The sequence below is a fragment of the Pseudomonas sp. NPDC087803 genome (assembly GCF_044742995.1).
Lineage (GTDB): Bacteria > Pseudomonadota > Gammaproteobacteria > Pseudomonadales > Pseudomonadaceae > Aquipseudomonas.
Window position 1 is genome coordinate 46886 of the sequence record NZ_JBIUVO010000012.1, and the last position, 54646, is coordinate 101531.

The following is a 54646-nucleotide window of genomic DNA, read 5'->3' on the forward strand; positions in this document are numbered from 1 at the left end:
ACCTTTCGCCAACCTCGGCGTCCCAGCTGCCTGATCGCCTCTTTCGGGCGCCATGGGTAGTTGGCCGGAATGACAGGCACCACAAACACGGTTGTACACGGCTTCCGGTTCCTGTGTAGCCTGTGCGCCGTAAAGCGGTATCAGGACTCCGGCAGCCAGCAGCCATTTCGTCATAAAACGACCTTTTCAGGGTTGAGAGCGTTCTGCGTTCTGATGCGCAATCAAGTTCTTTGGCTCTCGTGAACTTCATCCTTCGCTGGGACAAAGCACACACAAAATCTGCGGCATTATATACTGGCGTCACTGAAACGGAAGCGACACCGCGTTCCGCGCCCAATCCCGGCGCCGCCCACATCGGAAATCTCATGCAACTCAAGAATCCCATCCTCGGCCTGTGCCAACAGTCCACGTTCATGCTCAGTGCCGCCAAAGTCGATCAATGCCCTGACGACGAAGGTTTCGAAGTGGCGTTCGCCGGTCGCTCCAACGCCGGTAAATCCAGCGCACTGAACACCCTGACTCACGCCAGCCTGGCGCGCACCTCGAAAACCCCGGGTCGCACACAGCTGTTGAACTTCTTCAAGCTAGACGATGAACGGCGTCTGGTCGACCTGCCGGGCTACGGTTATGCAAAAGTACCGATCCCGCTCAAGCAACACTGGCAGCGTCACCTCGAGGCTTACCTCGGTGGCCGCGAGAGTTTGAAGGGTTTGATTCTGATGATGGACATCCGTCATCCAATGACCGACTTCGACCTGTTGATGCTCGACTGGGCCGTTGCGGCCGGCATGCCGATGCACATTCTGCTGACCAAGGCCGACAAGCTGACCTACGGTGCAGCCAAGAACACGCTGCTGAAAGTGCAGTCGGAAATCCGCAAGGGCTGGGGTGATCTGGTGACGATCCAGCTGTTCTCGGCGCCAAAGCGCATGGGCCTGGAAGAGGCTTACACTGTGTTGGCGGGCTGGATGGAACTGGCGGACAAGGGCGCCGAAGCAACAGTTGAGTAATCGGATTATGGAAAATTGGTTGTAGTGCGGTCAGGCAAGGCAAAAGTGGTACTAAAAAGCGGAGTTCAGGGGACCTAAATGAGCATTTTTAGTAACGCTTTTAACGCAGCATGACCGCGCTACAGCCGATTTTTGGGCAAAAAAAGCCCCGGACTTCATATGGGGAGGGAGAAGTTCCGGGGTTTAAGTTCCGAACCGCTAGGGCGGGGTTCAGATATCTGCCAACACTTAACACAACATAGGAGCATTGAAGGGCTTCACCAGCCATTCAGTATCTCTGAGTAGTGCGCTGTCAGATTAGTTCAGATTTTTTTCAAAAAGCTTTGGAATAAGCTCAAGCGCGTTTCGAAATAAGCCGTTTTCGTGCAATCTGCCGCGACAGTGTGTCGCGGCAAATGCCCGCGCCAGACGCCTTAGTGCGCTTCATCCCAGTTATTGCCGACGCCGACTTCCACCAGCAACGGCACGTCCAGTTTCGCCGCTTCGCTCATGTGCAGGCGGATTTCCTCGCTCACCTGATCGACCAGATCCTCGCGAACCTCCAGTACTAGTTCGTCGTGCACCTGCAGGATGACTTTGGCGTCCAGTCCGGAAGACGCCAGCCAGTTATCCACCGCCACCATGGCTTTCTTGATGATATCGGCGGCGGTGCCTTGCATCGGCGCGTTGATCGCCGTGCGTTCGGCGGCGGCGCGTTCTTGTGGCTTGTCGGAGTTGATCTCCGGCAGGTATAGGCGACGACCGAAGAAGGTTTCCACGTAACCCTGATCCGCCGCCTGGGCGCGGGTGCGGTCCATGTATTCACGCACACCCGGATAACGGGCGAAGTAAGTGTCGATATAGGCCTTGGCGGTCTTGGTGTCGACGCCGATGTCCTTGCCGAGCTTCTGCGCGCCCATGCCATAGATCAGGCCGAAGTTGATCGCCTTGGCGCCACGGCGCTGGTCGGAAGTCACTTCGTTCAGCTCGACCTTGAACACTTCAGCGGCGGTCGCGGTGTGCACGTCCAGATTGTTGCGGAAGGCATTCATCAAGCCTTCGTCCTTGGACAGATGGGCCATGATCCGCAGTTCGATCTGCGAATAGTCCGCCGCCAGCAGTTTGTAGCCTTTGGGCGCGACGAACGCCTGACGGATGCGCCGGCCTTCAGCGGTACGCACCGGAATGTTCTGCAGGTTCGGATCGCTGGAAGACAGGCGCCCGGTAGAAGCCACGGCCTGGTGGTACGAGGTGTGGATACGCCCGGTGCGTGGGTTGATCTGCTCCGGCAGGCGATCGGTGTAGGTGCTTTTCAGCTTGCTCATGGAACGGTGTTCCATCAGCACTTTCGGCAAGCGGTGATCATCCTCGGCCAGTTTCGCCAGGACTTCCTCGGCGGTCGAAGGCTGGCCCTTGGCGGTTTTCTTCAGCACCGGCAGGCCGAGTTTTTCGTAGAGGATCACCCCCAACTGCTTGGGCGAGCCGAGGTTGAATTCTTCGCCGGCGATCTCGAACGCTTCGCGCTCCAGCGCGACCATCTTGTTGCCCAGTTCAATACTCTGGATGCCGAGCAGTTCGGCATCGACGAACGCACCCTGCCGCTCGATGCGCGCCAGCACCGGCACCAGCGGAATCTCGATGTCGGTCAGCACGCTGGCCAGGCTCGGGATCGCGCTGAGTTTGTCGAACAGGGTCTGGTGCAGGCGCAGAGTGATGTCGGCGTCTTCGGCGGCGTATGGGCCGGCCTGTTCCAGAGCGATCTGGTCGAAGGTCAACTGCTTGGCGCCTTTGCCGGCGATGTCCTGGAAGCTCACGGTGGTGTGATCCAGGTACTTCTGCGCGAGGCTGTCCATGTCGTGGCGGGTGGCGGTGGAGTTGAGCACGTAGGACTCGAGCATGGTATCGAAGGCGATCCCGCGCACATTGATGCCTTGGCTCTGATCGCCGCCGATGGCGCAGTTGGCCAGAATGTTCATGTCGAACTTGGCGTGCTGGCCGACCTTGAGTTTGTTCGGGTCTTCCAGGATCGGCTTCAGCGCGCGCAGCACGGTGTCGCGATCCAGTTGCTCGGGCACGCCGATGTAGGAGTGGGTCAACGGAATGTACGCCGCTTCGTTGGCCTGCACCGCGAACGACAGGCCGACCAGTTGCGCCTGTTGCGCATCAATGCCGGTGGTTTCGGTGTCGAAGGCGAACAGCTTGGCGTTGTTCAGTTTCTCCAGCCAGACGTCGAAACGTGCCTGATCGAGGATGGTTTCGTAAGCGGTTTCAGCGGGAGCGGCTGGCGCTTCGGCTTCAGGCGCGCCGAACAGATCGCCAGCCGGCGCAGGCTCGGCGGCCGCGCTCAGTTCCTGGCGCTTGGCGTCGCGATCCAGGTCATTGATCCAGCTTTTGAATTCCAGCAGGGTGTAGAGCTCGTATAGCTTGGCCGGGTCTTCCGCGCCCATTTGCAGGTCGTCGAGTTCTACGTCGAGCGGCACGTCGACCTTGATGGTCGCCAATTGATAGGAGAGGAAGGCCATCTCCTTGTGCTCTTCGAGCTTGGCCGGCAGGGTCTTGGCCCCGCGAATCGGCAGGGTCGGCACGATGTCGAGATTCGCGTACAACTCGGTCAGGCCGCCGTTGACGCCGACCAGCAGGCCGGAGGCGGTCTTCGGTCCGATGCCGGGAACGCCCGGGATGTTGTCGGAAGAATCGCCCATCAGCGCTAGATAATCGATGATCTGCTCGGGAGCGACGCCGAATTTCTCCTTCACGCCCTCCACGTCCATCGAGCTACCGGACATGGTGTTGACCAAGGTAATGTGGCCGTCGACCAGTTGCGCCATGTCCTTGTCGCCGGTGGAAATGATCACCGGGCGATCCGCCGCCGCGCTGCTGCGGGCCAGGGTGCCGATCACGTCGTCAGCCTCGACGCCTTCCACGCACAGCAGCGGGAAGCCGAGGGCGATCACGCTCTGGTGCAGCGGCTCGATCTGCACGCGCATGTCGTCGGGCATGCTCGGGCGGTTGGCCTTGTATTCGGCGTACATCTCATCGCGAAACGTCCCGCCCTTGGCGTCGAAGACCACGGCGAACGGGCTGTCCGGGTACTGCTTGCGCAGACTCTTGAGCATGTTCAGCACACCTTTGACCGCGCCGGTCGGCAGGCCTTTGGAGGTGGTCAGTGGTGGCAGTGCATGGAAAGCGCGGTACAGGTAAGACGAACCGTCCACCAGGACGAGGGGGGCTTGGCTCATGAGCAGAATCAACCTTTTCGGCGGGCCCGGCGCTAGAATAGCGGGACCGTTGACGACAAAGGGACAAGGTTATCATGCGTACGTTAAATCGCTTGCTGCTGGTCGGTTTGATTGCTGCCTCGCCATTGGCCGCGATGGCGGCGGATGATGCGCCGTCAAAGGAGCCGGAAGTTACCATCAACACGCACACCGAAGGCGACAAGGTCATTCAGGAATACAGCCGCAGTGGCTTTGTGTATGCGATCAAGGTCACGCCCAAGGGCGGCAAACCGTATTTCCTGGTGCGCGCCGATGGTTCGGACGTGAACTACATCCGTTCCGACCAGCCGGATATGCTGATTCCGTCGTGGGAAATCTTTACCTGGAAGTAAGATTCCCGACTTTTAATCGGCGCCGCTTGATCGCGGCGCCCGAACTGAGCAGTTTTTAACCATGTCTGTGTTCACCCCCCTGGCTCGGCCCGAGCTGGAAACCTTTCTCGCCCCTTATGGGCTCGGCCGTCTGCTTGATTTCCAGGGGATCGCCGCCGGCAGCGAAAACACCAATTTCTTTATCAGCCTGGAGCAGGGCGAGTTCGTGCTGACTCTGGTCGAGCGCGGCCCGGTGCAGGAAATGCCGTTCTTCATCGACCTGCTCGATGTGTTGCACGAGGCCGATCTGCCGGTGCCCTACGCGCTGCGCACCACCGATGGCGTGGCCCTGCGTGAGCTGAAAGGCAAACCGGCGCTGCTGCAACCACGGTTGTCCGGCAAGCACATCAAAGTCGCCAACGCCCAGCATTGCGCCCAGGTCGGCGAGCTGCAGGCGCATCTGCACCTGGCGACTCAGGGCGAGCGGATGATCAAGCGCAAGACCGATCGTGGCCTGGACTGGATGCTGGAGGAGGGCAGTGCGTTTCTCTCGCACCTGAGCGACGAGCCGCGAGCGCTGCTGCACAAGGCGCTGGATGAAATTACTGCGCAGAAAGACAAAATTCTCGCGCTGCCACGGGCGAACATTCACGCTGACCTGTTCCGTGACAATGCGATGTTCGAAGGCACGCACCTGACGGGTCTGATCGACTTCTATAACGCCTGCTCGGGGCCGATGCTCTACGACGTGGCGATTGCCTTGAACGACTGGTGTTCGGACGAGGAAGGCTTGATTGACGGCCCGCGTGCCCGCGCATTCCTCGGTGCCTATGCGGCGCTGCGTCCGTTCACGGCCGCCGAAGCGGAGCTATGGCCGACCATGCTGCGCGTGGCGTGTGTGCGGTTCTGGCTGTCGCGGCTGATCGCCGCCGAGCAGTTCGCCGGGCAGGACGTGCTGATTCACGATCCGCGGGAGTTCGAGCAGCGTCTGGCGCAACGGCAGCAGGTTCATACGCCGCTACCTTTCGCCCTTTAAGATCAAAAGATCGCAGCCTTCGGCAGCTCCTACACAGTGTGCACTGTAGGAGCTGCCGAAGGCTGCGATCTTTTTTTGGGGTTTACAACGATTCCAGGCACCCGGCCAAATCGTTGCCCAGCTTCTCCAGCACCTGCTCATAACCCTGAGCAGTTGCCGGGGTATAGCCGCCCAGCGCATCCAGCTCCGCCAGCTTCACCGGCAGGCCAGCCACCAGGGTTTCCGCCAGGCGTGGACGCAGCGGCGGTTCGCTGAATACACAGGTCTTGCCCACTTCCTGCAGACGCTTGCGCATCGCGGCGACATGCTGCGCGCCCGGCTGCACTTCGGCGGCCACGCTGAACACACCGGTGTGCTTCAGGCCGTAAGCGTCTTCGAAGTAATCGAAGGCTTCGTGGAACACGAAGTAGGGTTTGCCTTCAACGCTGGCCAGACGTTTCTTCAGTCGCCCATCCAGCGCATCAAGACGCTCATCGAAGGCCTTGGCGTTGCTCTGGTAGCGCTCGGCGTTGGCCGGGTCGGCAGCGCTGAGGTCGGTTGCCATCTTGTCGGCAATCACCCGCGCGTTGACCGGTGACAGCCACAAATGCGCATCCAGCGTGCCCGGGCGATGATCGTGATCATGCTCGTCGGCGTCTTCGGCGTGGGAATGACTGTCTTCGGCGAAGCGGCGCAACTTCATGCCCGGCAGGTCCTGCACAGCGACGCTCGGCAGCGTACGACCGTTGAGCACGCGTGGCAGGAAACCTTCCATGTCCGGGCCGATCCAGTACAGCAGGTCCACCGATTGCACCTTGCGCACGTCGGACGGGCGCAGCGCGTAGTTATGCGGCGAAGCGCCCGGCGGCAGCAGCACTTCCGGGATGGCCACACCGTCCTGCACCGCCGCGGCAATCAACTGCAACGGTTTGATGCTGGTGAGAACCCTGACCTCGGCCTGAGCCGAACCGATCAGCAGAAAACTGGCGATAAAAGCCACAAAAACAGAAAAAAGTCGGGACACGATGACCACTCAAGGAGGCGAGAACGGGTAACATAATAACGTCTCTATCAAAACTCGTCGCCGCCCATGCCTATTACCCCGATTGCCAGCCGTCCACATGACCACTCTCATTGCGTGCACAGCGCACTGACCGAGGCCGATACCTTGTGCGCCCAGAAAGGCCTGCGCCTGACTGCGTTGCGCCGGCGGGTGCTGGAGCTGGTGTGGCAGAGCCACAAGCCGCTGGGCGCCTACGACATTCTGGCGGTACTGAGCGAGCAGGACGGCCGCCGTGCCGCGCCGCCGACCGTGTACCGTGCGCTGGATTTCCTCCTGGAAAACGGCCTGGTGCACCGTATCTCTTCGCTCAACGCCTTTGTCGGCTGCGTGCATCCGGAGCATGCGCATCAGGGCCAGTTCCTGATCTGCCGCGAGTGCCACGCCGCCATCGAGCTGGAACAGAAAGCCATCAGCGACGCGATCATCCACAGCGCCAAGGATGTCGGGTTCATCGTCGAAGCGCAGACCGTCGAAGTGGTCGGCCTGTGTTCCGGTTGCCAGGGGGCTTGATGAGCAACCCGTTGATCCGTCTTGAGCACGTCGCCGTCACCTTTGCCGGGCAGACTGTGCTGGACAATATCGAGCTGAGCGTCGAACCGGGACAGATCGTCACCCTGATCGGCCCCAATGGCGCCGGCAAGACTACCCTGGTGCGCGCCGTGCTTGGCCTGCTGAAGCCGGACAGCGGCAGCGTCTGGCGCAGGCCGAAATTGCGCGTCGGCTACATGCCGCAAAAGCTGCACGTCGATCCGACCTTGCCGCTGTCGGTGCTGCGCTTTCTGCGCCTGGTGCCCGGCGTAGACCGTCCGCGTGCATTGGCAGCGCTCAAGGAAGTCGGCGCCGAACATGTCATCGACAGCCCGGTGCAAAGCGTTTCCGGCGGAGAAATGCAGCGTGTGCTGCTGGCCCGGGCGCTGTTGCGCGAGCCGGAGCTGCTGGTGCTGGATGAGCCGGTGCAAGGTGTCGATGTCGCCGGGCAGGCCGAGCTCTACAGCCTGATCACCCGCCTGCGCGACCGTCACGGCTGCGGTGTGCTGATGGTGTCCCACGATCTGCATCTGGTGATGAGCACCACCGATCAGGTGGTCTGCCTGAATCGTCACGTCTGCTGTTCCGGGCATCCGGAGCAGGTCAGCGGCGATCCGGCCTTCGTCGAGCTGTTCGGCAAGAATGCGCCAAGCCTGGCGATCTATCACCACCATCACGACCACGCCCATGACCTGCACGGTTCGGTGGTCAAGGCGCCCGGTGCGGGCCACACCCACGTTCACGGAGACCACTGCAAGCATGGCTGATTTTCTGTTGTATGCCCTGCTTGCAGGTCTGGCGCTGGCGCTGGTGGCCGGGCCGTTGGGGTCGTTCGTGGTCTGGCGGCGCATGGCCTATTTCGGCGACACCCTGTCCCACGCCGCGCTGCTCGGCGTGGCGTTGGGCTTTCTGCTGGACGTCAGCCCGACAGTCGCGGTGACCGTCGGCTGCCTGTTGCTGGCGGTGCTGCTGGTGACCCTGCAACAGCGCCAGCCGCTGGCCTCCGACACGCTGTTGGGGATTCTTGCACCGAGCACGCTCTCTCTCGGGCTGGTGGTACTAAGCTTCATGCATGAAGTGCGGATCGACCTGATGGCCTATCTGTTCGGCGACTTGCTGGCGATCAGCCCGACCGACCTGGCGTGGATCCTCGGCGGCAGTGCAGCGGTGCTGGTGTTACTGGTGACGCTGTGGCGGCCGCTGCTGGCGATTACCGTGCATGAGGAATTGGCCAAGGTCGAAGGCCTGCCGGTGGCGGGCCTGCGTATGGCGCTGATGCTGTTGATTGCGGTGGTGATCGCGGTGGCGATGAAAATCGTCGGGGTGTTGCTGATTACTTCGCTGCTGATCATCCCGGCAGCTGCGGCACAGCGTCACGCCCGTTCGCCGGAGCAGATGGCTGTCGGCGCGAGCCTGCTGGGCATGCTCGCCGTGTGTGGCGGGCTGGCGCTGTCATGGTTCAAGGACACCCCGGCGGGGCCGTCGATCGTTGTGACGGCGGCCGCACTGTTTCTGCTGAGTTTTGTTCTGCCCCGTCGAGGGGTGTAGACTTGCTCGCTTTTTGCGCAATTAGAGAGTCGCAGGAATGAAGCCGTTCGCCTCCCGTTATCTGCTCCTTGTCGCATTTTCCGTGCTGCTGGGCGCCTGCCAAAGCACGCCGCCGGTGGCCGAAGCCCCCGACGCGCGGGCCACGGCCATCGCACAGCTGGAGCAAAGTCTGGCCAGCAGCGAACTGGCCACCGCCGAAGACCAATTGGCCGCCTTGCAGGCACAGAACCCCAACGATCAGTCCCTTGAGCAATACCAGCGCCAGTTGGCCGAGGCCTACCTGCGCCGCAGTCAGATCGTATTGCAGAAAGGTGATGTAAACGCCGCCGCCACCGCGCTGAGCCGTGCCCGGGCGCTGATGCCCAAAGCCCCGGCGCTGACCGGTGGTGTCAATGGCGCCATCACCGAAGCCCGCAAAGCCGAGCTGGAGAAAGCCGAAGCCGCGCTGCTGGCGGCCGAAGCCAAACCGAAAGCCAAGGTCATCGACCCGACCGCCGAAAGCACCACGGTGGCGCTGAACATCAACGATAGTCGCAAACTTCGCCGGCAACTCGACGCGATCGCCGCCGATGTGGTGAATTATGAGTGTGCCGTGAGCATTCAGGCGCCACGCACTCAGGATTACCCTTGGCTGGCGACTCTGCTGAGCAAGCGGGTGAAGAAACTGAATCCGGATTTCGAATTGCGCATCGAGAAGCAGATTCTGCGCACGGTGCCGGCGCAGATGGTCTTGATTCCAGCCAAACCTTAAAAGATCGCAGCCTCCGGCAGCTCCTACAGGTGCAAGTTATCCCTGTAGGAGCTGCCGGAGGCTGCGATTTTTTGCTTTAGGCTGGAATGGCCTTGGCCTTAGGCTCGCGATCCCAAACCCGATGCTGCCCGATCGCCGCAAAGAACGGCTTGGTCAATCCCGGCACATCCTTGCCCTGCAGCAACCCCGCATCCGCCTCGAGCTTCAGCAGATCCTGCAACTGCTTGGCCTCGCCGTGCAGCGCAATCGCCTTCAGGTGCTTGTACGCCTCCAGCAGGTAGTGCAACGCCACGCCGTCGCCGCTCAACGCCTTGATCGACGCCGCGCCACCCGGCACGAACACCGCATCGAAGATCACCGAAGGCATGCCTTCCATGGATGCGTCCACCGGCAGGGCTTTACCGTCGGCAGTCTTCACCGGCGCTGAAGTCGGGCCGAGCAGCTTGGCGTGCGCACCCTGTGCAGCCAAGGCCTTCTTCATCGCATCAATCGCCGCACCATCGACGCCGTTGGCGGCAAGAATCGCCACTTTACGGGTTTTGATGTTCTCTGGCAGCAGGTTGGCCTGGCTCAGCGCCGGCGAATGATCGAACGAGGTCTTGCGCACCTCGACCGTGCCTTTGCTAGGTGCTGGCAGGCCCAGGTTGGCTGCTACGCGTTTGGCCAGTTCAAGGTCGATGTTGGCGAGAATCTCGTTCACCTCCCGGGCGCGGATGAACTCGCGTTCCACCTTGCCTAGCTCGAAACTGTAGGCAGCGATGATGTGCTCCTTCTCGTGCGGGCTCATGCTGTTGAAGAACAGCCGTGCCTGCGAGAAGTGATCGCTGAACGACTCGCTGCGCTGGCGGATCTTGGCAGCGTCGATGCGTTCCGGATAAGTCTCGAAACCGCCGTCCTGCGCGGCTGGCGGGGTCTCTTTCGGCCAGCCGCCATCAATCGAGTTTGGCTCATAAGACGCGCGACCCTTGTCGATCACCGTACGGTGCTGGGCATCGCGCTGACCGTTGTGGAACGGCGCCACCGGGCGGTTGATCGGCAGCTCATGAAAGTTCGGCCCACCGAGTCGGCTGATTTGCGTATCGGTGTAGGAAAAAAGCCGACCTTGCAGCAGCGGGTCGTTGGAGAAATCGATCCCCGGCACAATGTGGCCCGGGCAGAACGCGACCTGCTCGGTCTCGGCGAAGAAGTTGTCCGGATTGCGGTTCAGGGTCATCTTGCCCAGCGGGGTGATCGGCACGATTTCTTCGGGGATCAGCTTGGTCGGGTCGAGGATGTCGAAATCGAAGTCGTGCTCGTTTTCCTCCTCGATGACCTGCACGCCCAGTTCCCATTCGGGATAGTCACCCATCTCGATGGCTTCCCAGAGATCGCGACGGTGATAGTCGGTGTCTTTACCGGCAAGCTTCTGCGCCTCGTCCCACACCAGCGAACAGGTGCCGGCGGTCGGGCGCCAGTGGAATTTGACGAAGCGCGATTTGCCCTCGGCGTTGACCAGGCGGAAGGTGTGCACGCCGAAGCCCTGCATGCTGCGCAGGCTTTTCGGGATCGCCCGGTCGGACATCGCCCAGATCACCATGTGCGCCGATTCCGGCACCAGCGAAACGAAATCCCAGAATGTATCGTGGGCCGAGCCGCCGGTCGGGATCTCGTTGTGCGGCTCGGGTTTCACCGCGTGGACGAAGTCGGGAAACTTGATCGCGTCCTGAATGAAGAACACCGGCATGTTGTTGCCGACCAGATCGAAGTTGCCCTCGTCGGTGAAGAATTTCACCGCGAAACCGCGCACGTCACGCACGGTATCGCCGGAACCGCGCGGCCCCTGCACCGTGGAAAAACGCACGAACACCGGGGTCTTTTTCCCCGGATCCTGCAGGAAGCCGGCCTTGGTCAGCGCCGCATGGTTCTCGTAGGCCTGGAAGAAACCATGCGCGCCAGTCCCGCGGGCATGGACGATGCGCTCTGGAATGCGTTCATGGTCAAAGTGCGTGATTTTCTCACGCATGATGAAGTCTTCCAGCAACGACGGCCCGCGCGGGCCGGCCTTGAGGGTGTTCTGGTTATCGGCGACCTTCACTCCCTGATTGGTGCGCAGGGCCTGACCGGTAGCGTCGGAGCGAAACTTCTCCAGGCTATCGAGTTTGGCGTTGGTGTTGGCGCGATCCTTGGTATCGGTTCCGGCCAGCTGGCTTTTGTCGGTCGTAGGTTTCTTGCTGCTCATCAGACGTAAACTCCTCGGTTGACCCCTTTTTACGGGGACTCTTGAGCGTTTCCGGGCACGGTTACCCAGGGTTTCAAGTCGCTTATCTAGTGACCAATGAGCAGGAACGGGCGTTCCTTTTTTATGACCTTTGATCTTGTTATTGCCAAATCGAAGGTTAATTGCGAAATAAATGCTAAGAACCTCTATACGGACAGGCTAAAATGCGCGCCCGGCTAACCGCTGATCCTTTTCTAACGCGCCCCACAAGGTTCGCTACGTGATCGAGTTTCAAAACGTCCACAAAACTTACCGCGTCGCCGGTAAGGACATCCCCGCCCTGCACCCGACCAGTCTTTCGATTGAAAACGGTCAGGTCTTCGGCCTGATCGGCCATTCCGGTGCGGGAAAAAGTACCCTGCTGCGTCTGATCAATCGCCTGGAAGACTCGAGCGGTGGCAAGATCATCGTCGACGGCGAAGAAGTCACCGCGCTGGACGCCAACGGCCTGCGCCGTTTCCGCCAGCAAGTCGGGATGATCTTCCAGCACTTCAATCTGCTCGCCTCCAAGACCGTGGCCGACAACGTCGCGCTGCCGCTGACCCTGGCCGGCGAGCTGTCGACCAGCGAGATCAATCAGCGCGTCGCCGAGCTGCTGGCGCGGGTCGGTCTGTCCGATCACGCGAAAAAGTACCCGGCACAATTGTCCGGCGGCCAGAAACAGCGCGTCGGCATCGCCCGCGCCCTGGCGACCAAGCCGAAGGTTCTGCTGTGCGACGAGGCCACCAGCGCCCTCGACCCACAGACCACCGCCTCGGTTCTGCAACTGCTGGCCGAGATCAACCGTGAACTGAAACTGACCATCGTCCTGATCACCCATGAGATGGATGTGATCCGTCGCGTCTGCGACCAGGTCGCAGTGATGGACGCCGGGGTGATTGTCGAGCAAGGCTCGGTGGCCGATGTGTTCCTGCATCCGCAGCACCCGACCACCAAGCGTTTCGTCCAGGAAAGTGAGCAGATTGACGAAAACGAGCAGCGTGATGACTTCGCTCACGTGCCGGGTCGTATCGTGCGTCTGACCTTCCAGGGCGAAGCGACCTACGCGCCATTGCTCGGTACTGTGGCCCGGGAAACCGGGGTCGACTACAGCATCCTCGCCGGTCGCATCGACCGCATCAAAGACATTCCTTACGGGCAATTGACCCTCGCCGTCACCGGTGGCGACATGGAAGCGGCCTTCGCCCGTTTCACCGCCGCTGACGTTCACATGGAGGTGCTGCGTTAATGGAAATGTACGACGCTGCAATCAAGAACTACGACGCCGCAGTAGAAGCCATCAAGCTGTTCTTCCAGAACATCGACTGGCTGGAAATCGGCTTGGCCACCAACGACACCATGCTGATGCTCGGTGGTTCGCTGTTGTTCACCGTTCTGCTCGGCTTGCCGCTGGGCGTGCTGCTGTTTCTCTGCAGCCCGCGCCAGCTGCTGGAAAACCGGGTGGTCTACGCGATCATGTCGTTGGCGGTGAACATCCTGCGTTCCTTGCCGTTCATCATTCTGCTGATCGTGATGATCCCGTTCACCGTGCTGATCACCGGCACTTCGCTGGGCGTGGCCGGTGCGATTCCACCGCTGGTGGTCGGTGCGACGCCGTTCTTCGCGCGTCTGGTGGAAACCGCGCTGCGTGAAGTCGATCGCGGCATCATCGAAGCCACCCAGTCGATGGGCGCGACCACCCGGCAGATCATCATGAACGCCTTGCTGCCGGAAGCCCGTCCGGGCATCTTCGCAGCGATTACGGTGACCGCGATTACTCTGGTGTCCTACACGGCGATGGCCGGTGTGGTCGGTGCCGGTGGTCTGGGTGACCTGGCGATCCGTTTCGGCTACCAGCGTTTCCAGACTGACGTGATGATCGTCACCGTGGTGTTGCTGCTGATTCTGGTACAAGTGCTGCAAATGGTAGGCGACCGTCTGGTCGTGCATTTCTCGCGTAAATAACCGGTTTTTGTATATCAAGAGATGAGCCGGCCATTCGCTGGCAGGCGCCAGACGGGCGCCTCATAAGGAGTTAGCTGAATGAAAAAACTGATCGCTGCTTTCGCTGCCGTAGCCGCTTTTTCGGCCCACGCTGAAACCCTGACCGTTGCCGCCACTCCGGTGCCGCACGCGGAAATTCTCGAGTTCGTGAAGCCGGCCCTGGCCAAAGAAGGCGTGGAGCTGAAGGTCAAGGTGTTCACCGACTACATTCAGCCGAACGTACAGGTGGCCGAAAAGCGTCTGGACGCCAACTTCTTCCAGCACCAGCCGTACCTCGATGAGTTCAACAAGGCCAAGGGCACCAACCTGGTGGCTGTGACCGGCGTGCACCTGGAGCCGCTGGGCGCCTACTCGAGCAAGATCAAGGATCTGAAAGACCTGCCAAGCGGCGCCAACGTGGTGATCCCGAACGACGCCACCAACGGCGGCCGTGCCCTGTTGCTGCTGGCCAAGGCCGGCCTGATCACCCTGAAGGATCCGACCAACATCCTGTCGACCCTGAAGGACATCGCCGAGAACCCGAAAGACCTGAAAATCCGTGAACTGGAAGCCGCGACCATCCCGCGCGTGCTGACCCAGGTCGACTTGGCGCTGATCAACACCAACTACGCGCTGGAAGCCAAGCTCGATCCGTCCAAGGACGCGCTTGTGATCGAAGGCAGCGACTCGCCGTACGTGAACATCCTGGTGTCCCGTGTGGACAACAAGGACAGCGACGCGATGAAGAAACTGGCTGATGCGCTGCACAGCCCGGAAGTGAAGAAATTCATCACCGAGAAGTACAAAGGCGCGGTGTTGCCGGCGTTTTGATACAGATAGCTGCAATGAAAAGGGGACGCCAATGGCGTCCCCTTTTTTTGTGGCTGAGTGTTCGGTTTTGGACCTGCTGTGTATTCGCCCCTCACCCCAGCCCTCTCCCGGAGGGAGAGGGAGCCGACTGAGGTGTCTTGCGTTGTACATCGACCTGAAAGATTGGGTCGATTATGGATTCGGCAAAGGACTTACAGGTCGGCGTATTTCGTCAGCATCCCTCGGTCAGTCCCCTCTCCCTCCGGGAGAGGGTTAGGGTGAGGGGTGGCTTTTGATCTTGGCTATTTACGGTTAAGCATCACCGGCAGCTGTGCCACCAGTTTGGCGTTGTTCAGCGGCGCACGGATGAAGCCGCGCTGGGTGCCGTCCGGGCCGATCACCGCCAGGTTACCGCTGTGGTCGACGGTGTAATTCTGCTTGCTTGTATCGGCCGGAATGAACGGAATACTCACCGCGTTCGCCACCTTCTGCAGCTCTTCGATCGACTTCGGCGTCAGGCCCACGAACTGTGGATCGAAGTAACCGAGGTACTGCTTCAACTGCTGCGGGGTGTCGCGGTTCGGGTCGACGCTGACCAGCACGATCTGCAACTTATCCACAGCATCCTTGGGCAACTCGCTCTTGATCTGGCGCAGTTGGGCGAGGGTGGTCGGGCAGATGTCCGGGCAGAAGGTGTAGCCGAAAAACAGCAGGCTCCATTTGCCTTTCAACTCGTCGATGGCGACCGGCTGGCCATCCTGATTGGTCATGGTCACACCGGGCAACGTGCGGCTTTGCGGTAGCAGGATGATGCCGGCGTCGATCAGCGCGGTGGGGTCGCCCTGGCCCTTGCCACTCAGCACTTTGTTGACGGTCAGTCCCAGGATCAGCGCGATCACGGCGACGAGGATGAAGACGGTTTTCTGGGTTCGAGTCATAGGTTCAACAGTAAGTAGTGGTCTACGAGCAGGGCGATGAACAACAGGAACAAGTAATAAATAGAGTACTTGAAGGTGTTGATCGCCGCGTGCGGCCGAGTGCCACGGTACAGCACCACGGCCCATTGCAGAAACCTTGCGCCCAGCGCGAGGGCGCAGATCAGGTAGAGCACGCCGCTCATGTGAATCACGTACGGCAGCAGGCTCACCGCGAGCAGGGCGAAGGTGTACAACAGAATATGCACCTTGGTGTAGTGCTCGCCGTGGGTTACCGGCAGCATCGGGATGTCGGCCTTGGCGTATTCCTCCTTACGGTGGATCGCCAGCGCCCAGAAGTGCGGCGGGGTCCAGGCGAAGATGATCAGCACCAGCAGCAACGGTTCGGCGCTGACATGGCCGGTGGCGGCGGTCCAGCCGAGCAGCGGTGGAGCGGCGCCGGCCAGACCGCCGATGACGATGTTCTGTGGCGTCGCGCGTTTGAGGAAACCGGTGTAGATCACCGCGTAGCCGAGTAACGAAGCGAGGGTCAGCCACGCGGTCAGCGGATTGGTGAAGGTCAGCAGCATCGCCTGCCCGAGCAACGCCAGCAGCAGCGCAAAGGTCAGCGCCGCCGCCGGCGAAACCCGGCCCTCGGCCAATGGCCGTTTGTGCGTGCGCGCCATCACCGCGTCGATGCGCCGATCCACTACATGATTGACCGCCGCCGCACCGCCGGCACACAGCCCGATCCCCAGATTGCCGAACACCAGCACCGTCCACGGCACCCCGGCGCGGGTCGCGAGGAACATGCCGACCAGCGAGGTGATCAGCATCAGCACCACCACTTTCGGCTTGGTCAGCTCCAGATAGTCACGCCACAGCGCCTGGGCGGGACGTTCGCTGATCAGAAGCGCCATGGCGTTTCTCCTTTAATAGTGATGGGCGCCGCCACGTGTTTGCGCGGGCTGAGGCGCCAGCGGGCGAGTACCGGCTGTTTGACCCGGACCAGACTGGTGCGCGCGTGATAATTGACCAGCACCATGCTCAGTAGCAGCGCCGCGCCGCCGGCGTTGTGGGCCACGGCCACCGGCAGCGGCAGATGGAACAATACGTTGCTGATACCGAGGGTGATTTGTGCGGCGAGGGCGATGACGACTAGCCCGGCCAAACGTGTCATGCCGACAGCCCTGAGTTGCCAGGCCAGACCGAGCAACACCAGCGTCACCAGCAGCGCGCCAATGCGGTGGGTCAGGTGAATCGCTGTGCGTGCATCGCTGTCGAGTTGGCCGCCGAGATAATTGGGGCCGATGTGCTGGGTCAGGTGAAAGCCGTTGGCGAAGTCCGCCGGCGGCAGCCATTGGCCGTGGCAGGTCGGGAAGTCGATGCAGGCCACCGCCGCGTAGTTGGAGCTGACCCAGCCACCGAGGGCAATCTGGCCGATCACCAGCAACAGCCCCGCCGTCGCCCAATACTGCAAACGCTTGGGGACGGTCAGCGCCGGCAGCACGCCGGACAGGCGCAAGGTCAGCAGGAACAGCAGACTCAACGTCGCAAAGCCGCCGAGCAAATGCCCGGTGACCACTTGCGGCCAGAGCTTGAGCGTCACCGTCCACATGCCGAACGCCGCCTGGGCGAACACCACCGCCAGCAGAAACAGCGGCAGCTTCAACGGCTGCCCCGGATGCCGACGACTGACCCAGGCACGTCCGGCCAGAATCGCAATCAGCATGCCCAGGGTGCCGGCGAAGTAACGGTGGATCATCTCGTTCCAACCCTTGTGCGCCACCACCGGCGAGTCGGGGTAATGCAGTTCGGCATGGGCCAGTTGGGCTTCGCTTTTCGGCACGCTGATAAAACCGTAACAGCCCGGCCAGTCCGGACAGCCGAGGCCCGCGTGGGTCAGGCGGGTGTAGGCGCCGAGCAGCACGACGATCAGTGCCAACAGGGTGGCAAACAGCGCGAGGCGAAATCCAGGTTTGGCCATGACGATGCCCTTATCCGATGTTCGACAGTTTCAGCAGATGACGCAGGTCGTTGAGCAGATCCTTGCCTTTCACGCTCGGGTCGTAGCGCAGTACGAGGTTGCCGTGGGGGTCGATGATCCACAATTGCGGTGTGGCCTTGTCGCCGGTGGCTTTGCTGAACGCAGCGCTGTCCAGCGGATAGCGTTGCAGCTGCGGGTATTCGCGGGTCAGCTTGGCCTCGTAGTCGGCGCTCAACGGTTGCGCGGCGGCGAGGGCGTGGCTGGCGCGACCGGCGTCGCGACCGAGGCCGATCTGGATCTGCCGGGCGAGGTACACCAGTTGCTGGCAGTCCACCGCGCAATCCTTCGGCGCGGTCACCAGCATCTGCCAGCGCTGCTCATCGGCCTGCACACCGAGGTCGGCGCGGGTCTGGCCGTTGCCGAGCAGTTCGCCGTGGTAGCTGCGACCTTCCGGCACCCAGAACTGCAATTTGTACATGCCGGTGGCGAGAATCATCGGGCCGACCACGCCGAGCAGAATCAGCAGCAGCTGGATCCGTCCACGGCGGCGGGTGGCCGGGGTTTTCGCCTCAGACATGCTGGGTGGATTCATGGCCGTTCCCATGGTGTTTCTCCTTTGCGTTGTGCAATCCAAGGTAGATGTAGAGACCGAGCAGGGCGGTGGCCATGGCGAACCACTGCACGGCGTATCCAAGGTGTTTTTCCGGGCCCATCGCAACGACTGGCCAGTCGGCCTCGTAGCTGGCGGGGCCGGGTTCGGCGCGAAGTTCGTAGGCGAAGCCGTCGCGTTCGAGGGTTTTCCACAGCTTGGCCGGCTCCACGGCGGTGATGGTTTGCGGCCAGGTGCTGCTGGCGGGGTCGGCGTGCAACTGGAAGGTCGCGCCGGGGGCGACGTAGACCCAGGCGTCCAGGTTCACCGCGTCGGCGGGGGTAGCGAATTGCGGCGTCACCCGACGATCCGGCCACGGCAGCCAGCCGCGATTGACCAACAGCCACTGGCCGCTGGCCCGATCCTGAAACGGTTGCAGCAGCTCGATGCCGACCTTGCCGTTGCGCTGACGGTTATCCAGCAGCAGGCTGTGGGTGCCATCGAACTGGCCGTACAGGTGCACGCGGCGAAAGGCCGGGTCGGCGCTGTGCAGCAATTCGCTGCTGGCCATCGGATCAGCCGCGCGGCGCTCGGCATAAGTGGCGAGCAGGGCGGTTTTCTCCGCCCCCCGGCCCAGTTGCCAGAAGCCCAGCGACACCAGCAGCGGCAGCAACAGCGCCACCACCACGGTCGGTATCACGCCTGGGCGGAAGCGCTTCATGGCTGCGCCACAAAGTCAGTCGTCGCGCTCGCTATACTCAACTGCATCGCCTGTCCCCCGGAGTTCTTCCCATGCTCAAGGCAGCCATTGTCGTGCTGCTGATTGCCACGGTGATCAGCCTGTTCAGCGGCCTGTTTTTCCTGGTCAAGGACGACAGCAGTTCCAATCGCCTGGTGATCGCCTTGAGTGTTCGGGTGGCATTGGCCGCTGCCACTGTCGGCTTGATTGCCTGGGGCTTTTACAGCGGCCAACTGGTGTCGCACGCGCCTTGGTGATCAGTGCTCAGAGCACATAAACGAAGATGAACAGGCCGATCCACACCACATCAACGAAGTGCCAGTACCAGCTCGCGGCCTCGAAGCCGAACTGATGCTCGGCATCGAAATGGCCCTTCATGATGCGCATCAGCATCACGAACAGAATGATCGTGCCGATGGTCACGTGCGCGCCGTGGAAACCGGTGAGCATGAAGAACGTCGCGCCGTAAATACCCGAACCCAGAGTCAGGCCCAGTTCGTGATAGGCGTGCATGTATTCCTCGGCCTGCAAGGCGAGGAAGCCGCAGCCCAGCAGCACGGTGATCGCCAGCCAGATTTTCAGCGCGCCGCGATGGCCCTTCTTCAACGCATGGTGGGCGATGGTGATGGTCACGCTGGAGCTGACCAGCAGAATTGTGTTGATCAGCGGCAGGCCCCACGGGCTGATGACTTCCTTGGGCGGCGGGAACAGTTTCGGGTCAGGCGTATGCAGCAGCGGCCAGGTGAACTGGAAGTTCGGCCAGAGCATGTGCGCGATGCCTTTCGGGCCTTCCCCCCCGAGCGCCGGGCCGGAGATGTGCCGCACGTAAAACAGCGCACCGAAGAAGGCGACGAAGAACATCACCTCGGAGAAGATGAACCAACTCATGCCCCAGCGGAACGAGCGATCCAGCTGCGGGCTGTACAGCCCGGCGCGACTTTCCTTGATCACCGCACCGAACCAGCCGAACAGCATGTACGCCAGCAACAGCCCGCCGACGAAAAAGATGTACGGGCCGTGGGATTCCGGGCGCGCTGCCTTCAGATCGTTGAACCAGGTCGCCAGGCCGTACACGGTGATGACCATGCCGAAGGTGGCGATGATCGGCCATTTGCTCTGGGCCGGGACGTAATAGTGCTCATGAGTTGCCATTTATTGTTCTCCTTATCGGGCACGCTTAACCGCCAGTGTTTGCAGCCACCGGAGGATGTCGGGCGGTGATATCGAACAGCGTGTAGGACAGCGTCAGGTGCTTCACGTCCTTGGGCATGTCGCGGTCAATGATGAAACGCATCGGCATCTCGATCTGCTGACCGGGCTGCAGCACCTGCTGGGTAAAGCAAAAGCATTCGGTCTTGTGGAAATACGCCGCCGCTTCGCTGGGTGCGATACTCGGCACGGCCTGGGCGCTCATCGGTTTGTCGGTGGGGTTGCGGGCGACGAAGATCATCTCGTTTACGCCGCCGGGATGGGTCACCAGTTCCTCACCCTTGGGGTAGAACTCCCACGGCATGTCGGCGTTGTTCATCGACAGAAACTGCACGCGCACCTGCCGCGAGTTATCCACCACCTGCTCACCCTCGTACTGCCCGGCGGTCTTGCCGTTGATGCCGAAGGCCTTGCACATCACGTCGTAGATCGGCACCAGGGCAAAACCAAAGACAAACATCGCCACCACCACCCCGAGCAGGCGGGTGACCAGTTTTTTCAGCGAGATCGAGTCAGCCATGATTTTCAGCCTCAGCCGAGATCCCCTGTGGGAGCGGGCTTGCTCGCGAATGCAGTTCATCATTCAACACATGAGTGGAATGATCTGACGCATTCGGGAGCAAGCCCCCTCCCACAAAGGCAAGGCGTTTCATTTCACTTCCGGCGGCGTAGTGAAGGTGTGATATGGCGCCGGTGACGGCACGCTCCACTCCAGGCCTTCCGCGCCGTCCCACGGTTTGGCCGGGGCTGGCGGGCCGCCGCGGATGGTCTTGATCACGATGAACAGGAAGAAAATCTGCGTGGCGCCGAACATGAACGCGCCGATCGAGGAGACCATGTTGAAGTCGGCGAATTGCAGGTTGTAGTCCGGAATCCGTCGCGGCATCCCCGCGAGTCCCACGAAGTGCATCGGGAAGAAGGTCAGGTTCATGCCGACGAACGACAGCCAGAAGTGCAGCTTGCCGAGGGTTTCGTCGTACATGTGCCCGGTCCATTTCGGCAGCCAGTAGTACGCCGAGGCGAAGATCCCGAAGATCGCCCCCGGCACCAGCACGTAGTGGAAGTGCGCGACCACGAAGTAGGTGTCCTGGTACTGGAAGTCCGCCGGGGCGATGGCCAGCATCAGCCCGGAGAAACCGCCGATCGAGAACAGAATCACGAACGCCACGGCGAACAGCATCGGTGTCTCGAAGGTCAGCGAGCCTTGCCACATGGTGCTGGCCCAGTTGAACACCTTCACCCCGGTCGGCACGGCGATGAGCATGGTCGCGTACATGAAGAACAACTCGCCCACCAGCGGGATGCCGACCACGAACATGTGGTGCGCCCAGACGATGAATGACAGGAACGCGATGCTCGCCGTGGCGTAGACCATCGAGGTGTAGCCGAACAGCGGCTTGCGCGAGAAGGTCGGGATGATCTGGCTGACGGCGCCGAAGGCCGGCAGGATCATGATGTACACCTCGGGATGGCCGAAGAACCAGAACACGTGCTGGAACAGCACCGGGTCACCGCCACCGGCGGCACTGAAGAAACTGGTGCCGAAGTGGATGTCCATCAGCATCATCGTCACGCACCCGGCCAGCACCGGCATCACCGCGATCAGCAGGAACGCGGTGATCAGCCAGGTCCAGACGAACAGCGGCATTTTCATCAGGGTCATGCCGGGGGCGCGCAGGTTGAGGATGGTGGCGATCACGTTGATCGCACCCATGATCGAACTGATCCCCATCAAGTGGATGGCGAAGATGAAGTAGGTAACGCTTTCCGGCGCGTAGGTGGTGGACAGCGGCGCGTAGAACGTCCAGCCGAAGTTCGGCCCGCCGCCGGCGGTGAACAGGGTCGAGACCAGCAGCAGGAACGCCGCCGGCAGCAGCCAGAAACTGAAGTTGTTCATCCGAGGCAGGGCCATGTCCGGCGCGCCGATCATCAGCGGGATCATCCAGTTGGCGAGGCCGACGAACGCCGGCATCACCGCGCCGAAGACCATCACCAGGCCGTGCATGGTGGTCATCTGGTTGAAGAACGCCGGTTCGACGATCTGCAGCCCGGGCTGGAACAGCTCGGCGCGGATCACCATGGCGAACGTGCCGCCGAGCAGGAACATGCAGAACGCAAACCACAGGTACAGCGTGCCGATGTCCTTGTGGTTGGTGGTCAGCACCCAGCGCATCAGGCCTTTGGCGGGGCCGTGGGCGTGGTCGGCATGACCGTGGTCATCGATTACAGCGCTCATGGCCGGTCTCCTTTACGTGAGTGGACAGGGCTGGCCGGGGCGCGTTGCCCCGGCCGGTTCACGAAGTACGCGATGGACCGGCTCATTTGCTTTCCGCCTGTTTGAGCTCCAGCACTTCTTTTGGCGTGACCATGTCGCCCTTGTTGTTGCCCCAGGCGTTACGTTCGTAGGTCACCACCGCTGCGATATCGACTTCCGACAACTGCTTGCCGAATGCGGCCATGGCGGTGCCGGGCTTGCCGAAGTAGACGCGGTGCAGGTGGTCGGCTTTCGGGCCGGTGGCAATCGGCGAGCCCTTGAGCGCCGGGAACATCGGCGGCAGGCCCTGGCCTTCGGCCTGGTGACAGGCCACGCAGGTGGTGTGATAGATCTTGTCGCCGCGTTCCTTGAGTTCGTCGAGGGTCCATTCCTTGCTGGTCAGCTCCTTGAGCTGCGCGGCTTCGGCTTTGCGGTCGGCGAGCCACTTGTCGTAGTCGGCCTTCTCCTTGACGTCGACCACGATCGGCATGAAGCCGTGATCCTTGCCGCACAACTCGGCGCACTGGCCACGGTACAGGCCGGGCTTGTCGATGCGCGTCCAGGCTTCGTTGACGAACCCCGGGATCGCATCGCGCTTGACTGCAAAGGCTGGCACCCACCATGAGTGAATGACGTCGGCGGAGGTCACAAGGAAGCGCACCTTAGCGCCGACCGGCAGCACCAGCGGCTTGTCGACTTCGAGCAGGTAGTGCTCGCCCTTGGCTTCCTTGTTGTGGATCTGTTCGGCAGGGGTGGCCAGGTTGCTGAAGAACTCGACGTCCTGACCGAGGTATTTGTAGTGCCACTTCCACTGATAACCGGTGATCTGGATATCGATATCCGGCTCACTGGTGTCGTACATGCGGATCAGGGTGGCGGTCGCCGGAACAGCCATCGCCACCAGAATCAGCAGCGGGACGACCGTCCAGAGAATCTCGACGGTGGTACTTTCGTGGAATTTTGCAGCGACCTGCCCGGTCGAGCGGCGATGCACGATCATCGACCAGAACATGGCGCCGAAGACGATGATCCCGATCACCACACAGATCCAGAAAATGGTCATGTGCAGGTCGAATACTGCGTGACTGATTTCAGTCGCTCCAGGCGCCATATTCACAGTCCAGGCCGCTTGAGCCGGGCTGAAAATCGACCACAACAGGAGGCCCATCCAGACGTGTGGATGTCGCATCATTGCGGGTTCCCCTTATCGTTCTTGTTATCCCGTAGGCGCAACGCCTTCGGCAAGGGAGCGGCTGCATCAGACTACGAACTTGAATCGCCGGGCCTTGCTGCGGGTGCAGTCGGGCGTCATCAGCTAACTCCATTCAATGGCGAGTATAGACAGCCACCGGGAATTGCAATGTCGTCGCGTAAATGATCAGAAACAGCCAAGGCTTGCGCTCAAGGGCACGAATGGAGAAGGATGCAGACGAGTGGTGGCAAACCGATATAACGCAGGTGTATCAAGGATGAAATAATTATGACAAATGCGTCTTAGCATTTTTCGTAAGCCAGCTAAGTTATGTCTTCCCTATTTCATTGCCTTGTTTCCTGGAGTTTTCATGAACACCGCCGCATTGCGCGAGCAGATCCAAAAAGCCCGACAAACCGAAAATGAAACCGGACGCCTCAAGCGACAGCTGGAAGCCAAGCTGCCTCATCTGCATTCGGCCATCCAGTTGCCGGACGCTAACCGCGAAGAAGCGCTGACGAGCTTCGTCACCGCCTATATCGACGAAGTACCAGACATGCTGGACGCAGCCAATGAAGTTGCCAGGGAAGCGGGAATCGAATCGCAGATCAAACCGGTGCTGAAAATCGCCGAGCAGTACTTCCTCCAGCCGCCGGTCGGTCTGGACAGCCTGCTGGACGAAGCCTATCTGGCGCACCGCTTTGTCGAAGAGGTCAACGACCTGTACATCAAGCACCTCGGCCAGCCACTGATCCCTTTGGACATGACGGTCGCCAATCTGATTGCTCACCAATTGCTCGGTGAGGAATTTGCCAATCAACTGGATGAAGTCGTGCATCTCACCATCGACAAGATGCTCGACGATGAGAGTTTTGCGCTGGAATCGGTAGAAGCCTACCGCGACAAGTTGAGCAGCCCGGACACCGGTGCCGCGTGGAAGCGCTGGCCGTGCATGGGCCGCCGCCTGGGCGTGGGCCTGGAGCTGGATCAGCCCGCCGCCTGATCCCGAATTGCACACCATTCCAATGTGGGAGGGGGCTTGCTCCCGAAGGCGGTGGGTCAGTCAATATCAATATCGACTGATCCACCGCCTTCGGGACAAGCCCCCTCCCACAGGGTTTCTTTGCAAGCGGGGGATTTAGCCAGCCGCACCGATCCCGGTATTAGTCCGAACCCGTCCCTCAAGCCGTCGCTTCAACCCGCGCGACTCGATCACCAGTTTCGACCCCTTCGCCGCATTCGCCCGGCCCCATTCCTCCAGCAACTCCAGACACGAATGGTCGATGTAGCTCAGGTTATTGAGCGGCACGTGCACCGTCGTCCCCGCTGGAATGCTGCCCAGCACCTGGGTCAGCGCCGGCACCTTGAGGAAGGTCGCCGCGCCCACCAGGCGCAACTCCATTTCGCCGTCCTGCGGCAGGTCGATCAGGCTGATTTTCAGACGCGAAGCCTTGAACGCCAGTTTCAGCATCGTCAAACCGAAACCGATCAACACACCGGTCAGCAGGTCGGTGAAGATGATCGCCAGCGCCGTGGCGGCGTAGGTGAACATCGGCATCCGCCCGTAACGGCCCAGGCCGCGAAACGCTTTGAGATCCACCAGTTTGAACCCGGTATACACCAGCACCCCCGCCAGGCTCGCCACCGGAATGCTTTGCAGCACGCTCGACAGCAACAGCACGAACGCCAGCAGCCACAGACCGTGGAAGATCGTCGAGTAACGGGTGGTCGCACCGGCCTGGACGTTTGCCGAACTGCGCACGATCACCCCGGTCATCGGCAGCGCACCGACCAGACCACAGAGCATGTTGCCCACGCCTTGCGCCGACAGCTCACGGTCGAAATCCGAGCGCACGCCGTTGTGCATGCGATCCACCGCTGCGGCGGACAACAGCGTTTCGGCGCTGGCGATGAACGCCACCGCGAATGCCGCGATCAGCAGGGTTGGATCAGCGAGGCTGAGCAGATCCGCCGGTTTCAGCCAGTCGATGGCTTCGGCCAGATTGGCCGGCACCTCGACCCGTTTCACCTGCAACGCCAACAGCAGGCTGGCAACCGTCGCCAGACCGACGCCGAGCAACGCACCGGGAATGAAGCGCAGCGAATGCGGGCGAAACTTCTCCCACAGCCACATTACCGCAATGGTCGCCAGCCCGAGCAACCCGGCCTGCCAGCCGAATGACGGCAAGGCCTGCGCCACCGCCCCGGGGAATGCCGTGAGGTTATCCAGCCCGGACGGTTGCGGCTTGGCATCGAGCATCACATGCACCTGCGACAGCACGATCAACACGCCGATCCCGGCGAGCATGCCGTAGACCACCGCTGGCGCCGTGACCCGAAACCAGCAACCGAGCTTCAGGCGCCCGGCCACCAGTTGCAGGAAACCCGCGAGCAGCAGAATCGGCCCGAGCATCTCGATCCCGTGCTGGCGCACCAACTCGAACACCAACACCGCCAGACCCGCCGCCGGCCCGCTGACCTGCAACGGCGAGCCCGCCAGCCAACCGACCACCAGACCGCCGATGATCCCGGTAATCAGACCTTTGGCCGGCGGCAGCCCCGAAGCGATCGCAATGCCCATGCACAATGGCAGGGCGACCAGAAACACCACCACCGAAGCCAGCAGCTCCCGTGGCAGAACCGCTTTCAATTGAGCAGCACGCATGGTGACTCTCCCGAAGTTTTCTTCAGGCATGGCGAGGCCGGGCCGCTGCAACAGCGGCCGGCGTCAAACCACACAGATTTTTAGGAAGATTTAGAAGCGCGCTTTGGGCGTCGCCACCGGAATCGGATGGCTGCCGTCGAGCGGCAGGAAGCGTCCCTGATCCGCGTCGTAAGCTTTGATTTCGCTGGTTTCGATGTTGTAGACCCAGCCGTGAATGAACAGTTGACCGTTCGCCATGCGTGAGGCTACAGAAGGATGGGTACGCAAGTGCTGCAGTTGGGCGATGACGTTCTCCTCGGTGAGGATCGGCATGCTTTCTTTTTCGTCGGCGCAATTACAGTTTTCGTGCACCATGGTTTTTGCCACTTCGGCGTGGCGCAACCAGGCTTTGACCGTCGGCATTTTTTCCAGGCTTTCCGGATTGAGCACTGCGCGCATGGCGCCGCAATCGGAGTGGCCGCAAATGATGATGTGTTGCACGCCCAGCGCCAGTACCGCGTATTCGATGGCGGTGGAAACGCCGCCGTTCATCTGGCCATAAGGCGGCACGACGTTGCCGACGTTACGGGTCACGAACAGATCGCCGGGAGAGCTCTGGGTGATCAGTTCGGGGACGATGCGCGAGTCGGCACAGGTGATGAACATCGCCCGTGGCGATTGCGCCGTGGCGAGTTTCTTGAAGAGTTCTTCCTGCTGCGGGAAGACCTCATGATGAAAATGCAAAAAGCCGTCAACGATCGTTCGCAGCGCTGCATCGGCGGATTCCGCCCCAGGGACGGCTTGCGCCGACGCAGCCAACGGCTGTTTATCCTTGTCACTCATGATTCATCCTCTTTGGCGGATTCGGGGAGTCATTCCCGTGTATTCCGGTGTGAAGCCAGTGGCTGTTTAAAACATCCGGGTCATCCAGACCCGTCAGTCACTCGATGAACAAGGTAGCCGTCGAAACTTAACTCAAACTGAATCAAGCGCTCTAGAACGTGTGTTCCAGGTCACAAAAAATGTGACTGGTTTATTCCGACAGAAGGATTCCAACCCATCAAACATAAGCTAATTGTCGCTAAATCAGTGCCATCTGGCGACCCGGCGGGCAGAAGGCAGTGCAATCGAGGTTGTAGCCTTCACGGTGGTTTAAACCGAGACGTTTAATGGCTTTGGCGAAACGCTGCGCGAGCAGGTCGGCGAAGGGTCCCTCGCCGCGCATCCGCGCACCGAAACGGCTGTCGTAGAGCTCGCCGCCGCGGCTCTGGCGGATCAGGCTCAGCACATGGGCCGCGCGTTGCGGATAGTGCGCTTGCAGCCATTCCTCGAACAGCGGTGCCACCTCCAGCGGCAGGCGCAACATCATGTAGGCGGCGCTTTGCGCGCCAGCCGCATGAGCTTCGGTCAACAGGCTTTCGATTTCGCTGTCGTTGATCATCGGAATCATCGGCGAACACAGCACCCCCACGGGAATCCCCGCCTCGCGCATCACCCGGATCGCCCGCAATCGAGCTTTGGGCGCCGCGGCGCGGGGTTCGAGGATGCGTTTGAGTTCGTCGTCCAGCGTGGTCAGGCTGATCATCACCGCCACCAGCCGTTGCTGCGCCAGCTCGGTGAGCAGGTCAAGGTCACGCAGGATCAGCGACCCCTTGGTGACGATGGTCACCGGGTGCCGGTAGCGCAGCAGCACTTCGAGGGTCTGGCGGGTGATCCTGTGCTCGCGTTCGATGGGCTGATACGGATCGGTGTTGGAACCCAGATTGATCGGCGCGCATTGGTAACCGCGTTTGCTCAACTGTTCTTCAAGCACCTGGGCGGCGTTGGTCTTGGCGATCAGCTTTGTCTCGAAATCCAGCCCCGGCGACATGTCCCAATAAGCGTGGCTCGGTCGCGCATAACAATAGATGCAGCCATGCTCGCAGCCGCGATAGGGATTGATCGAACGATCGAAGGGCAGGTCCGGCGAGGTGTTGCGGGTGATGATGGTTTTCGCGGTCTCGATCATCACCTCGGTGTTCTGCGTCTCGGGCACTTCCTGATACCAGCCGTCATCCTCGACCACCGAACGATTCGGCGCGAAACGGTTGTGCGGATTGGTCGCGGTGCCGCGACCGCGGGGAGGCAAGGGCGTGTGCATCGGATGTGTCCTGATGGCTGTATGTGCATACAGTATCGCTGGCGAGAGGAAACAGCCAGTGCCGTTCGGCGATTCGGCGATTCGGCGTCGGGAACAGGACATCCGGTTATTGATTGATACCGGTCATACTGCAATCCGGAGACACATCTTCCAAGTAGCAGTACAACTTGCGATGTCGTTAGTATTCGCTTTGTTGCACTACTGCTATTCAATATTTAAAAGGAATTAAATGTGTCGAACTTTAATCATCGTGGCATCTTTCTGCAGAAACTGGGTCCGACTCCGGTTGATCCGGATGAAGTGCTGGTGTCCATGCAGTTTGCGCTGAAGCAATCCGGCTGGGACGCGGAGAACGCCGTGCCGACCGACGCTCTGTTGGATTCGCGGATCATCATTGCGTCGTCCTATGACGGTGGAAAAACTTTCGATGTGCGCAATGACAAAGATGTCGATGGTGACGGTGATATTGATGCGGATGATAAAGCCAAGTTGCTGGCGTTGGCCAAGGCTTATGTGAATATCATGAATCCGTAATATGCAACAGACGCTACCATCAGTTGTAGCACAATACAAAAAAGCCCTGCCCGTATTAAATACGGGCAGGGCTTTTTATTAGTTGCTGTGAGTTACCTGGCCGAGATCATCAGCCGAAGTGGTTGTCATGTCGCTGCTGCGTAAATGACTGACCTCGTTCGCGCTCACCGGCGCCCCTTTGTTGCCCCAGCTGCCACGAATGAAACTCACCACATCCGCCACTTCCTGATCCGACAAGCGCCAGGCGAAACCCGGCATGGTGAAGGTCGATGGCGCCGTGTGCGTGGCCGGCAGGGTGCCGCCCTTGAGCACGATGTGGATCAGCGAGGTCGGATCCTCCGATTGCAGCACCGGGTTGCCCGCCAGTGCCGGGAACACCCGGGTGTAGCCATGGCCGTCGGTACGGTGGCAGGCCGCGCAGTTGTCGATGTACACCGCCGCGCCGCGCAGGCTGTCGTCGCCGTTCCACAGGGCTTTGGCGGCTTTCTCGTCGTACTGGTGCGGCTGGTCCGCCGGATCATTGGCTGGCAGCGACTTGAGGTAGCGGGCGATCGCGGTCAGGTCGGCGTCGGTCATGTACTGCATGCTGTGGGTGACCACATCGCTCATGCCGCCGAACACCGCGCTGCGGTCGCTGCGCCCGGTCTTGAGGAATTGCACCAGTTGCTCTTCGCTCCAGCTGCCCAGGCCATCCTTGTGATCACCGCGCAAACTCTTGGCGATCCAGCCTTCCAGCGGCGCACTGCCGGCGAGGAAGTTTTTGCCGTCGGTGGCGCTCAGGGATTTTTCCTGCATGGTCAGGGCCCGTGGCGTATGGCAGGCGCCGCAATGGCCAAGGCCTTCGACCAGATAGGCGCCGCGGTCGATCACCGGATCATCCGAGGTGGCCGTGTAGTCCTCGACCTTCGGCGCAAACAGCCAGCGCCAGCCCATCAGCGGCCAGCGCATGCTCAGCGGCCATGGAATGTCGCTGGCCTTGTTCTCCTGCGCGACCGGTTCGACGCCGTGCATGAAGTAGGCGTACAACGCTTTCATGTCGCCTTCGCTGACACGGGCGTAGGACGGATACGGCATCGCCGGGTACAACGTACTACCGTTTTTGGCGACGCCGTGACGCACCGCTTTGTCGAAGTCCTCGAAGCTGTAGTCACCGACACCGGTTTTGTCCGGGGTGATGTTGGTCGAGTAGATCGAGCCGATCGGCGTTTCCATCGGCAGGCCGCCGGCGAACGGTTTACCGCCCTTGGCGGTGTGGCAGGCCACGCAGTCACCCGCGCGGGCGAGGTATTCGCCTTGTTTGATCAACGCTTGATCGACGTCGGCGGCGTGCACGGCAGCGCTGCCGAGCAGGGCCAGGGTGGCGATAACAATATTCTTCATGGTCATCGCTCCTTATGCCTGAACCAGCGGGCCGGGGTTTTTCAGGTACTGCTCGCGGATCGCCTTGGCCGACCAGTAGGTCAGGGCGGCGACCAGCCCGGTCGGGTTGTAACCCAGACCCTGCGGGAATGCCGAAGCACCCGGCACGAACACGTTGTGCACGTCCCAGCTCTGCAAGTAACGGTTCAACGCGCTCTTCTTCGGATCGGTGCCCATGATTGCGCCACCGTTGAGGTGGGTGGTCTGGTAGGCCGCGGTGTTGAAGTGGTCACCGACCTGCTTGCCGATTACCGCGATGGCTTTCGGGCCCATGGCTTGGGCGACCTTGCCCATTTTCTCGACCATGAAGCGGTTCATCTTGATGTCGTTTTCCTGCCAGTCAAAGGTCATGCGCAGCAGCGGCAAACCGTAGGCATCGCGGTACACCGGGTCCAGATCGAGGTAGTTGCCACGGTAGGACTGATGCGCGCCGTGGGCGTCCATCGACACCTGGTGGGTGTAGTAATCGGCGGTCGCGCGTTTCCATTGGCTGCCCCAGGCCGGGGTGCCGGGCGGGTTCGAGGTGCCGGCAATCGGTCGGCTGCCCGCCTGGTTGACCCACATCGGCGAGCCGCCGACGAAGCCATGCGGGCCGTGGTCGAAGTTGTCGGCGTTGAAATCATCCAGCGCCACGCCGTTGCCGCCGGCGCCGATGAAGTTGTTGGTGTGGGTGTCCTTGTCGAAGAAGGCCTTGATGGTCGCCATGTTCTGGTAGGCGAAGTTACGCCCGACCACGCCTTCGCCGCTGATCGGGTCGTACGGTTTGCCGATGCCCGAGAGCAGCATCAGGCGCACGTTGTGCAGTTGGAAGGCGCCGAGGATCACCAGATCCGCCGGTTGCTCGATCTCGCGGCCCTGGCCGTCGATGTACGTCACGCCGGTGGCCTTGGACTTGGTGCTGTCGAGATTGACCCGCAGCACATGCGAGTTGGGCCGCAGCTCGAAATTCGGCAGGGGCTTGAGCGCCGGCAGAATGTTCACGTTCGGCGACGCCTTGGAATACATGTAGCAAACGTAACCGCTGCAGAATCCGCAGAAGTTGCACGGGCCCATCTGCGCGCCGTAGGGATTGGTGTACGGGCCTGAGGTATTTGCCGACGGCAGGTTGTAGGGTTTGTAACCGACCTCTGTCGCCGCTTTGCCGAACAACTGTGCGGAAACGGTGTTTTTCTGCGCCTCCAGCGGGAACGAATTGGAGCGATCCGGTGCGTACGGGTTACCACCCTTGCCCTGACCGACCAGTTGGCCCTTCACGGTCCAGGCCTGGCCGGAGGTGCCGAAGACTTTTTCGGCGAAATCGAAGAACGGCTCCAGCTCTTCATAGCTGACGCCGAAGTCCTGGATGGTCATGTCCTTGGGGATAAAGCTTTTGCCGTAGCGTTCTTCGTAGTGACTGCGCATGCGCAGTTCGATCGGATCGACGCGAAAGTGCACGCCCGACCAGTGCAGACCGGCACCGCCGACGCCATTACCCGGCAGGAACGCACCCAACTGACGGTTGGGCAGAGCGATGTCGTTGACGCTGTGGCGGATGGTGACGGTTTCTTTCGAGATGTCTTGAAAGAGTTTTTTGCGCACGCTGTAGGTGAGTTCGTCGATCACCTGCGGATAGTTGCCGTCGGGGTAGGTGTCCTGCATCGGCCCGCGCTCCAGCGCCAGCACGTTGAGCCCGGCTTCGGTCAGCTCCTTGGCCATGATCGCGCCAGTCCAGCCAAAACCGACGATCACGGCGTCGACCTTTTTCATTACGGTTGCCATGCTCAAGCCCTCTCGCCGCGAATCGAAACTGCCGGGAAGGGGTATTGCTCGTTGCGTTCCACCCAATCCATGAAATCGGCGCGGGCGCCGGGGAAGCCGATCAGGGTCCAGCCGACCATGCCTTTATTGCCGCCATGGATCGGGTCGCAGAAGAACCCTTCCTTGGTGTTTTGCAGCAGCAGGCTGAAGAAAATCTTCGCCGGAACCGCATCGAACTGCGGTTTGCCGGCTTCGAGCTGCTTGAGCAAATCTTCTCGGGTAGCGCTGTCTTGCTCGGCAAATGTTTTACCGTTGAGCGATTTTGCCCACTGATCCGTGGCGGCGATGCCCAGGCGATAGATCTCTTTCGGCACCAGTTTGCTCTGCCAGCCCATCTCCGGCGCAGCGTCGGCGTTGAACGGCCCTTGCATGTACCACAGGGCACCGGCGGCGTACGGGGTGTTCATCTGGCGGTCGATGTATTCCGGCACACCGGCTTCCAGGGCCCCCGGGCCTTGCTCGTCGTTGGGGATCAGGTGCGCCACGGCGGCGTTGATGAAGGCCCATTCCTCGGCGGTGAAATAGCTCGGCTGGTAAGCGCTGGCGTCAGCCTTGGCCGGTGTGGCTGCTGGCGCCACCGGGGCAGCTTCAGGCGCAGCTTGCAATACGCTGCTGCCCAGACTGGTACCGGCGAGGGTGACCACGGGAATCAGGGTCAGGGATTTGCGCAAGAACTCACGCCGCGGGTTGTCTCGATCTGCATCAGACATGGGGGTGCACCTCATCAGGCATTGATGGTTGTCCGTTTCTGCGAACGGCTTGAGCATTTTTTCGTCGCGGCGTGGCCCGGTGGTTGACCGGGAAAAGGGGGACGCCTGCAACATCGTGTGACAAATGGTAGCAGGCTACACATCGGGATGAACCGATTCAGCGGAAAAAGCCATAGTTTTTTATTCGGCGCTCGATGAAATCCCATGGATTCACAATTCTTTGACAAGTGCCTCACAGGGCTTTGACTGTCGGAAGTAGAAGCTGCGAGGCCTCTCATTGATGAATTCCGATACGGTCAGCCCAGCATGTCTCGAGTGCGTCTTTTTCCTGCTTTGTGTTTGTCGCTTGTTGCCCTGCTGCACTTGATGCCGGCCCAGGCTGACGCCTCCACGCCATCGCGCCCGCCTGAGTGGGCGCAACCGGTGGAAGTGCAGTACAACCTGTTCCAGATGTCGCCGACGTTGTACCGCAGTGCCTTGCCGGATGGCGGCGTGGTGCCGTTGCTGAAGAACCTCAAGGTGGTGACGGTGATCAACTTCCTGCCGGAAGCCGACGATCGCTGGCTGTCCGAGCCGGGCATCAATCAGGTGCAGTTGCCTTATCGCACCAACCATGTCGATGACAGCGATGTACTCAAGACCCTGCGTGCGATTCAGGCTGCCGAAGCCAATGGCCCGGTGCTGATGCACTGCAAGCATGGTTCCGACCGCACCGGCCTGATGGCGGCGATGTACCGGATTGTGGTGCAGGGCTGGAGCAAGGAAGACGCGTTGCGCGAAATGACCGAAGGCGGGTTTGGCGAAAGCGGTCACTTCAAAGACAGCGTGCGTTATGTGATGCAGGCCGATGCCGACAAGCTGCGCACCGCGCTGGCCAATGGCGATTGCAGCACCAGCGCCTTCGCCACCTGCTCGATGAAGAGCTGGCTGCAGTCGGTCAATCTCAAGTAAGCCGCACCCTCCACGGCATTGCACCGTGGAGGGCTTTTCGCCGGCTCAGTCTTCGGACTTTTTCTTCAGCTTCGGATTCGGGAAGAACTGCACGGCCTGGACGGTTTTGTCCGGCGCCGGCTTGAGCGCGCTGGTATTGACCCGCGTGCCCAGTTCCTTGGGCACCGACAGCCCTTGCTCGTTCAGCGTATCCGAGTAACCGCAGGCCACGCACTCACGGTGCGGCACGCTGTCCTCGTTCCACATCATCAGTTTGTCCGGCTCGCTGCACGCCGGGCAGACAGCCCCGGCGATAAAGCGCTTCTTGGTAATCACAGGTGCCTCACTCATGCTGCTGCGTCCTCACTCAGGCCGCTATGGCGCAAGAGTGCGTCAATCGATGGCTCGCGGCCACGGAAGTCGACGAACAGCACCATCGGTGCCTGCGAGCCGCCGCGCGCCAGAATCGCTTCGCGGAAGGCGCGACCGGTCTCGGCGTTGAGCACGCCGTCTTCTTCGAACCTGGAGAAGGCATCCGCCGACAGCACTTCCGCCCACTTGTAGCTGTAATAGCCCGCCGCGTAACCGCCGGCGAAGATGTGCGCGAAGCTGTTGGGGAAGCGGTTGTACGCCGGTGGACGCATCACCGACACCTCGTCGCGCACGCCTTCCAGCACTTGCGCCACGCTGCGGCCATCACCGTGGGTGGCGTGCAGTTCGAAGTCGAACAGCGAAAACTCCAGCTGCCGCACCATCATCAGCCCGGACTGGAAGTTCTTCGCTGCGAGCATTTTTTCCAGCAGGTCTTGCGGCAGTGGTTCGCCGGTTTCGTAGTGACCGGAGATCAGCGCCAGGCCTTCCGGCTCCCAGCACCAGTTTTCCATGAACTGGCTTGGCAGCTCGACCGCATCCCACGCCACGCCGTTGATCCCGGAAACACCAGCGTGATCGACGCGGGTCAGCAGGTGATGCAGGCCGTGACCGAATTCATGGAACAGCGTGGTCACTTCATCGTGGGTCAGCAGCGCAGGCTTGCCGCTGTCGGCCGGGGTGAAGTTGCACACCAGGTTGGCCACCGGGCTTTGCAGCACGCCGTCGACGGTGCGGCGACGGTCGCGAGCGCCGTCCATCCACGCACCGCCACGCTTGTTGGCGCGGGCATACAGGTCGAAGAAGAAGCGGCCGACGTGCTGGCCGTTTTCCTTGATTTCGAACAGGCGCACATCCGGGTGCCAGGTGTCGAAGCCTTTCAGCTCGGCGATTTCGATGCCGTACAGGCGCTGGACGATGGCGAACAGACCGCCGAGGACTTTGTCGATCGGGAAGTAGGCGCGCAGGGTTTCCTGAGCGACGCTGTAGCGTTGTTCACGCAGCTTTTCGCCATAGAAACCGCTGTCCCAGCTTTGCAGATCGGCGCAGCCCTGTTCGGCGGCGTAGGCGCGTAGTTGTTGCAGATCCTGCGCGGCGAACGGTTTGCTGCGCTTGGCCAGGTCGCGCAGGAAGCTCAGCACCTGATCGCTGGACTCGGCCATTTTGGTCGCCAGGCTCAGCTCGGAGAAGCTGGCGAAACCCAGCAGCCTGGCCAGCTCCTGACGCAGGTCGAGGATTTCTTCCATCACCGGGCCGTTGTCGTTCTGCCCGGCATTCGGGCCTTGATCCGACGCACGGGTGCAGTAGGCGGCGTAGACTTCTTCACGCAGCGCACGGTCCTGGGCGTAGGTCATCACCGCGTAGTAGCTCGGGAATTCCAGAGTGATCAACCAGCCGTCGAGGCCTTTGGCCTGGGCGGCAGCCGCCATTTGCGCCTTGGCCGAATCGGTGAGGCCGGCGAGGGCGGCTTCGTCGGTGATGTGCTTGGTCCAGGCTTGTGTGGCGTCGAGCAACTGGTTGGAGAAGCGGCTGCCCAGCTCGGACAGTTTGCTCTGCACTTCGGCGTAACGCTTCTGTTCGGCTTCCGGCAGGTCGATACCCGACAGACGGAAATCGCGCAGGGCGTGTTCCAGAATGGTTTTTTGCGCCACATCGAAACCGGCGGCTTCCGGGCTGTTGGCCAGCGCTTCATAAGCCTGGAACAGTTCGCGGTTCTGGCCCATCTCGGTGGAATAGGCGCTCAGGGCCGGCAGGCACGACTCGTAGGCTTCGCGCAATTCAGCGCTGTTGCACACGGCGTTGAGATGGCTGACCGGACTCCAGGCAGCGCCGAGGCGATCGTTGAGTTCGTCCATTGCCAGCACCAGACCGGCCCATGTCGGGTTCTGGCCCTGGGTCTTGAGAATGTCGGCGATGGCGGCGCGGTTGTCGGCCAGGATCGTTTCGATGGCTGGCAGCACGTGTTCGGCACGGATCGTGGAGAACGGCGGCAGGTCGTAGGACTGCAGAAGAGGGTTGTTCACGCTCACGGTTGGCACCTTGGCTGGAAGAAACATGCGCCCATCTTAATTACAATCGACACTCACCGCAGCTATCGGCGACAGAGAGAGAACTTATCGTGCCCGTTCGCAAGTACCAGAATCACACCCCGCAACTCGGCAAAGGCGCGTTTGTCGACGCCTCGGCGGTGGTGATCGGCGACGTTGAAATCGGCGAAGACAGCTCCGTCTGGCCGCTGACCGTGATCCGTGGCGACATGCACCGCATCCGCGTCGGTGCGCGCACCAGCGTGCAGGACGGCTGCGTGCTGCACATCACCCACGCCGGACCGTTCAACCCGGACGGCTTTCCACTGCTGATCGGAGACGACGTGACCATCGCGCACAAGGTCATGCTGCATGGCTGCAGCGTCGGCAGCCGCGTGCTGATCGGGATGGGCAGCATCGTCATGGACGGCGCGGTGGTCGAGGATGATGTAATCATCGGCGCCGGCAGCCTGGTGCCACCGGGCAAGCATTTGCAAAGTGGTTTCCTGTACGTCGGCAGCCCGGTAAAGCAGATCCGCCCGCTGACCGACAATGAACGCGCCTTCTTCACCTACAGCGCGGCGAACTACGTGAAGCTCAAGGACCTGCATCTGGCCGAAGGCTACGACCAGCTCTGAATCGACTTACACCTCCTCAGGATTTCTCATGCATTACCAGACCGTACTGTTCGACCTCGATGGCACCCTGACCGACCCGCGTGAGGGCATCACCCGTTCCATCCAGTTCGCCTTGAGCAAGCTCGGCATCGACGAGCCCGACCTGACCAAGCTCGAACACTTCATCGGCCCGCCGCTGTTGCAGGCGTTCATGCAGTTCTATGGCTTCGACGAAGCGAAAGCGTGGCAAGCGGTGAATTTCTATCGCGAGCGCTTCAAGGTCTCAGGCCTTTACGAGAATCGGGTGTTCGATGGCGTCACGCCGTTGCTGGAAACCCTGAGCGGCCAAGGGCGACAGCTGTATATCGCGACCTCCAAACCGTGGGAATTCGCTCGGGAAATCGCCCGGCACTTCGACTTCGCTAAACACTTCAAGGTGATCTACGGCAGTGAACTGGATGGCACGCGGACCAACAAGGTCGAGCTGATTGCGCATCTAATCGCCGAAGAAGGGCTGGATCCGACCAATACGCTGATGATCGGCGACCGCAAGCATGACCTGATCGGCGCGCGCAGCAATAGTGTGGATGCGGCGGCGGTGGGCTATGGTTTTGGCAGTTTTGAAGAGTTGAATGCCGAGGCTCCGGCTTATCACTTTGAGACTTTGGCTGAGCTTCATCAGGCGTTTTTGCGGCGCTGATGAGTCCGTCTTCGCGAGCAAGCCCGCTCCCACAGGTGAGCAGTGGGCGCAGGTTCACCTGAATCTATGTGGGAGCTGGCTTGCCAGCGATGAAGCCGGATCAGCCGACATCAATTCAAGATCCGGCCAAAGCTTTCAAGGCCGCTTTACGCTCCGCGACAGCTAAACCACCCAGCTTCTCAACCTCAACATAAAACCACACCCAATCCCCCCCAACCTGCCTGAACAACGCCGCAAACGCCGGCACCCACTGGTCATACAGTCCAAACGGCAACAACCGCGCATTGTTCAGCGGCATATTCACCCAGGCGTCATAGCGCTTGTCCCCGGCCCACTGGCTGTCGCGCATCGCCCGGTAATCGCGCCTGAACCGCTCGAACTCCGCCGCTTTACGCTCACGCATCTGCTCGGCCGGCAGCGGCTGTGCGTAGAGTTCTTCAAGCCGCGACCGCGTTTCGAGTACCAGTTCAATGAACTGATCCCGCTGCTTGAGCTTGGCATCGGTGTCCGGTGGCAGGCCACGAAATGCCCGCCACTGGCGGGTGCCTTCCTGCTCGACAAACGTGGCAAAGGACTCGTTGAACTCGGTGTCGTCCTTCACATAGAAACGCTGATGCGCCAGTTCATGAAAGATCAACGTCGCCAGACGCTCATCGCCCCAGCCCATCATCGAATTGAGGATCGGGTCATTGAACCAGCCTAGGGTCGAATAAGCCTCGACGCCGCCAATCGACACGTCCATGCCTTGCAGGCGCTGGAGCGCCGCCTCGCCACGGGCGGCGCTCTGGCTGTAGTAGCCGCGATAGGCCACACAACCGGCGATCGGGAAGCAATGGTTCTGCGGCTTCAGGGAAAACTCCGGGGTGGCGAACACGTTCCACACCACATACGGCCGGCTAATGTCGGCGTACAGCCGATAGCTCTGGTTGTCCGGCAGGTGCAAGTGCTCGCTGGCGAAGACTCGGGCCTTTTGTGACTGGATCAGGTGCGTGCGCAGGGTTGCATCGCGGCTCGGGTCGGCAATCACCTTGGCCACTGGCTCACGGGCGCGCAGCAGCTGCAACTGACCACCGGCCAACTGGCTGTAATAGCTGACGCTGGAACAACCGTTGAGCAACAAAAGCATCACACCCGGAAACAAAATCCGAAAAACGCGATCAAGTAACCCATGGCTTGGAAGCGGCCTGCTCAAAATAAAAATCCTTTGGAAAGTCTGCCCGCAAGACTATCCCGCCATTTGGAGCTTCGCTATGCGCAAGTTGATGCTGACAGGAGGCCTGCTGACGCTGGCCGGTTGTGCCGGTTTCGGAATGCCCGATCCTGACCCCTCGCAAGCCTGGATCGATCTCGATGCCCGGCAGCAGGACACCGCGCTGCAAGCGCTGAAGGTCGATGACAAGGCGACCGTCGATAAACGCTATTTTGAAGTCGAGCCCGGCAGCCACCAATTGCAGGTGCGCTATCAATTCCCGGTCGCCGCGAGCAACATCGGCCCGGATGCCGAGCCACTGTGGCGCGACTGCCAGTTGAAAGTGAAATTCAAGGACTTCAACGCCGGTCAGCGTTATCAATTACAGGCCGGCAGTATCGGTTTCCGGCCATGGGCGACGCTCTATGACGAGCAGCGCAACGTGGTCGGCAAAGGCACACCGGCAGGCTGCCAGCGCAGCTGATCGGCGCTATGCTGGAGGTCCGAATCCTGGGACATCCATCATGCGCAAGTTGATGCTGTTGCTCGCGGTTGGCGCTATCGCCGGCTGCCAGACCCCGTTGCCACCGGTGGATCCACAAATGGCCTGGGTCGATTTCTCGACCCCGACCCCGGGCGGCAAGTTGCTGATGGCCGAGCGCCTGGACAATCAGCGGCTGACCGACGGACGCTTCTTTCAGGTGACGCCGGGCAGCCATGAGCTGCGGGTGCGCTTCGACTTCGAGGTGTTTGGTGGCGGCGGCAGTCTGATGACCGGTCCCGTCGAGCGTCTGTGCTATCTGTACATCCGCTACGACCATTTCGAGGCCGGCCAGCGTTATCTGCTCGAGGGGCGTTCGCTGGGCTTCACACCTAGCGCCCGGCTCTACAACGCCAAGCGCGAGATCGTTGCCGAAGATCGTGACATGAACTGCCTGACCTGAGATGAATCAGTTGCTGTTTTTCTGATAGATGATCGCTTTGGTGCCGTAATCGCAGGTGCCGACGACCATCGCCACGTCGTGCTTGTCAGCCTCTTCCTTGCTGACGATTTCCAGCGTGTAGGAGGGCACGGCGTTAGCCTGGATCTTTACTTCGATTTCGTTCTTGAGTTCTTCGCAGTCTTTGGGCGCGGCTAGAACCGAGGTGGCCAGTGCACTGCAGAGGATCGCCAAGCCAATACGTTTCATTTTGTAGCTCCTGAGGCAGCGCGCACGGGTGTGCGCTGAAGCTGCTGTCACTTATTCGACCATATTTTTGCAGCGCGGGTTCTGACTTCGCTCACATCTTCAGACTGTGGTGCCATTCAGATCGCCTTCGCGAGCAAGCCCGCTCCCACATTTGAAATGCATTCCAATGTGGGAGCGGGCTTGCTCGCGAATAGGTCAGTCAGCGCTGACTCAGTTGACCAGCGAAGCCTCAAGGGTGATCTTCGCATTCAGTACTTTGGACACCGGGCACCCTTCCTTGGCCTTGTTGCTCAGCTCTTCGAATTGCGCCTGCGTCGCCCCCGGGATTTTCGCCTTGAGGATCAGCTTGATCGCGGTGATGGCAAAGCCACCCTCGACCTGATCCAGCGTGACTTCAGCCTGGGTGTCGATGCTCTCGGCCTTCAGGCCCGCGTCACCGAGAATCATCGAGAATGCCATGGAAAAACAGCCGGCATGCGCCGCGCCGATCAGTTCTTCCGGGTTGGTACCCTTGCCGCCCTCGAAGCGGGCCTTGAAACCATAAGGGGCTTCTCTGAGGACGCCGGTCTCGGTAGAGATCGAGCCGATGCCGGTTTTCAGATCGCCTGCCCAATGCGCGGATGCTTTCTTCACGATAGCCATGTCTGCCTCCTCAAGATCTGGCACGGAACGCCGCGCCGTCGTGGTTTTTGCTTGCAAGGCTTCTGAGGATAGACGCCGGGACAAAGTTCAGCCCGAGTGAATCGTTGACTTTTTTAGTAGGATTTTTCCCTCAGCTATTGAAACTCGGGTATATGCCCTCATTGCACAGAACACGCTTATGAATTCGGCAGGTTTTCGTTCGCAAGAAAAAACCTGCAGACCACTCGGAGACGCAGGTTTATGAAGCAACTGTCCGATGTAAAATTTTCCACCCTCGATCTGGTGCCGGTGCGCGAGAACGGCAGCCCGGCGCAATCGCTGCGCAATTCGCTGGACCTGGCGCAGCACGTCGAGAAATTCGGCTACACCCGCTTCTGGGTGGCTGAACACCACAACATGGACGGCATCGCCAGCTCTGCCACCTCGGTGCTGCTGGGTTATCTGGCCGGCGGCACCTCGACGATTCGCGTCGGCTCCGGTGGGGTGATGTTGCCTAACCACGCGCCGCTGGTGATCGCCGAGCAGTTCGGCACCCTCGAAAGCCTCTATCCGGGACGCATCGACCTGGGTCTGGGACGTGCGCCGGGATCCGATCAGATGACCGCACGCGCCCTGCGCCGCGAACGCTCCGGCAGTGCCGATGACTTTCCGGAAGATGTCGCCGAGCTGGCGCGCTTCCTCGGCCCGCGCACCCCGGATCAACGGGTAATTGCCATGCCTGGCACCGGCACCAACGTGCCGATCTGGTTGCTCGGGTCCAGCCTGTTCAGTGCGCAACTGGCCGGTGAGCGCGGTTTGCCTTACGCCTTTGCCTCGCATTTCGCCCCGCGCTTCATGCACGAGGCAATTCGCGTCTACCGCAACCACTTCAAACCGTCGGCGGTGCTCGACAAGCCGTACGTGATGCTTGGCGTGCCGCTGGTGGCGGCCGATACCGATGAGCAGGCGGAGTACCTGGCGACCTCGGTGTATCAGCGAATTCTCGCGTTGATGCGTGGGCAAAGTCTGGTGCAGCGCCCGCCGGTGAAGACCATGGATGGTCTGTGGCTGCCGCATGAACGTGAAGCGGTGGGCGATTTCCTTGGCCTGGCGATGGTCGGCAGTCCGCAGAAAATCCGCGCGAAGCTGGAGGTGCTGGTCGAGCAGACGCAGGCCGATGAGCTGATCTTCACCTGCGATCTGTATGAGCACGCTGATCGCCTGCACTCCTACGAACTGCTGGCCCAAGTCATGAAGGGTTGACTCTGGAATACGGCCCTTGTGGGAGCGGGCCTGCTCGCCAAGACGGAATGTCAGACCCCTTGGATGTCGGCTGACATAACGCTTTCGCGAGCATGCCCGCTCCCAAATTGGGAATGTGTCGCCCACAAAAAAGCCGACGCATTTGCGTCGGCTTTGTCATTTCATGTCAGATCAATGGCGTTTGTAGACAATCAGCTTTGTGCCACCTTCGCAGGTGCCGACGGTTTTGCCATTGGCACCGGTATCGCCGGCCTTGTCGACAATCTGCAGCGCATAACCATGTACGCCCTTGGCTTCCAGCTTGTCCTTGATTTCCTTCTCCAGCTCGTCACACGGCTTGCCAGCAGCAAACGCGCCACCCGCAAGGCTCAACAAACCTACTGCCAATATGAACTTCTTCATCGGTCGCACTCCCTGGTCGGATTAAAAGAGGCGGGCACCGGCTCTGCCGATGCACTCACCTTGTAGCGCTTTGCCATTCCTATGGCACTCGGCCAGCGCGCAAGTTCAGAAGCGTAGCCCAAACTCAGCTGCTGGCAATGCGGAAGCCGACTTTGAGTGTTACCTGGAAATGCGCCGCCTTGCCGTCCTTGATGTGGCCACGGGTATCGACCACTTCAAACCATTCCAGATGCTTGATGCTCTTGTTGGCTTCGGCCAGCGCGTTGTTGATGGCGTCTTCGATGCTGCTGGCGGACGAACCGACCAGCTCGACTTTCTTGTAGGTGTGATGGTCACTCATGGCGATCTCCTAGGGGTGTGGAATTGAGACTAGCAGTGAATCTGCACTGTTGATTTCGGCGGCTCGATGCAAGCGAAGTTCAGATTTTCTGCACTTTCTCAAACCACTGAAGTCCCAAACAACACACGCCACTCATCACCAATGCAGGAGAGCCACCATGGCCAACACCTCTTTACGTAAAGCCTCGTTGCAAAGCATGGAAGCCGAGATCGAGAGTCTGCTCAAATCGTTGGAAAGCCTGAAGGACGACGCGTCCGACGAGTCGCGCAAGACCCTCAAGGCGCTCAAGAGCAACGCTGAAAGCGCGCTGAAACATTCGCGCAGCCTGCTCAGCGATGCCTATGAAGAAGTCAAAGTGAAAACCCGCGAGACCGGCATCGCTACCCGCGATTACGCTCAGGAACATCCTTGGACCACCGCCGGTGTGGCGGTCGGTGCAATCGGTCTGCTGGCCGCTTACTTGCTGTTCAAGCGCGGCGAGTGATCCGACTGGCGCAGCTCATTCTTGAGCCACTGCGCCAGTTGCCGGGCGCGTCCGTCTGCGGCGCGCTTGGGTAGCCACAACGCCAGTTGCGCCGGGGTTTCGCAGAAGCCCCACGGCGCAACCAGGCGACCGGCCTTCAAGTCCTCGGCCACCAGCGGCTCTGGCGCGATTGCCACGCCGAGTCCGGCCACTGCTGCTTCCAGCAGATAATACAAATGCTCAAAACCTTGCCCCCACTTCAACGCCCTAGCGTCGAGGTGATTCTGCTGTGCCCAACTCGGCCAGGCTTGCGGCCGTGAGGTGGTGTGCAGCAGCGGCTCGCTGAGCAAGGCTGACGCCGCAGCTGCTTGCAGGCGTTGATAACCGCTGAACAGCGGGCTCATGACCGGGCCGATGCGTTCTGCGGCCAGTTCGTAGACCTGCATGTCGGCCGGCCATGGCGGCTCGGCGAACAGCAGCAAGGCGTCGAGGCCGGGGCGCCGGGGGTCGAGATCACCTTCACCGGCCGACAGGTGCAGTCGCAAGTCCGGCAAGTCTGCGTTGAGCCGCCCCAGTCGCGGGATGAACCAGCGCGCCAACAGACTGCCGGAGCAGCCGAGCACGAACGGCGCGTCAGCGGTGCTTTGCGTCAGCTCGGCACACACACTGCGCAAGCGATCAAAGGCCTCACCGCTGGCGTCGCGCAGACGCACTCCGGCATCTGTGAGTTTCAAGCCGCGACCATCCTTGACGAACAGGCTCACGCCCAGATGCTCTTCGAGCACTTTGAGCTGGCGACTGACCGCGCCGTGGGTGACGTGCAGCTGTTCGGCCGCCTGACTGACGCTGTTCAGGCGGGCGGTGGCTTCGAACGCGCGCAAGGCGTTCAGCGGGGGAAGGTCGTGGCTCATGGGATCTGTGAGTTTTCCTGACAGGTTGTGGCGATCTTATCGGTTTTCAGCCTGGAAGGTCAGGGGTAGAGTGGGCGTCATTGTCTTCTGACCCGAATTCACCTGGAGCACATCATGACCCAGACTTCGAACACCTCCAACCTGCGTAACGGCCCTGACGATAACGGCCTGTTCGGCGCGTTCGGTGGCCGCTACGTGGCGGAAACCCTGATGCCGTTGATCCTCGATCTGGCCCGCGAATACGAAACGGCCAAGGACGATCCGGCGTTCAAGGAAGAGCTGGCCTACTTCCAGCGTGACTATGTCGGACGTCCGAGCCCGCTGTACTTCGCTGAGCGTCTGACCGAGTTCTGCGGTGGCGCGAAGATCTACCTCAAGCGCGAAGAGCTGAACCACACCGGCGCGCACAAGATCAACAACTGCATCGGCCAGATCCTGCTGGCGCGGCGCATGGGCAAGAAACGCATCATCGCCGAGACCGGCGCCGGCATGCACGGCGTGGCAACGGCCACCGTGGCCGCACGTTTCGGTCTGGACTGCGTGATCTACATGGGCACCACTGACATCGAACGTCAGCAGGCCAACGTATTCCGCATGAAGCTGCTGGGCGCCGAAGTGATCCCGGTGGTGGCCGGCACCGGCACCCTGAAAGACGCGATGAACGAAGCGCTGCGTGACTGGGTGACCAACGTCGACAGCACCTTCTACCTGATCGGCACCGTGGCCGGCCCGCACCCGTATCCGGCCATGGTGCGCGACTTCCAAGCGGTGATCGGCAAGGAAACCCGCGAGCAGCTGCAAGCTCAGGAAGGTCGTCTGCCGGACAGCCTGGTGGCGTGCATCGGCGGCGGTTCCAACGCCATGGGCCTGTTCCACCCGTTCCTCGACGACCAGAGCGTCGAAATCATCGGCGTCGAAGCGGCCGGTTACGGCATTGAAACCGGCAAACATGCGGCCAGCCTCAACGGCGGTGTACCGGGTGTGCTGCACGGTAACCGTACCTTCCTGCTGCAGGACGACGACGGCCAGATCATCGACGCCCACTCGATTTCCGCCGGCCTCGACTACCCGGGCATCGGCCCCGAGCACGCCTGGTTGCATGACATTGGCCGCGTCCAGTACACCTCGGTGACCGACGATGAAGCCCTTGCCGCGTTCCACCAGTGCTGCCGCCTCGAAGGCATCATTCCGGCACTGGAAAGCGCGCATGCGTTGGCTGAAGTGTTCAAACGCGCACCGAAACTGCCGAAGGATCACCTGATGGTGGTCAATCTGTCCGGCCGTGGCGACAAAGACATGCAGACCGTCATGCATCACATGGAACAGTCGAAGCAGGAGAAACACTGATGAGCCGCCTGCAAACCCGTTTTGCCGACCTCAAACAACAGAATCGCGCCGCGCTGGTGACCTTCGTCACCGCCGGTGATCCGGACTACGACACCTCGCTGGCGATCCTCAAAGGTCTGCCGGGCGCTGGCGCCGATGTGATCGAGCTGGGCATGCCGTTTACCGACCCGATGGCCGACGGCCCGGCGATTCAACTGGCGAATATCCGTGCCTTGGGCGCCAAGCAGAATCTGGCGAAAACCCTGCAGATGGTTCGCGAGTTCCGCGACGGCAACAGCGACACGCCGCTGGTGCTGATGGGCTACTTCAACCCGATCCACATGTATGGCGTCGAGCGTTTTATCGCTGATGCCAAGGAAGCGGGCGTCGACGGCCTGATCGTGGTCGACATGCCGCCAGAGCACAACAATGAACTGTGCGACCCGGCACAGGCGGCGGGTCTGGACTTTATCCGCCTGACCACCCCGACCACTGACGACGCGCGTCTGCCGAAAGTGCTCAACGGCAGCTCGGGCTTCGTTTACTACGTGTCGGTGGCCGGTGTGACCGGTGCCGGTGCCGCGACTCTGGAACACGTCGAGGAAGCGGTGACTCGTCTGCGTCGACACACTGACCTGCCGATCAGCATCGGTTTCGGTATCCGTACACCGGAGCAGGCGGCTTCCATCGCTCGTTTGGCGGACGGGGTGGTGGTGGGTTCGGCACTGATTGATCACATCGCCAATGCGACCACGCCCGCCCAGGCTGTCGATGGTGTGCTGGGTCTGTGCAAGGCGCTGTCCGAAGGCGTGCGTCAGGCCCGCGTCAGCTGAAGGTAAAGTTCCTGATACAGAGGAATTAGCGCCTCACGCCACGGCCTAATTGAGCAAGACCGAGGGATTCAGAACCACGTTCTGAATCCCTTTTTGCTGTTGGTGCAGTGAGGAATTACTCGATGAAAATGCCGAAACGTCTGATTGCCGGACTGGGCGTGCTGATGATCAGCACGACGCCGCTGCTGGCCAGCGCCGATCCACGCGATGATCATGACCACGGCGGCCCGCAGCAGGGCCAGTACGACAACCATGGCAATGATCATCGTGACGATCACCGTGGCCCGCAGAACGACCACCGCGGCGGCCCACCGCGCGACTTCGGGCCGATCCGTCAGACCATTCGCGACAATCACGGCTACTTCGTGCGCGGCGCACCACCACCTCCGGGTATCCATCTGGAACGTGGCCGGCCGTTGCCGCACGGTTACTACGGCGAGCGGCTGGACGGGCGGGCGCTGAGCCGTCTGCCGGTGTATCCGGGTTATGAGTGGCGCCGCGCCGGGGGCGACATTGTGCTGATCGCGGTAGGTACCGGGATCGTTTACGAAATTCTGGACGGTGTTTTGTACTGATTTGGCATGATCATCTGTGGCGAGGGAGCTTGCTCCCGCTGGGGCGCGGAGCGGCCCTGAAAATTCGGCATTCAACCGATTTACGACTGCTGCGCAGCCGAGCGGGAGCAAGCTCCCTCGCCACAAGATTCAGTTCCAGTCTTCTGTTTCAGGGCAATTCCAGTCCGCCGGACGCCTTGTGCAATTTGCGCAGGTGCTCGCCGATCTGTTTCACGTTGGCTTCGCTGGCGGCAATTTCGGCCGCGCGCTTGGGTTCGAGCAACTTGCGCACTTCCTTGTCCAAGTCGCCGCTCAGCGCCAGCAGTTGTTTCTGACGTTGGCTGCTTTCGTCTTGCAGGCGCTTGAACTCGCTCGGTTGCGGCAGCCCGTAGCCACGGCTGTCGAGCAGTTCCGCCGGGCGGCTGAGGAAGCCGCTGTTGGCGAGAATTTCCTGCAGGGTCGCGTTGGCCTTGTCCATGCCACCGTTTTCCAGCTCGCGGGCGCCGAGGTAGCGTTGTTTGACCTCGTCCTGGGCCAGCAGCAACTGGCGGCGATAGCTCGCCTGTTCCAGCAATAACAACGCGGCGCTGGTGCGCAGGTCTGCACGCTCGAACCACTGACGACGTTCTTCGGCGGACAGCGATAGCCACTCTTCGACGCTGGTCTGTTTGATCGGCAACTGCTTTTTCAACACATCGAACATCGCCTGATAGCGATCGCGGAACGAATCGAAGCGATAGCCCAGGCGCAAGGCTTCCTTGGGATTGTCGAGCACGCTGGTGTCGGCCAGGCCACGGCCTTTGAGCACTTCGAGCAAACCGTTGGGCATGATGCTGTCCAGCCCGACGAGTTGTTTGTTGTTGCTGCCGCTGCGCAGCAACTTGAGGCTTTCCACCGCACAGTTGTTGGACAGGAAGAAGTAGTTGCCGTCGTAGCTCCAGTGCATCTCGGCGGCGTGTTCGACCACTTCCTCAATCTCGTTGCGCGACAGGTTCAGTGGCACCGAAGCGAGGCTGCGCAGTTCGGTTTTGGTGTACTCGTCGATCACCTGAGCCAGCGGCAGCACGAACAGCCGCGACGGGTACTTGCCGACCAGCCCGTCCCAGCTCGACAGCTGCACGTCACCGACAAAGGCGCGGTACGACAGGACCAGATGCTGGTCCAGATCGAGCCGGCAATCCGGGCCTCGTGGCCGCCCCGGTGCGCAGATCACCAGGCGCAGCATGCTGTGGCCCCAGCGGCTGACCCAGTTCTGATTGGCTTCGGCGAGCAGGTAGTCGACGGCATACACCCGCTCCGGATCAACCTGGCCCAGGGGCTGCTTGGCGAAGTCGTTGCCGGCGTTGAGAAAGGCGAAGGTGTTGCTGCAGGTGTCCTTGGCCGGTGGTGCCCAGCCGAAGCGTTCCTGGTAATAGCGATAGAGCGCCGGACGGCGGCAGGCGTAGCTTGGGTCGAGGAGGAAATACTCCATGTTGACCGCGACAAACTCCTTCGGGCTGGAAATCTCGTACAGATCCGGGCTGCGGGCCACCTGACGGTTGTGTTGTTCACGCTCGCCGCGGCGGCCGACGTACTGCTGCCAACCGGCGAGGTCGAGCAGGCGCGGGTCATCGCTGAGGGTGAAGCGTCGTTCAGTCTGGCCACGGCACTCGTCGGGAATACCGACCAGACCGGCGCTGTTGCTGCGGCGGGTGCAGCGCTGGATCAGCGTGCGCTCGGCGGCGGGCCACAGGCGCGCGCGATCATAAATGTGGGTGAGTTCATGCAGCACGGTAGCCAGCAGTTCCTGGCGCACGGTGCCGTGGGGGCGATTGGTTTTCTCTGTGGCTGCGCTGCCGTCGGTGAGGCCGGCGAGCAGTTTGCGATTCAGGTCGAGTTCGGCAACCAGGGTCGCCTGGCCGTAGGCGTTAGCGGGCATGTCGTCGGTCCAGCCGACATCGATACGCCGGTCCAGCTGTTCGACGAAGCTCGGCGGCAACTTGTGCATGGCTTCATCGAGCAGCGCCTGGCTGGCCTGCTGCTGGGCGGGGCTCAGGCCATCGGTCTTGAGCCGCAATTGCAGGCTGGCGTGAGCGCTGTTGCCAAGCAGCAACAACGCCCCGGCCAGTAGCCAGGCGCCGAGTGATTTCACAGGGCGAGGATGGCTTCGGCGAGCACCTGATCACTGGCGTCGCGGGCTTCCGGCACACGGGTGCGCAAAGTATTGAGGGCGGCTTCCAGGTGCGCACCGCGAATGTCGCCATTGCTGGCGACGAAGCTGGCGGCATCGTCATGGGCTTCGCGGATGATTTTCGAGTCGCGAATCGAGGTGGTGGTATCGGAGGTGAAATCGATGGTGCGCTGGGAGGCACGAACGATGATGTTACTGGTGGCTACCAGGGTGTGCGCCTGGGCCACATCGGCCAACAAAAACAGGCCAAGGGCGGCAGCAATCAGCGGGCTACGCATGGAACGACTCCGGAGGGGCAAGGATGACTAGGGATCAGGATAGCTATTGGACGAGAATTGCCTGTGCCAGTTCAAGGTCATCAACATGAAGTTTTGGCCGGGTCTTGCGCAGGTAATGCAGTGCGGATTCGAGCTGTGCGCCGCGCAATTGACCGTCACTGGCAACAAACGCCGCCGCATCGTCGTGAGCGGCGATGATCAGTTTACGGTCGAACGGCGCCGAAGACACCATGCCGGTCGCCCAAAGGCTGACCACGGTGTTTTGCGTGGAGACATCAAAGGCATCGACCGGAGTCGCCCAGCAGGCGCTGATCAACACAGAAGGGAAAAACAGTTTGAGTAAACGCATGGGGCTTGGTAACGGTTAACGAGCCTGAAGGCTAGCGCAAATGCCCAGGCCAGAGCCAGTGGTGAAACATCGGGACACGACTGGCGTGTCCCGTGCGGCAACGGCAGATCAGATCGCCAGGATGGCTTGCGCCAGTTGGAAGTCGCTCGCGTTCAGTTGCGGGGCCTGATGGCGGATCAGGTCCAGGGCGCTTTCCAGTTTGACGCCGCGGATCTGGCCTTCACTGGCGACGAAGCTGGCAGCGTCGTCACGGGCGGCGATCACGACTTTGTTGTCACGCAGCGAAGAGCTGACGTCGGAAGTGGCGTCCGAGGAGGACTTCAGTGCGCCAACCACGGCATCGGTGGTCACGATAAAGCTGGATGCGCTGGCGTTGGCAGCCACGGCCAGCAAGGCGGCAGCGCTGAGCAGGCGAAGACGGGACATGGTGGATCTCCTGAAAGTAAACCGTATAGAGAGGTGGCTTGTGTCTGATGAGTCAGACGCGGGTTACAGAAGATTCGCCACGTTCTGGCGTGGATATTAGGCCTGCACGCGGGCTTCGGACAGTGGGCAGAATGCTAGCGCCAGAAGGGTTTATCCAGTTCATTGAGTCGTTCGGCATGGCTGAGACCCAGATCCGCGAGATCGCGGTGATCCAGCTGAGCCAACCAGCGCCGCGTCCTGGCGCGTTCCAGCCCTTGCCACAGGCTTCGAAACACGCGCCGCAGCGGGTGCCAGCGAACGCGAGGCTGAATGGAGATTGCCGAAACATCCTGTAAGTCTTTCATGGCATTTTCCTTAAGCCGAGAAGGGTTAAGGACATGCTGCGCCCGATGCATTTTGGCGGGCAGATACACTCATGAAGAATTGTACTGGTTCAGATTTAGTTTATTGAAAACTGTACCTGTTCTTTGCATAACCGGCTGTATAGGCATTTTTTGACCCTGAAACGACAAGACCCGTCGCGGTTTCCCGCGACGGGTCTTGTGTGTTCAATTCGGGTTGCTGGCGGTGGGTCTAACGACCAGAGCCAGCGACGCTACTTAGCGCCAGAACGGCTTGCTCAGCTCTTCGTAGCGTTGTGCTTCGCTGATACCGGCGTCAGCCAGCAGACGCGAATCCAGACGAGCCAGTTGGTGGCGGCTGGAGATGCGGCGCTGCCACAACATCAGGTTGGCGATAACGCGCAGAGGCAGGGAAGCCTGGTTTTTTGCAGCTTTGTCTTCGAAGAACAGTTCGGAACTGAGTGTACGTTCCATGGTTGACATCCTTCCGCTTGTGGCGGGATCAGGTAGTGGTTTGACTGGTGCCCATGATCCTCTCGTTTGCCTAGTCTCTCTAGATACAGTTCAGCTGTATTGTGAGTGACCAGTTAACTGTTTATAGGGGGTGTACGGGTCAAAATTGAGCAAACTGTACCTATCTGCACTTAACTGGTGCATTTTTGCTCGATTCGAGGGAGGGGGTAGGCAAAAGCTGTAGGAAATCACCGGTACAGCAGTACAGTTTTTGCCAGATCAGGCGGATTGAAAAGTCCGCTGATACAAACTGTGTTTGCATCAGCGGTTTGACTGTGCAAATTACACCGCCAGCATATGCCCGGTTTCTTCCAGGTTTATGTGCCAGCTCAGGGCGTCACGCAGAATATGTGGGGTGTGACCGCCGATGGCGCATGCTGCGTTGAAGTAGTCGTTCAGCGCTTGGCGATAGTCCGGGTGCACACAATTGTCGATGATCACCCGGGCGCGTTCGCGTGGGGCCAGCCCACGGAGGTCGGCCAGACCGACTTCGGTCACCAGAATGTCGACGTCATGTTCGGTGTGGTCAACGTGGCTGACCATCGGCACCACGCTGGAAATCGCCCCGCCCTTGGCGATCGACTTGGTCACGAACACCGCCAGGTGTGCGTTGCGCGCAAAGTCACCGGAGCCGCCGATACCGTTCATCATCCGTGTGCCACAGACGTGGGTAGAGTTGACGTTGCCGTAGATGTCGAACTCCAGCGCGGTGTTGATGCCGATGATGCCCAAACGCCGGACCACCTCCGGATGGTTGGAGATCTCTTGCGGCCGCAGCACCAGTTTGTCCTTGTACTTCTCCAGGTTGCCGAACACGTCGCTGTTGCGCCGCTCCGACAGGGTGATCGAGCTGCCCGAGGCGAAGCTCAGCTTGCCGGCGTCGATCAGGTCGAAGGTCGAGTCCTGGAGCACTTCGGAGTACATGGTCAGGTCCTCGAACGGCGAATCAATCAGGCCGCACATCACCGCGTTGGCGATGTTGCCGATCCCGGCCTGCAACGGGCCGAGTTTGTTGGTCATGCGCCCGGCGTCGACTTCCTGCTTGAAGAAGGTGATCAGGTGTTCGGCGATGGCGTTGGTGTCGACATCCGGGGTCGACACCGTGGACGGCGAATCCGCCTGTTGGGTGATGACGATGGCGACTATTTTCTCCGGCGGGATCGGGATCGCGGTGCTGCCGATGCGATCGTCGACTTTCACCAGCGGGATCGGCGTGCGCGTCGGGCGATAGGTCGGGATATAGATGTCATGCAGGCCTTCGAGGTTGGCGTTGTGCGCCAGGTTGATCTCGACGATCACCTGCTTGGCGAAAATCGCGAAGCTTGCCGAGTTGCCCACCGAGGTGGTCGGCACGATGTGGCCTTGCTCGGTGATGGCCACGGCTTCGATCACTGCGATGTCCGGCAGTTTCAGTTGCTGGTTGCGCAGTTGCTCGACGGTTTCCGACAGGTGCTGGTCGATGAACATCACTTCGCCGGCGTTGATCGCCTTGCGCAAAGTGCTGTCGACCTGGAACGGCATGCGGCGCGAGAGCACGCCGGCCTCGGTCAATTGCTTGTCGAGGTCGTTGCCCAGGCTGGCGCCGGTCATCAGGCTGATCTTCAGCGGCGTGACCTTGGCTCGCTCGGCCAGTGCATGAGGGACGGCTTTGGCTTCGCCTGCGCGGGTGAAGCCGCTCATGCCGACGGTCATGCCGTCTTCAATCAGCGCGGCAGCGTCGGCGGCGCTCATCACTTTATCCAACAACGAAGGCAGGCGAATACGGTCACGGTACATGGATTATTTTCTCGGGAAGCGAGTAGCAGGATGCGCAGTCTAGTGAATTTCGCGGGCGCCTGTCCCGCTACCAAGGTCGCAAACGAGGCGTCTATTTAGCGGGTTTGAAGTAAAACACCGTTACTCGATATGCAACAACGCGGCAAATTGTCCGACGTTTTGTGCAAACAAAAACGCCCCGACAAGTCGGGGCGTCTGGTACAGCAGCGGGGAATTACTCGACCGCTTTGACCATGTCTTCGATGACTTTCTTCGCGTCGCCGAAGACCATCATGGTCTTGTCCAGGTAGAACAGTTCGTTGTCCAGACCGGCATAACCGCTGGCCATCGAGCGCTTGTTGACGATGATGGTCTTGGCCTTGAATGCTTCGAGAATCGGCATGCCGGCAATCGGCGATTTCGGATCGTTCTTGGCGGCCGGGTTGACCACGTCGTTGGCGCCGAGCACCAGCACCACGTCGGCCTGGCCGAACTCGGAGTTGATGTCTTCCATCTCGAACACCTGGTCGTAAGGCACTTCGGCCTCGGCGAGCAGGACGTTCATGTGCCCCGGCATACGACCGGCCACCGGGTGGATCGCGTACTTCACGGTCACGCCACGGTGGGTCAGCTTCTCGGTCAGCTCTTTCAACGCATGCTGCGCGCGAGCCACCGCCAGGCCGTAACCCGGGACGATGATCACGGTGTCGGCGTTGGTCAGCAGGAAGGTCGCGTCGTCGGCCGAGCCGGATTTCACTGGACGGGCTTCTTTCGCACCGGCCGGGCCTGCGTCGGCCGTGTTGCCGAAACCGCCAAGCAGTACATTAAAGAAGGAACGGTTCATCGCCTTGCACATGATGTACGAGAGGATCGCACCGCTCGAACCCACCAGCGAACCGGCAATGATCAGCATCGAGTTGTTCAGCGAAAAGCCGATACCCGCTGCCGCCCAGCCCGAATAGCTGTTGAGCATCGACACCACCACCGGCATGTCGGCGCCGCCGATGGGGATGATGATCAACACGCCCATCACGAATGCCAGGGCCAACATCAGCGCGAACGCGGCAAGGTTGCCGGTGAGCATGAAGGTCACGCCGAGCACCAGTGTCGCCAGACCGAGTACCGCGTTCAGCTTGTGCTGACCGGTGAACTGTACCGGCGCGCCCTGGAACAGGCGGAACTTGTACTTGCCCGAGAGCTTGCCGAAGGCGATCACCGAACCGGAGAAGGTGATTGCACCAATCGCCGCGCCGAGGAACAGTTCCAGACGGTTACCCGCCGGGATCGAGTCGCCCAGTTGTTTGACGATACCCAGTGACTGCGGCTCGACAACGGCGGCAATGGCGATGAACACCGCGGCCAGACCGATCATGCTGTGCATGAACGCGACCAGCTCCGGCATCTTGGTCATTTCAACGCGCTTGGCCATGATCGAACCGGCAGTGCCGCCGATCAGCAGGCCGACGATCACATAACCGATACCGGCAGTTGCCAGCTCAGCACCCAGCTTATAGATGAGGCCGATGGTGGTGAGGATGGCCAGCGCCATGCCGAGCATGCCGAACAGATTGCCGCGCCGCGAGGTGGTCGGGTGCGACAGGCCTTTGAGGGCCTGGATGAAACAGATCGACGCGATCAGGTAGAGCGTCGTGACGAGATTCATGCTCATTACTTCGGCGCCTCTTCTTTTACTTTCGGGGCTTTCTTCTTGAACATTTCAAGCATGCGGCGGGTGACCAGGAAGCCACCGAACACGTTGACCGCCGCGAGTGCCACGGCGAGGGTGCCCATGGTCTTGCCCAGCGGCGTGACGGTCAGCGCAGCAGCGAGCATGGCGCCGACGATCACGATCGCCGAAATGGCGTTGGTCACCGCCATCAATGGCGTGTGCAGCGCAGGTGTTACGTTCCAGACCACGTGGTAACCGACATAAATCGCCAGCACGAAGATGATCAGGTTGTAGATACCGGGGGAGATAAGCTCTTCCATCGTCTGAATCCCTGCTTAGGCGTTTTTGCGGATGACTTGGCCGTCGCGGCACATCAGGCACGCGGCGACGATGTCGTCTTCGAGGTTGACGTCGAACTGGCCTTCTTTGGTGAACACCAGCTTGAGGAAGTCCAGCAGGTTGCGGGCGTACAGGGCCGAGGCGTCTGCAGCGACTTCACCGGCGAGGTTGGTCGGGCCGACGATGGTCACGCCGTTCTCCACCACTACCTGATCGGCGACGGTCAGCGGGCAGTTGCCGCCCTGGGCGGCCGCGAGGTCGATGACCACCGAGCCGGGCTTCATCTGCGCCACGGTTTCCGCGCTGAGCAGCGTCGGCGCCTTGCGGCCTGGGATCAATGCGGTGGTGATGACGATGTCGGCCTGCTTGGCGCGCTCGTGCACAGCCTGGGCCTGACGCTGCATCCAGCTCGCCGGCATCGGGCGGGCGTA

The 54646-nt window shown here is 60.9% G+C and carries 59 protein-coding genes and 1 pseudogene (1 of these 60 only partly in view); 23 read left to right on the forward strand and 37 right to left on the reverse strand.

What is annotated here, in order from left to right:
* A pseudogene (locus ACIOUG_RS10165) lies at positions 1-174 on the reverse strand (cytochrome c5 family protein); the annotation flags it as partial.
* 191 nt (positions 175-365) lie between these two features.
* Here ACIOUG_RS10165 and yihA point away from each other — a divergent pair.
* Positions 366-1010 (forward strand): ribosome biogenesis GTP-binding protein YihA/YsxC, encoded by a 645-nt coding sequence (yihA, locus tag ACIOUG_RS10170; protein ID WP_401064906.1) that lies wholly within the window; start codon positions 366-368, stop codon positions 1008-1010.
* A 413-nt stretch (positions 1011-1423) separates the two neighbouring features.
* Here yihA and polA read toward each other — a convergent pair whose 3' ends face one another.
* The gene (gene polA / locus ACIOUG_RS10175; protein ID WP_401064908.1) at positions 1424-4228 is read right to left on the reverse strand and encodes a DNA polymerase I; all 2805 of its coding nucleotides are present in this window, start codon (positions 4226-4228) and stop codon (positions 1424-1426) included.
* A gap of 74 nt (positions 4229-4302) precedes the next feature.
* On the opposite strand from polA, the gene ACIOUG_RS10180 reads away from it, so the two are divergent.
* Positions 4303-4599: a DUF2782 domain-containing protein gene (locus tag ACIOUG_RS10180; protein WP_007962757.1), complete on the forward strand. Its 297-nt coding sequence runs from the start codon at positions 4303-4305 to the stop codon at positions 4597-4599.
* A 61-nt stretch (positions 4600-4660) separates the two neighbouring features.
* On the forward strand, positions 4661-5614 hold the full coding sequence (locus ACIOUG_RS10185) for a homoserine kinase (protein ID WP_401064911.1): 954 nt from the start codon (positions 4661-4663) through the stop codon (positions 5612-5614).
* Positions 5615-5696: 82 nt separating this feature from the next.
* On the opposite strand, the gene ACIOUG_RS10190 is transcribed toward ACIOUG_RS10185, so the two are convergent.
* Positions 5697-6617, reverse strand: a complete 921-nt coding sequence (locus ACIOUG_RS10190; RefSeq protein ID WP_401064914.1) for a zinc ABC transporter substrate-binding protein — start codon at positions 6615-6617, stop codon at positions 5697-5699.
* A 66-nt stretch (positions 6618-6683) separates the two neighbouring features.
* On the opposite strand from ACIOUG_RS10190, the gene ACIOUG_RS10195 reads away from it, so the two are divergent.
* From ACIOUG_RS10195 to ACIOUG_RS10210, 4 genes are read left to right on the forward strand one after another with little or no spacing between them, the layout of a single operon-like run.
* A complete protein-coding gene (locus tag ACIOUG_RS10195; RefSeq protein ID WP_007962761.1) occupies positions 6684-7166 on the forward strand; it encodes a Fur family transcriptional regulator in 483 nt (160 codons plus the stop codon).
* Positions 7166-7951 (forward strand): zinc ABC transporter ATP-binding protein ZnuC, encoded by a 786-nt coding sequence (gene znuC / locus ACIOUG_RS10200; protein WP_401064917.1) that lies wholly within the window; start codon positions 7166-7168, stop codon positions 7949-7951. The genes ACIOUG_RS10195 and znuC overlap by 1 nt, the downstream gene beginning before the upstream one ends.
* Complete coding sequence (gene znuB / locus ACIOUG_RS10205) at positions 7944-8732, forward strand: zinc ABC transporter permease subunit ZnuB (protein ID WP_008081222.1); 789 nt, start codon at positions 7944-7946, stop codon at positions 8730-8732. Before znuC ends, znuB begins: the two co-directional genes overlap by 8 nt.
* Positions 8733-8769: 37 nt before the next feature.
* Positions 8770-9483 (forward strand): PA5502 family lipoprotein, encoded by a 714-nt coding sequence (locus ACIOUG_RS10210; protein WP_003220324.1) that lies wholly within the window; start codon positions 8770-8772, stop codon positions 9481-9483.
* A gap of 76 nt (positions 9484-9559) precedes the next feature.
* Here ACIOUG_RS10210 and katE read toward each other — a convergent pair whose 3' ends face one another.
* Complete coding sequence (gene katE, locus ACIOUG_RS10215) at positions 9560-11701, reverse strand: catalase HPII (RefSeq protein ID WP_401064921.1); 2142 nt, start codon at positions 11699-11701, stop codon at positions 9560-9562.
* 259 nt (positions 11702-11960) lie between these two features.
* Between katE and ACIOUG_RS10220 the strand changes: the two genes are divergently transcribed.
* From ACIOUG_RS10220 to ACIOUG_RS10230, 3 genes are all read left to right on the forward strand, one after another.
* Complete coding sequence (locus ACIOUG_RS10220) at positions 11961-12968, forward strand: methionine ABC transporter ATP-binding protein (protein ID WP_401064923.1); 1008 nt, start codon at positions 11961-11963, stop codon at positions 12966-12968.
* A 5-nt stretch (positions 12969-12973) separates the two neighbouring features.
* Complete coding sequence (locus ACIOUG_RS10225; protein WP_193774905.1) at positions 12974-13684, forward strand: methionine ABC transporter permease; 711 nt, start codon at positions 12974-12976, stop codon at positions 13682-13684.
* Between the two features lie 78 nt (positions 13685-13762).
* The gene (locus tag ACIOUG_RS10230) at positions 13763-14533 is read left to right on the forward strand and encodes a MetQ/NlpA family ABC transporter substrate-binding protein (protein ID WP_401064925.1); all 771 of its coding nucleotides are present in this window, start codon (positions 13763-13765) and stop codon (positions 14531-14533) included.
* Between the two features lie 281 nt (positions 14534-14814).
* On the opposite strand, the gene ACIOUG_RS10235 is transcribed toward ACIOUG_RS10230, so the two are convergent.
* Genes ACIOUG_RS10235 through ACIOUG_RS10255 form a run of 5 tightly spaced genes read right to left on the reverse strand, consistent with a single transcriptional unit; the run spans position 14815 to position 18723 of the window.
* The gene (locus ACIOUG_RS10235; protein ID WP_401064928.1) at positions 14815-15450 is read right to left on the reverse strand and encodes an SCO family protein; all 636 of its coding nucleotides are present in this window, start codon (positions 15448-15450) and stop codon (positions 14815-14817) included.
* On the reverse strand, positions 15447-16346 hold the full coding sequence (gene cyoE / locus ACIOUG_RS10240) for a heme o synthase (RefSeq protein WP_401064930.1): 900 nt from the start codon (positions 16344-16346) through the stop codon (positions 15447-15449). Before cyoE ends, ACIOUG_RS10235 begins: the two co-directional genes overlap by 4 nt.
* Positions 16334-17413 carry a heme A synthase gene (locus tag ACIOUG_RS10245; protein WP_401064933.1) on the reverse strand — a complete coding sequence of 360 codons (1080 nt, stop codon included), beginning with the start codon at positions 17411-17413 and terminating at the stop codon, positions 16334-16336. The genes cyoE and ACIOUG_RS10245 overlap by 13 nt, the downstream gene beginning before the upstream one ends.
* Before the next feature lie 10 nt (positions 17414-17423).
* Positions 17424-18017 (reverse strand): hypothetical protein, encoded by a 594-nt coding sequence (locus ACIOUG_RS10250; protein ID WP_401064936.1) that lies wholly within the window; start codon positions 18015-18017, stop codon positions 17424-17426.
* Positions 17983-18723, reverse strand: a complete 741-nt coding sequence (locus ACIOUG_RS10255; protein ID WP_401064938.1) for an SURF1 family protein — start codon at positions 18721-18723, stop codon at positions 17983-17985. The genes ACIOUG_RS10250 and ACIOUG_RS10255 overlap by 35 nt, the downstream gene beginning before the upstream one ends.
* A gap of 71 nt (positions 18724-18794) precedes the next feature.
* Between ACIOUG_RS10255 and ACIOUG_RS10260 the strand changes: the two genes are divergently transcribed.
* Complete coding sequence (locus ACIOUG_RS10260) at positions 18795-18998, forward strand: twin transmembrane helix small protein (protein WP_041073718.1); 204 nt, start codon at positions 18795-18797, stop codon at positions 18996-18998.
* A 7-nt stretch (positions 18999-19005) separates the two neighbouring features.
* Here the strand turns inward: ACIOUG_RS10260 and ACIOUG_RS10265 are convergent, their stop codons facing one another.
* From ACIOUG_RS10265 to coxB, 4 genes are all read right to left on the reverse strand, one after another.
* The gene (locus ACIOUG_RS10265; protein WP_282412655.1) at positions 19006-19893 is read right to left on the reverse strand and encodes a cytochrome c oxidase subunit 3; all 888 of its coding nucleotides are present in this window, start codon (positions 19891-19893) and stop codon (positions 19006-19008) included.
* A gap of 25 nt (positions 19894-19918) precedes the next feature.
* Positions 19919-20470: a cytochrome c oxidase assembly protein gene (locus tag ACIOUG_RS10270; protein WP_003220348.1), complete on the reverse strand. Its 552-nt coding sequence runs from the start codon at positions 20468-20470 to the stop codon at positions 19919-19921.
* A 129-nt stretch (positions 20471-20599) separates the two neighbouring features.
* Complete coding sequence (ctaD, locus tag ACIOUG_RS10275) at positions 20600-22186, reverse strand: cytochrome c oxidase subunit I (RefSeq protein WP_007962785.1); 1587 nt, start codon at positions 22184-22186, stop codon at positions 20600-20602.
* A gap of 82 nt (positions 22187-22268) precedes the next feature.
* Positions 22269-23396 (reverse strand): cytochrome c oxidase subunit II, encoded by a 1128-nt coding sequence (gene coxB, locus ACIOUG_RS10280; protein ID WP_027610220.1) that lies wholly within the window; start codon positions 23394-23396, stop codon positions 22269-22271.
* 370 nt (positions 23397-23766) lie between these two features.
* On the opposite strand from coxB, the gene ACIOUG_RS10285 reads away from it, so the two are divergent.
* Positions 23767-24399 carry a hypothetical protein gene (locus tag ACIOUG_RS10285; RefSeq protein WP_401064944.1) on the forward strand — a complete coding sequence of 211 codons (633 nt, stop codon included), beginning with the start codon at positions 23767-23769 and terminating at the stop codon, positions 24397-24399.
* 135 nt (positions 24400-24534) lie between these two features.
* On the opposite strand, the gene ACIOUG_RS10290 is transcribed toward ACIOUG_RS10285, so the two are convergent.
* From ACIOUG_RS10290 to ACIOUG_RS10300, 3 genes are all read right to left on the reverse strand, one after another.
* The gene (locus ACIOUG_RS10290) at positions 24535-26061 is read right to left on the reverse strand and encodes a SulP family inorganic anion transporter (RefSeq protein ID WP_401064946.1); all 1527 of its coding nucleotides are present in this window, start codon (positions 26059-26061) and stop codon (positions 24535-24537) included.
* A 90-nt stretch (positions 26062-26151) separates the two neighbouring features.
* Entirely contained in the window at positions 26152-26883 is a 732-nt protein-coding gene (locus tag ACIOUG_RS10295; protein ID WP_401064947.1) for a carbonic anhydrase, read from the reverse strand.
* Between the two features lie 238 nt (positions 26884-27121).
* Entirely contained in the window at positions 27122-28180 is a 1059-nt protein-coding gene (locus tag ACIOUG_RS10300) for a PA0069 family radical SAM protein (protein ID WP_401064949.1), read from the reverse strand.
* Positions 28181-28411: 231 nt separating this feature from the next.
* On the opposite strand from ACIOUG_RS10300, the gene ACIOUG_RS10305 reads away from it, so the two are divergent.
* Positions 28412-28714 (forward strand): hypothetical protein, encoded by a 303-nt coding sequence (locus tag ACIOUG_RS10305; RefSeq protein ID WP_401064951.1) that lies wholly within the window; start codon positions 28412-28414, stop codon positions 28712-28714.
* 78 nt (positions 28715-28792) lie between these two features.
* On the opposite strand, the gene ACIOUG_RS10310 is transcribed toward ACIOUG_RS10305, so the two are convergent.
* Genes ACIOUG_RS10310 through ACIOUG_RS10320 form a run of 3 tightly spaced genes read right to left on the reverse strand, consistent with a single transcriptional unit; the run spans position 28793 to position 32640 of the window.
* Complete coding sequence (locus ACIOUG_RS10310) at positions 28793-30094, reverse strand: c-type cytochrome (protein ID WP_401064954.1); 1302 nt, start codon at positions 30092-30094, stop codon at positions 28793-28795.
* A 12-nt stretch (positions 30095-30106) separates the two neighbouring features.
* A complete protein-coding gene (locus ACIOUG_RS10315) occupies positions 30107-31891 on the reverse strand; it encodes a GMC family oxidoreductase (protein ID WP_401064957.1) in 1785 nt (594 codons plus the stop codon).
* Positions 31892-31893: 2 nt separating this feature from the next.
* Positions 31894-32640 carry a gluconate 2-dehydrogenase subunit 3 family protein gene (locus tag ACIOUG_RS10320; RefSeq protein WP_401064960.1) on the reverse strand — a complete coding sequence of 249 codons (747 nt, stop codon included), beginning with the start codon at positions 32638-32640 and terminating at the stop codon, positions 31894-31896.
* A 306-nt stretch (positions 32641-32946) separates the two neighbouring features.
* Here ACIOUG_RS10320 and ACIOUG_RS10325 point away from each other — a divergent pair, with 306 nt between their 5' ends.
* Positions 32947-33591, forward strand: a complete 645-nt coding sequence (locus ACIOUG_RS10325; protein WP_401064962.1) for a dual specificity protein phosphatase family protein — start codon at positions 32947-32949, stop codon at positions 33589-33591.
* Between the two features lie 45 nt (positions 33592-33636).
* Here ACIOUG_RS10325 and ACIOUG_RS10330 read toward each other — a convergent pair whose 3' ends face one another.
* Positions 33637-33921: a YheV family putative zinc ribbon protein gene (locus ACIOUG_RS10330; protein WP_007962808.1), complete on the reverse strand. Its 285-nt coding sequence runs from the start codon at positions 33919-33921 to the stop codon at positions 33637-33639.
* Complete coding sequence (prlC, locus tag ACIOUG_RS10335) at positions 33918-35996, reverse strand: oligopeptidase A (protein WP_401064964.1); 2079 nt, start codon at positions 35994-35996, stop codon at positions 33918-33920. Before prlC ends, ACIOUG_RS10330 begins: the two co-directional genes overlap by 4 nt.
* A 62-nt stretch (positions 35997-36058) precedes the next feature.
* On the opposite strand from prlC, the gene ACIOUG_RS10340 reads away from it, so the two are divergent.
* Entirely contained in the window at positions 36059-36604 is a 546-nt protein-coding gene (locus tag ACIOUG_RS10340) for a gamma carbonic anhydrase family protein (RefSeq protein ID WP_401064967.1), read from the forward strand.
* Positions 36605-36632: 28 nt separating this feature from the next.
* Positions 36633-37283, forward strand: a complete 651-nt coding sequence (locus ACIOUG_RS10345; RefSeq protein ID WP_401064969.1) for an HAD family hydrolase — start codon at positions 36633-36635, stop codon at positions 37281-37283.
* Between the two features lie 115 nt (positions 37284-37398).
* On the opposite strand, the gene ACIOUG_RS10350 is transcribed toward ACIOUG_RS10345, so the two are convergent.
* Positions 37399-38475 (reverse strand): aminopeptidase, encoded by a 1077-nt coding sequence (locus ACIOUG_RS10350; protein ID WP_401064971.1) that lies wholly within the window; start codon positions 38473-38475, stop codon positions 37399-37401.
* Between the two features lie 58 nt (positions 38476-38533).
* On the opposite strand from ACIOUG_RS10350, the gene ACIOUG_RS10355 reads away from it, so the two are divergent.
* Positions 38534-38956 carry a hypothetical protein gene (locus ACIOUG_RS10355; protein ID WP_401064974.1) on the forward strand — a complete coding sequence of 141 codons (423 nt, stop codon included), beginning with the start codon at positions 38534-38536 and terminating at the stop codon, positions 38954-38956.
* Positions 38957-38996: 40 nt separating this feature from the next.
* Complete coding sequence (locus ACIOUG_RS10360) at positions 38997-39416, forward strand: hypothetical protein (protein WP_401064976.1); 420 nt, start codon at positions 38997-38999, stop codon at positions 39414-39416.
* A 6-nt stretch (positions 39417-39422) separates the two neighbouring features.
* Here the strand turns inward: ACIOUG_RS10360 and ACIOUG_RS10365 are convergent, their stop codons facing one another.
* Both ACIOUG_RS10365 and ACIOUG_RS10370 read right to left on the reverse strand, forming a co-directional pair.
* The gene (locus ACIOUG_RS10365; protein WP_401064978.1) at positions 39423-39662 is read right to left on the reverse strand and encodes a DUF1161 domain-containing protein; all 240 of its coding nucleotides are present in this window, start codon (positions 39660-39662) and stop codon (positions 39423-39425) included.
* Between the two features lie 210 nt (positions 39663-39872).
* Positions 39873-40304 carry an OsmC family protein gene (locus ACIOUG_RS10370; RefSeq protein ID WP_401064980.1) on the reverse strand — a complete coding sequence of 144 codons (432 nt, stop codon included), beginning with the start codon at positions 40302-40304 and terminating at the stop codon, positions 39873-39875.
* A 240-nt stretch (positions 40305-40544) separates the two neighbouring features.
* Here ACIOUG_RS10370 and ACIOUG_RS10375 point away from each other — a divergent pair, with 240 nt between their 5' ends.
* The gene (locus ACIOUG_RS10375) at positions 40545-41546 is read left to right on the forward strand and encodes an LLM class flavin-dependent oxidoreductase (protein WP_401064982.1); all 1002 of its coding nucleotides are present in this window, start codon (positions 40545-40547) and stop codon (positions 41544-41546) included.
* 171 nt (positions 41547-41717) lie between these two features.
* Here the strand turns inward: ACIOUG_RS10375 and ACIOUG_RS10380 are convergent, their stop codons facing one another.
* Both ACIOUG_RS10380 and ACIOUG_RS10385 read right to left on the reverse strand, forming a co-directional pair.
* On the reverse strand, positions 41718-41948 hold the full coding sequence (locus ACIOUG_RS10380) for a DUF1161 domain-containing protein (protein ID WP_401064985.1): 231 nt from the start codon (positions 41946-41948) through the stop codon (positions 41718-41720).
* 124 nt (positions 41949-42072) lie between these two features.
* On the reverse strand, positions 42073-42288 hold the full coding sequence (locus tag ACIOUG_RS10385; protein WP_007911688.1) for a dodecin: 216 nt from the start codon (positions 42286-42288) through the stop codon (positions 42073-42075).
* Between the two features lie 157 nt (positions 42289-42445).
* On the opposite strand from ACIOUG_RS10385, the gene ACIOUG_RS10390 reads away from it, so the two are divergent.
* Positions 42446-42772: a YqjD family protein gene (locus ACIOUG_RS10390; RefSeq protein ID WP_003220391.1), complete on the forward strand. Its 327-nt coding sequence runs from the start codon at positions 42446-42448 to the stop codon at positions 42770-42772.
* Here the strand turns inward: ACIOUG_RS10390 and ACIOUG_RS10395 are convergent.
* Positions 42745-43662: a LysR family transcriptional regulator gene (locus ACIOUG_RS10395; RefSeq protein WP_401064988.1), complete on the reverse strand. Its 918-nt coding sequence runs from the start codon at positions 43660-43662 to the stop codon at positions 42745-42747. The two genes, ACIOUG_RS10390 and ACIOUG_RS10395, sit on opposite strands and share 28 nt — an antisense overlap.
* Positions 43663-43776: 114 nt before the next feature.
* On the opposite strand from ACIOUG_RS10395, the gene trpB reads away from it, so the two are divergent.
* From trpB to ACIOUG_RS10410, 3 genes are all read left to right on the forward strand, one after another.
* Positions 43777-45009: a tryptophan synthase subunit beta gene (gene trpB, locus ACIOUG_RS10400; protein ID WP_401064990.1), complete on the forward strand. Its 1233-nt coding sequence runs from the start codon at positions 43777-43779 to the stop codon at positions 45007-45009.
* On the forward strand, positions 45009-45821 hold the full coding sequence (gene trpA, locus ACIOUG_RS10405; protein WP_401064993.1) for a tryptophan synthase subunit alpha: 813 nt from the start codon (positions 45009-45011) through the stop codon (positions 45819-45821). Before trpB ends, trpA begins: the two co-directional genes overlap by 1 nt.
* A 122-nt stretch (positions 45822-45943) precedes the next feature.
* Positions 45944-46396 (forward strand): anti-virulence regulator CigR family protein, encoded by a 453-nt coding sequence (locus ACIOUG_RS10410; protein WP_401064996.1) that lies wholly within the window; start codon positions 45944-45946, stop codon positions 46394-46396.
* Positions 46397-46544: 148 nt separating this feature from the next.
* Here ACIOUG_RS10410 and ACIOUG_RS10415 read toward each other — a convergent pair whose 3' ends face one another.
* The 10 genes from ACIOUG_RS10415 to ACIOUG_RS10460 all read right to left on the reverse strand — a co-directional run.
* Positions 46545-48506 carry a DUF4105 domain-containing protein gene (locus ACIOUG_RS10415; RefSeq protein ID WP_401064998.1) on the reverse strand — a complete coding sequence of 654 codons (1962 nt, stop codon included), beginning with the start codon at positions 48504-48506 and terminating at the stop codon, positions 46545-46547.
* Positions 48503-48823, reverse strand: a complete 321-nt coding sequence (locus tag ACIOUG_RS10420; RefSeq protein ID WP_034152281.1) for a DUF2388 domain-containing protein — start codon at positions 48821-48823, stop codon at positions 48503-48505. Before ACIOUG_RS10420 ends, ACIOUG_RS10415 begins: the two co-directional genes overlap by 4 nt.
* Positions 48824-48866: 43 nt before the next feature.
* Positions 48867-49172, reverse strand: coding sequence for a DUF2388 domain-containing protein (locus ACIOUG_RS10425; protein ID WP_401065000.1), 306 nt, complete (start codon positions 49170-49172; stop codon positions 48867-48869).
* A gap of 108 nt (positions 49173-49280) precedes the next feature.
* A complete protein-coding gene (locus ACIOUG_RS10430) occupies positions 49281-49598 on the reverse strand; it encodes a DUF2388 domain-containing protein (RefSeq protein WP_401065002.1) in 318 nt (105 codons plus the stop codon).
* A gap of 134 nt (positions 49599-49732) precedes the next feature.
* Positions 49733-49942, reverse strand: coding sequence for a DUF1127 domain-containing protein (locus ACIOUG_RS10435; RefSeq protein WP_401065004.1), 210 nt, complete (start codon positions 49940-49942; stop codon positions 49733-49735).
* Positions 49943-50197: 255 nt separating this feature from the next.
* A complete protein-coding gene (locus tag ACIOUG_RS10440; RefSeq protein WP_007962833.1) occupies positions 50198-50413 on the reverse strand; it encodes a DUF1127 domain-containing protein in 216 nt (71 codons plus the stop codon).
* A 321-nt stretch (positions 50414-50734) separates the two neighbouring features.
* On the reverse strand, positions 50735-52228 hold the full coding sequence (locus ACIOUG_RS10445; protein ID WP_401065006.1) for an acetyl-CoA hydrolase/transferase family protein: 1494 nt from the start codon (positions 52226-52228) through the stop codon (positions 50735-50737).
* Between the two features lie 214 nt (positions 52229-52442).
* Positions 52443-53876 (reverse strand): NAD(P)(+) transhydrogenase (Re/Si-specific) subunit beta, encoded by a 1434-nt coding sequence (locus ACIOUG_RS10450; RefSeq protein ID WP_047297496.1) that lies wholly within the window; start codon positions 53874-53876, stop codon positions 52443-52445.
* Positions 53876-54196 (reverse strand): NAD(P) transhydrogenase subunit alpha, encoded by a 321-nt coding sequence (locus ACIOUG_RS10455; RefSeq protein ID WP_003187417.1) that lies wholly within the window; start codon positions 54194-54196, stop codon positions 53876-53878. The genes ACIOUG_RS10450 and ACIOUG_RS10455 overlap by 1 nt, the downstream gene beginning before the upstream one ends.
* 15 nt (positions 54197-54211) lie before the next feature.
* Positions 54212-54646: the 3' end of a Re/Si-specific NAD(P)(+) transhydrogenase subunit alpha gene (locus ACIOUG_RS10460; protein WP_401065009.1), read on the reverse strand. The gene runs 687 nt beyond the window's last position; the window shows 435 of its 1122 coding nt (coding positions 688-1122); its start codon lies beyond the right edge, outside the window — the gene reads right to left on this strand; its stop codon occupies positions 54212-54214.

Coding starts and splice junctions, on each gene's coding strand:
- yihA (WP_401064906.1), top strand. CDS start 366: ATGCAACTCAAGAATCCCATCCTCGGCCTGTGCCAACAGTCCACGTTC.
- polA (WP_401064908.1), bottom strand. CDS start 4,228: ATGAGCCAAGCCCCCCTCGTCCTGGTGGACGGTTCGTCTTACCTGTAC.
- ACIOUG_RS10180 (WP_007962757.1), top strand. CDS start 4,303: ATGCGTACGTTAAATCGCTTGCTGCTGGTCGGTTTGATTGCTGCCTCG.
- ACIOUG_RS10185 (WP_401064911.1), top strand. CDS start 4,661: ATGTCTGTGTTCACCCCCCTGGCTCGGCCCGAGCTGGAAACCTTTCTC.
- ACIOUG_RS10195 (WP_007962761.1), top strand. CDS start 6,684: ATGCCTATTACCCCGATTGCCAGCCGTCCACATGACCACTCTCATTGC.
- znuC (WP_401064917.1), top strand. CDS start 7,166: ATGAGCAACCCGTTGATCCGTCTTGAGCACGTCGCCGTCACCTTTGCC.
- znuB (WP_008081222.1), top strand. CDS start 7,944: ATGGCTGATTTTCTGTTGTATGCCCTGCTTGCAGGTCTGGCGCTGGCG.
- ACIOUG_RS10210 (WP_003220324.1), top strand. CDS start 8,770: ATGAAGCCGTTCGCCTCCCGTTATCTGCTCCTTGTCGCATTTTCCGTG.
- katE (WP_401064921.1), bottom strand. CDS start 11,701: ATGAGCAGCAAGAAACCTACGACCGACAAAAGCCAGCTGGCCGGAACC.
- ACIOUG_RS10225 (WP_193774905.1), top strand. CDS start 12,974: ATGTACGACGCTGCAATCAAGAACTACGACGCCGCAGTAGAAGCCATC.
- ACIOUG_RS10230 (WP_401064925.1), top strand. CDS start 13,763: ATGAAAAAACTGATCGCTGCTTTCGCTGCCGTAGCCGCTTTTTCGGCC.
- ACIOUG_RS10235 (WP_401064928.1), bottom strand. CDS start 15,450: ATGACTCGAACCCAGAAAACCGTCTTCATCCTCGTCGCCGTGATCGCG.
- cyoE (WP_401064930.1), bottom strand. CDS start 16,346: ATGGCGCTTCTGATCAGCGAACGTCCCGCCCAGGCGCTGTGGCGTGAC.
- ACIOUG_RS10245 (WP_401064933.1), bottom strand. CDS start 17,413: ATGGCCAAACCTGGATTTCGCCTCGCGCTGTTTGCCACCCTGTTGGCA.
- ACIOUG_RS10250 (WP_401064936.1), bottom strand. CDS start 18,017: ATGGGAACGGCCATGAATCCACCCAGCATGTCTGAGGCGAAAACCCCG.
- ACIOUG_RS10255 (WP_401064938.1), bottom strand. CDS start 18,723: ATGAAGCGCTTCCGCCCAGGCGTGATACCGACCGTGGTGGTGGCGCTG.
- ACIOUG_RS10260 (WP_041073718.1), top strand. CDS start 18,795: ATGCTCAAGGCAGCCATTGTCGTGCTGCTGATTGCCACGGTGATCAGC.
- ACIOUG_RS10265 (WP_282412655.1), bottom strand. CDS start 19,893: ATGGCAACTCATGAGCACTATTACGTCCCGGCCCAGAGCAAATGGCCG.
- ACIOUG_RS10270 (WP_003220348.1), bottom strand. CDS start 20,470: ATGGCTGACTCGATCTCGCTGAAAAAACTGGTCACCCGCCTGCTCGGG.
- ctaD (WP_007962785.1), bottom strand. CDS start 22,186: ATGAGCGCTGTAATCGATGACCACGGTCATGCCGACCACGCCCACGGC.
- coxB (WP_027610220.1), bottom strand. CDS start 23,396: ATGATGCGACATCCACACGTCTGGATGGGCCTCCTGTTGTGGTCGATT.
- ACIOUG_RS10285 (WP_401064944.1), top strand. CDS start 23,767: ATGAACACCGCCGCATTGCGCGAGCAGATCCAAAAAGCCCGACAAACC.
- ACIOUG_RS10290 (WP_401064946.1), bottom strand. CDS start 26,061: ATGCGTGCTGCTCAATTGAAAGCGGTTCTGCCACGGGAGCTGCTGGCT.
- ACIOUG_RS10295 (WP_401064947.1), bottom strand. CDS start 26,883: ATGAGTGACAAGGATAAACAGCCGTTGGCTGCGTCGGCGCAAGCCGTC.
- ACIOUG_RS10300 (WP_401064949.1), bottom strand. CDS start 28,180: ATGCACACGCCCTTGCCTCCCCGCGGTCGCGGCACCGCGACCAATCCG.
- ACIOUG_RS10310 (WP_401064954.1), bottom strand. CDS start 30,094: ATGAAGAATATTGTTATCGCCACCCTGGCCCTGCTCGGCAGCGCTGCC.
- ACIOUG_RS10315 (WP_401064957.1), bottom strand. CDS start 31,891: ATGGCAACCGTAATGAAAAAGGTCGACGCCGTGATCGTCGGTTTTGGC.
- ACIOUG_RS10320 (WP_401064960.1), bottom strand. CDS start 32,640: ATGTCTGATGCAGATCGAGACAACCCGCGGCGTGAGTTCTTGCGCAAA.
- ACIOUG_RS10325 (WP_401064962.1), top strand. CDS start 32,947: ATGTCTCGAGTGCGTCTTTTTCCTGCTTTGTGTTTGTCGCTTGTTGCC.
- ACIOUG_RS10330 (WP_007962808.1), bottom strand. CDS start 33,921: ATGAGTGAGGCACCTGTGATTACCAAGAAGCGCTTTATCGCCGGGGCT.
- prlC (WP_401064964.1), bottom strand. CDS start 35,996: ATGTTTCTTCCAGCCAAGGTGCCAACCGTGAGCGTGAACAACCCTCTT.
- ACIOUG_RS10345 (WP_401064969.1), top strand. CDS start 36,633: ATGCATTACCAGACCGTACTGTTCGACCTCGATGGCACCCTGACCGAC.
- ACIOUG_RS10355 (WP_401064974.1), top strand. CDS start 38,534: ATGCGCAAGTTGATGCTGACAGGAGGCCTGCTGACGCTGGCCGGTTGT.
- ACIOUG_RS10360 (WP_401064976.1), top strand. CDS start 38,997: ATGCGCAAGTTGATGCTGTTGCTCGCGGTTGGCGCTATCGCCGGCTGC.
- ACIOUG_RS10365 (WP_401064978.1), bottom strand. CDS start 39,662: ATGAAACGTATTGGCTTGGCGATCCTCTGCAGTGCACTGGCCACCTCG.
- ACIOUG_RS10370 (WP_401064980.1), bottom strand. CDS start 40,304: ATGGCTATCGTGAAGAAAGCATCCGCGCATTGGGCAGGCGATCTGAAA.
- ACIOUG_RS10375 (WP_401064982.1), top strand. CDS start 40,545: ATGAAGCAACTGTCCGATGTAAAATTTTCCACCCTCGATCTGGTGCCG.
- ACIOUG_RS10380 (WP_401064985.1), bottom strand. CDS start 41,948: ATGAAGAAGTTCATATTGGCAGTAGGTTTGTTGAGCCTTGCGGGTGGC.
- ACIOUG_RS10385 (WP_007911688.1), bottom strand. CDS start 42,288: ATGAGTGACCATCACACCTACAAGAAAGTCGAGCTGGTCGGTTCGTCC.
- ACIOUG_RS10390 (WP_003220391.1), top strand. CDS start 42,446: ATGGCCAACACCTCTTTACGTAAAGCCTCGTTGCAAAGCATGGAAGCC.
- ACIOUG_RS10395 (WP_401064988.1), bottom strand. CDS start 43,662: ATGAGCCACGACCTTCCCCCGCTGAACGCCTTGCGCGCGTTCGAAGCC.
- trpB (WP_401064990.1), top strand. CDS start 43,777: ATGACCCAGACTTCGAACACCTCCAACCTGCGTAACGGCCCTGACGAT.
- trpA (WP_401064993.1), top strand. CDS start 45,009: ATGAGCCGCCTGCAAACCCGTTTTGCCGACCTCAAACAACAGAATCGC.
- ACIOUG_RS10410 (WP_401064996.1), top strand. CDS start 45,944: ATGAAAATGCCGAAACGTCTGATTGCCGGACTGGGCGTGCTGATGATC.
- ACIOUG_RS10420 (WP_034152281.1), bottom strand. CDS start 48,823: ATGCGTAGCCCGCTGATTGCTGCCGCCCTTGGCCTGTTTTTGTTGGCC.
- ACIOUG_RS10425 (WP_401065000.1), bottom strand. CDS start 49,172: ATGCGTTTACTCAAACTGTTTTTCCCTTCTGTGTTGATCAGCGCCTGC.
- ACIOUG_RS10430 (WP_401065002.1), bottom strand. CDS start 49,598: ATGTCCCGTCTTCGCCTGCTCAGCGCTGCCGCCTTGCTGGCCGTGGCT.
- ACIOUG_RS10435 (WP_401065004.1), bottom strand. CDS start 49,942: ATGAAAGACTTACAGGATGTTTCGGCAATCTCCATTCAGCCTCGCGTT.
- ACIOUG_RS10440 (WP_007962833.1), bottom strand. CDS start 50,413: ATGGAACGTACACTCAGTTCCGAACTGTTCTTCGAAGACAAAGCTGCA.
- ACIOUG_RS10445 (WP_401065006.1), bottom strand. CDS start 52,228: ATGTACCGTGACCGTATTCGCCTGCCTTCGTTGTTGGATAAAGTGATG.
- ACIOUG_RS10450 (WP_047297496.1), bottom strand. CDS start 53,876: ATGAGCATGAATCTCGTCACGACGCTCTACCTGATCGCGTCGATCTGT.
- ACIOUG_RS10455 (WP_003187417.1), bottom strand. CDS start 54,196: ATGGAAGAGCTTATCTCCCCCGGTATCTACAACCTGATCATCTTCGTG.